Genomic DNA, 57,671 nt, shown 5'->3' with positions numbered 1-57,671 from the left:
TCGGTTGTCCTTTTTGGTGGAGTTCTATGATTTTTGCTACCAATGCTTTAAATTTTTCTGCCTCTGTTTTATAAATTAAATCGTTTAAATCTTGACGCAAAATGGGCACATTTGTCGGAATAGAGACAACTTCTAAATTATAAATTTGTAGAAATTCGCTTGCTTCTGTCTGTGCTGTTCCTGTCATTCCGGCAAGTTTTTCATAAAGTCTGAAGTAGTTTTGATAAGTAATATCGGCAAGCGTTTGGGATTCTTCCTTGATTTGCACTCCCTCTTTGGCTTCTAAGGCTTGGTGTAATCCTTCGCTAAAACGTCTCCCCTCACTTAATCTTCCTGTAAATTCATCTACAATGACGACTTCACCCTCCCGCACAACATAATCTTTATCCTTTTTAAAAAGCTTATTTGCCTTGAGTGCTTGGTCTAAATGGTGCGCCAAAATCGCATTTTCAATGCTGTATAAATTATCTACACCAAAGAGTTTTTCCGCCTCATTGACACCTTCTTCGGTAAGCAGAATCGTGCGATTTTTTTCGTCCAAAGTATAATGTTTTTCTTCTTCTAATTTCAGTGCAACAACATTGGCTGCTTTATAATTATCTAAAGTGCGATTGGCAGGACCTGAAATAATCAAAGGAGTGCGCGCCTCATCAATCAAAATAGAATCCACCTCATCTACGATTGCGAAGTGATGTGTTTTTTGAACTTTTTGATGGAAGTCATATTTCATATTATCGCGCAAATAATCAAATCCAAATTCGTTGTTTGTGCCATAGACAATATCACTAGAATATTGCTGTAATCTATCATTATCGTCATAATTTCCGCTGACAATTACCCCAACGGAATATCCCAAAAATTCATAAAGCGGACGCATAAGCTCCGCGTCTCTTTGTGCAAGATAATCATTGACTGTTACGATATGCACACTTTTGCCAACCATAGCGTTTAAACAAACGGGAAGCGTGGCGACGAGAGTTTTTCCCTCACCCGTTTTCATTTCTGCAATTTTACCCTCGTGTAGCACTATTCCACCGATGAGTTGGACATCAAAATGGCGCAGTTTTAAAACTCTTTTGCTTGCTTCTCTTGTGATTGCAAACGAATCATAAAGCACTTCTTCAAGGGCTTTTTTGGAATCTTGTGCTTCTTGAACTTGAATTTTTAGCTGCAAAAAAGCTGCTTTTAAATCCTCATCACTTAGTTTTTGATAGCTTTCTTCTAGGGAGTTGATTTTGCGAATCTCTTTGCGATAATGACGAATTAATCTGTCATTTTTGCTGCTAAAAATTTTCTTTACAAGGGTGAGTATCATAATCTAAACCTTTCCTTAATGTTAGATTCTGTTTTTATAAAATAAAAATTAAAACAATCTAAAAAGTCGTAATTTTAGCATAAATGCACTATTACTTAGATAAAATACAACGAAATATTTTATATTTAAAGAGGAAAAAATGATTTTTGTTGATGCGTGTTTTAAGAAAAAAACTCCTTATACACCTGTGTGGTTTATGCGTCAAGCCGGAAGATATTTGAGCGAATATAAAGAAGTGCGTAAGCAGGCAGGAGATTTTTTGAGTCTTTGTAGGAATCCGAAATTAGCAAGTGAAGTTACTTTGCAGCCTGTGGAGATTTTGAATGTAGATGCAGCGATTTTATTTAGTGATATTTTGGTTGTGCCATTAGAAATGGGAATGGATTTGGGATTTTATGCAGGAGAGGGACCGAAGTTTAAAAAACCAATAGAATCTCAAAACGATTTGGAAAGATTAAGCGATGAAGCATATAAAAGACTGAATTATGTGTATGATACAATTTCTCTAACGCGCCAAAATCTAGCTAAGGATAGGGCATTGATTGGATTTTGTGGTGCGCCTTGGACGCTTGCAACCTATATGATTGAGGGGGAGGGGAGCAAAACTTATGCGAAGTCTAAAAAAACTTTGTATTCCAATCCGCAATTTCTACACGCAATCCTTGAGAAAGTTACACACAATCTAAAACATTATTTAGAATCGCAAATTCAAGCAGGAGTGAATGCGGTGATGGTATTTGATTCGTGGGCAAGTGCGCTAGAAGAGAATGCGTATTTGGAGTTTGGTTGGAAATATTGTAAGCAAATTGCAAGTTTTATAAAACGCAAATACCCTCATATTCCTGTGATTTTATTCCCCAAAGGAATCTCTGGATATTTGGATAGGATAGACGGAGAATTTGATGTCTTTGGCGTGGATTGGAGCACACCGCTTGGAATTGCAAAAGAAAAATTAGGGCATAAATATGCTTTGCAAGGCAATTTAGAGCCGTGTAGAATCTATAATGAGGATTCTATGCTTGAGGGTGCGCGGGAGATTTTAGAACTAATGAAAGATTCTGCGCATATTTTTAATTTAGGACACGGAATGCTTCCGGATTTGCCGCGTGAGAATGCAATCAATCTTGTGGAGTTTATCCATAATTATCGCTAGATTCTATATTATTGTAAGAAATTTTAAAAAACTTTCACAGCAATGTATAATCTTAATTCGCAAGGACAGGAGTTTTGGCATTAATTATCCTCCAAAATTCCTATGGAATAGTTTTTGATAATTTTATTCTCCTAAATCAATCTTGTCTATTCTTAACAAAATGGGTAAAAAATTAACATTTGAAAATAGTTTTTTGTAGTTTTTTGTAAAATAAAACGATAATGTTTAAAATTTAATTGATATGCTTTAGAATCCAATGTATAATGATTTTGCTCTTAGGTAGCACGAATTAGATTTAAGAAGGAGCTTTATGAATAAAGTTTTGAGTATGGTTATTTGGGCGATTGTAGCTCTTATTGGTGCTTGGGGCTTTGGTGTTTTAGCATTACATCAAGGCGAGACAATTTCTGCAGTATGGATTGTGGTAGCCGCAGTATGTATTTATATGATTGGTTACCGATTTTATTCAAAATACATTGCAGAAAAAGTTTTAGGCTTAGACGACAATCGCGCGACTCCTGCACTAACGATGAATGATGGACGTGATTTTTGTCCAACAAACAAAATCGTTTTGTTCGGACACCACTTTGCCGCTATTGCTGGTGCTGGTCCTCTTGTAGGTCCAATTTTAGCAGCTCAAATGGGATATTTGCCTAGTATGATTTGGATTGTAGTTGGTGTTGTGCTTGCTGGAGCAGTGCATGACTTTACGGTGCTTTTTGTTTCAATGCGCCGCAATGGTAAATCACTAGGTGAAATCATTAAACTAGAGTTGGGTAAGGGCGTTGGAAGTATTGCAATGATAGGGATTTTGGGCATTATGATGTTGATTATTGCGATTTTGGCACTTGTTGTGGTTAATGCTCTTGCAGAATCTCCTTGGGGATTATTCACGATTGCAATGACGATTCCAATCGCAATTTATATGGGAATTCATATGCGATTCTTGCGACCAGGTAAAATAGGTGAGGCTAGTATTATCGGTTTTGTATTATTATTGCTTGCGTTATTCTATGGACAAGAAGTTGCCGCAAATCCAACTTTATCCGCAATATTTACATTAACGCCTGTTACATTAACCTATATAATGATTGGTTATGGTTTTGTTGCAGCAATTCTCCCTGTATGGTTTTTGCTTGCTCCTCGTGATTATTTAAGCACATTCTTAAAAATCGGTGTGATTGTGCTAATGGCAGCAGGAATCTTGATTGTTGCACCAGATATTCAATTTCCAAGTGTTACGAAGTTTATTGATGGGACAGGACCAGTTTTTAGCGGACAGCTCTTTCCTTTTCTTTTTATTACCATTGCTTGTGGGGCAATTAGCGGATTCCACGCGCTAATTTCTAGCGGGACAACTCCAAAAATGCTAGAGAAAGAATCTCACGCAAGAATGGTGGGCTATGGTTCTATGGTTATGGAATCTGCAGTTGCAGTTATGGCATTGATTGCTGCGTGTATTTTAACTCCGGGATTGTATTTTTCTATCAATGTTGCTCCTGCAGGGCTTGGAACAGCAGGAATCACAGATGTAGCACAAGCAGCAGCAGTTGCAGCACAAACGATTAACAACTTTGGCTTTGTCATTACGCCACAAGAAATTTTAGATATGGCAGAAAATATTGGCGAAAAAAGTATCTTAAGTAGAACAGGAGGCGCACCAACTTTTGCAATTGGTTTGGCAACAATTATTTCGGAAGTTCCTTTGTTTAATCAAGGCTCTACCGCATTTTGGTATCACTTTGCGATTCTTTTTGAAGCATTGTTTATTTTAACTGCTGTTGATGCAGGAACGCGTGCGGGACGCTTTATGGTGCAAGATGTATTGGGCAATGTGTATGCTCCTATTGGAAATATTCAATCTATGTTTTGGGGTGTGATTGCAACTTTGATTTGCGTTGCGGGTTGGGGTTATATCCTTTATCAAGGAATCACTGACCCACAAGGTGGTGTAAAATCACTTTGGACACTCTTTGGAGTTTCTAATCAAATGTTGGCGGGAATGGCGTTATTGCTTGTAATTTCTGTGCTTTTTAAAATGGGCAAGGGAAAACAAGCGTGGGTTGTGATTCTACCTGCCGCTTGGGTTTTAATCTCTACGCTTTATGCAGGAATTTTAAAATTACTTCCAGCCAATGGCGAGAGAGTGCATGATGCTGTAAGTCATATTGCGCTTTGGCAAATCAATAGTGCAAAAGCAGCACAAGCAACAGACCCAGCTTTAGCTGAAAGATTTGCGACGATTGCGACAAATAACTTAGTAAATGCAGGACTTTGCGCATTCTTTATGTTTGTTACCTGCTTGATTTTAATTCAAACCATTCGCATTTGTATTAAAGCAACAAAAGGTGAAATAGATATTCCACTTGCGGAATCCCCTTATGAGGAGGCTAGTAAGTATGAAGGAAAAGTTGCCGCACACGGATAAAAATCCAAAAATTATAAAAAACATAAAAGGTTGGCTAGAAGCAAATGCTTCTAGCCTTATTCAAATATATCGGCGTTCAGATAGGTTTTTTCATTTGCTTGTGGGTATGCCAAGTTATGATAAATATGTGGAACATATGCGGCAAAATCACCCTGATAAGATTCCAAAATCTCAAAGGGAATTTTTCAAAGAAGCAATGGAAGCCAAATATGGCGCAGGAAGAAATAAATGCTGATAAGCCAAATACCATAAGTTTATGGATACACTAAGGAAGTAAGCATTTTTATTTTGTTCTCTGAATTAATCTCTGCAAAATCAAATAATAATTTTCCCATTAAAACAACAAAGAAATAAAAAGTGGAATAAGAAGTGCTTTTAAATTTTAAAATTTAAAAGGAGTTTAAATGCTATCTTCAGTAAATCCTTATGGAATAGGAAATATTTATCCAAATTCTCAAGTGGGTGCTATCAAGCCACAAGATTCGGAAAAAGTAGAATCTCAAAAAGCGCAAGAGATGCAAGAATTGCCTAATTTATCGCAAACTGCTTTAGAGATTCGTAAGTTTAGTGATGGTGTCAAAGGCGCAAATGAAATGATTGGTGCAATGCAGATTGCGGATATTACATTAAATGGGTTAGGAAATCAAATAAAAAGTAGTGGAGAAAATATAACACAATTAGATAATACCGCTAAAGCTGCTCAATTTAAAGGGGAGTCTCTCTTTGGAAAGGAATTGACTTTGACTCTTGCAGGAGAAAGTGTTTCACTCTCTCTTCCATTGCCAAGCCAAATTCAAGGCTCTATCAGTGAAAGTCTGACAAATAAGCATAATGAGATTATGCAAAAAATGGGAAAAATTAGTGATTTGATTGAAAAAGCAAGTTTGCCGATTGGTGCTCCCACTACTCAAGAATTTGACTTTGAAAATTTTGACCCCAATACATTAAAAAGCTTGTTCGGGTAATGAGATTTAGCACTTGCTAGTTAAAAGCAAGTGCTAAAGAGTAGATTTTCTAACGTTGTGTTCCATTATTTCTATCAGAGATTTTTTCTTCTAAGAGTTTATCTAAAATATCTACCACATCATCGGAAGCTGCTTCTCCCGCCTCAAACAAGGATAAAATTTCTTCATTTGCGTCTAAGCCTTTATTTTTGAATAAATCTACCCCATTTTTAAAGGAATTATGCACATTTGCATGTGGAGATTCTAAGTTGCTATAATTTGGCAATCTGCTAAACATTTCTTTGCCATTTCCTTGTTCATACCATTTTCCAAGTCTGCAATCGTGATGATCGGCTAAATGCAATTCTTGATTATTATCCACAATGGCTTTATAAGCATTCATTTTAAAGAGCAAATGGTCTAATTTAACAAGCCCGATAAATGTGGTATCTAATACATTTGCAGAATTTTGGCGCACATCCATAGAAGCTTCTCCTACTTGGATAAATTTTGCAACTTCTCCATTGACTTGGTCCATTTCATCTACAATCTCTTCTGTGGAAGTTTGCACTTCAGAGAAATTTTGGCGTAATACTTGGATATTCATTTCAATTTCTTTGGTTGCTTTTTGTGCGCGTTCTGCGAGCTTGCGCACCTCATCAGCTACGACAGCAAATCCTCTTCCGTGTTCTCCTGCACGCGCTGCTTCAATAGCGGCATTGAGGGCAAGCAAATTGGTTTGGTCGCTCACATCGGTGATAAGATTGATGACATTTGTAATGGAATCAAGGTCTTGATAGACTTGTGAAATCATTGTTTGGAAGTTGTTAAGTTTTTCTACTGCGTTAGTAACACCATTTGTAATTGCATCTTCAAGGATTTTGGTTTGTTGCACATTTTCTGTGGAAGTTTTTTTAGCTTCTTGTAGCATTTCAACAGAATTCGCAAAGTTATCTTGTAAAATTTTCAAATGCTTAGAAGATGAAATAGTTATCATATTTAAAATTTTATTGAATGTTTTAATACGATTTTCATCAGAATTGTATTTTTCAATAAGCAAGCTATGTTCGGCTTTTTCTTCGCCACATTTGCGTAAGGCATTCTCAAGTTGCTCAATTTTTGCGTGCAATGCTTTATTTTCTGCTATTAATTCTTGTTCTCTTTTGTTGTTACTAAACATCTAAAACATCCCCTTCTTTAATTTTGAATAAGAAATTCTAATTTTATCTAAAAAATCCAAAATTTTTATTGAAAAAATAAATTAATAGAATCTTTTTAAAAATTATAAGAATTTAATCACTTCTTCTTTTGGACTGCGCGACTTTTGGGGAATTTCACTTTGGGCTTTTTCACCAATAACAAGTAGAATCGCGCTACGTTCCTTTTGGGTATTTAATCTTAGATATTCGTCTAGCTTGCAAGAATCAAATCCTCCAATGATACACGAACCAAGCCCTAAAGCACTTGCAGCATTTGCGAGATTCCCTAATGCCAAAAAGACTTGTTCTCTTGCATAATGTAATTTTTGTTCTGCATTCATTCCATCAATAAAAGGCTTATAAAGTGCGATTCTTTTGTCTATTTCGTCTTGTGGCATATTGCGTCCTTTGAGTTTGGGTATAAAATATTCCCCGAAATCCAAACGCGCAGTGATGATGAGGATTGCCCCACAATGCGCAACATGCTCTTGATGATTTGCAATTTTAGAAATTTCTAGCTTTTGACTTTTGTCTTGAATGACATAAAAACGCCACGGCTCTAGTCCAAGTGAGCTAGGAGAAAGTCGCCCAGCTTCCAAGATGTATTCTAGAGATTTTTCGTCAATCGTAGAATCTTTAAAAGAACGACAGGAATATCGCTCTAGGATAATTTGCTTGAAAATTTGTTTTGTTTCCATTAGGATTCCTTTATTTTAGATTAAAAATTGTTGTGCTTTTTCTTTGCTTTCAAAGGCAAAAGATTCTATTTCTTTGCCTTCAAAGCGCACTTTATAGGGTTGATTTATCTGTGTCTTGCCATAAAGTAGAGTAAGAGAAATCGCAAGATTTTTGTCTTGCTCACTTGCGTCTTTCTCTACAAGCCCTAAAGGTCCAATACAATCTAATAACTCAATTTGCGACATTTTAGGGTGATTGAATTTTAGCTTTTGGTTTTCCTCTTCATTTCTTGCAATCACACAACGCGCTCCATTAGGTAGAATCATATAACGTCCGAATTTGACTAATTCCATATCCTCAAAGACAATGGGACGATGAGAGAGAATATCTTTTATTTTGTTGGCAACAGAAGTTTCTGTGAGCAGGCAGCCTCCACCTGGACGCTCATAATATTCTATGCCATAATGTTGGACTAATTCTAGTTGGCGATTCCGTCCTCTTCCGCTAATATCAAGGAGTTTTTCTCTAGGAATCCAACCTTTTTGCTCTGGAATTGTAGGTGGTAAAAGTTTGGCACATAAAGGACGCACGATAAGCCCGTTTCCCTCACACAGCTTTTCTACTTGCCCTAGAGCCTCTGTGCGTTGGCTTTTGGGACGCTGTCCTAATACTTCTCCACTAATGACAAAACTTGCTCCTTGCGATTCTAACATTTTTAATGCGTGAGAAAACATATTTGCGTGGCAATCAATACAAGGGTTAAAATATTTGCCATAGCCAAACTTCGGCGTGAAGAGAATCTCATCAAAAAATTGCTTCCTAATATCCACAATTTTTAATTCTGCGCCCACTTGATTTAACCTTTGACGCAAGATTTCGCTTTTATCTTGTTTCGCTCCAAATCCAATATTGAAATGCAAAGCCAAAACTTCAATGCCTAAATCTTTGATGATTTTGATTGCAAGTAAGCTATCTAGCCCACCACTAAAAAGTGCCAACGCTTTCATAGAGTGCTAAATCTCCTTTTTTTAAATCTTCTAAATATTTTTGGTACTTTCTTAAAAGAAAGGACTTTTCCCGCAGAGAAAGAGAGGAGTTTTGCAAAAGCAATTTCCTCTGCTCGTCATAATAGCGATAAAGAATCATAATGATTTGTTGTTTTAAATTTTCTTTTGTTTGCGCTTTGATTTTGGAATCCAATAAGATTCCAATTAAAGGTGAAGATTCTAATTCTCCTTGCAGTAGCTTTTTATATGCGAGCGTTTGGGAATGAAACATTTGTGGTTCAAGATAGTTTAATACAAAATCCAAAAGGCTCATATCTTCTAAAATACTTTTGATGATGATTTTTTCTGCCAATCCATAAAAACTCTCTTGAGTGCTTGCAATGTCCGCTGGGAAAGAATCTTGAATAGCAGGATTTTGGAATTTTTGCGTTGATTGGACTTTGATTAAATGTGAGGGTAGATTGAGCCTTTGCGCAAGCCAAGATTTGTATTCTTCTTGAATAACGGGTGAAAGTTGGTGTAAAAAGGCAAGGGATTCTTTCAGGCAAGTATCTTTTTGCACAGCATTTTTCAAATCAAATTGGCTTAAAATCGTATTTAACACATAATCAATCAGAGGAATAGGCGCACTAAAAAGGTTTTTTAGAATCTCTATTTCTCCATTTTTCACCATATCTGCAGGGTCTAGTCCATTATCAAATAGCACAACCCCGCCTTCTTTGTTTGCGAGACTCAAAAGGGTTGCTGCTTTAAAGGCTGCGTTCATTCCGGCATTATCTCCATCAAAGGCTAAAAAAATCTTAGGATTTCCTTTGGCAAGCAGAGGCAAATGCTCGTGCGTCAATGCAGTGCCAAGTGTCGCTACTGCGTTGGTAAAACCCGCTTGATGTAACATAATCACATCTAAATAACCCTCTGTAATAATGATTTCATTCAGGCGATAGATGCTATCTTTGGCTTGTGGATATCCATAAAGGACTTGAGATTTGTTAAAAAGTTTTGTTTGGGGTGAATTGATGTATTTTGCTGGGTGATTACCAAGGGTGCGCCCACCAAAGCCAATGATTTTATTTTGCGAAGAACGAATAGGGAAAGTGAGCCGTTGGGTCAGTCTTGCATAATATCGTTTTGCACCATTTTCTACCTCTGCTCCAAGTATTCCAACATTGAGTGCATCTTGTAGATTAATAAAATTGCGTTGCAAATGCGCCATAATTTCGTAGTTGTTTGGTGCATAGCCAAGCTCAAAACGCATTTTTGTTTCGGGTGTGATTCCACGTTTTTTGATATAGGATTCTACTTCTGGATTGAGCATATTTTGATAGTAATCATTCATAAAGTTTAGAATCTTAAAATCATCGCTTTTTTTGATTTTGTCGGTGTATTCTAATGTAATATTATAAAATTGCGCTAGTTTTTCTAATGCTTCAATATAATTAAGCTTTTCATAATCCATTACAAACTTGATTGCATCGCCACTGATTCCACAACCAAAGCAGTGAAAATAGCCTTTATTGGCATTAAGCACAAAACTAGGCGTTTTTTCTTGATGAAAAGGACAACAAGATTTGAAGCTTGCACCCATTTTTTTAACTTCAATATAATGGCTGACAACTTCCACAATATCTAGTTGATTTTTGAGTGCAGCAATGCTTTCTTGTGTAATCAATTTTACTCCAATACTTAAACTTGAAAATCGCAATTTTACAAAAATTTATCTATAAGTTTTGTTATAATTTGTGTGATTTTTCACTAAAAAGGGCAAACTTGGATTTTTTGGAAAGTATTGAGTATCGCGACCCGCTTTTTGGTATTATGATATTTATCTTTTTAATTGGACTTGTCAGTCTTTTTGCGTATTATTGGAATTATTTAATCGGCAAAAGACAGCAAGATTCCTTGAGCAGATTTATAGAAAGCTTTGATTATATTGGTTTTGATAAGGAAGCACAAGAGTTTTTAGCCCTAAGCCCCAATCCCACACCCTCGTTGCTCTTTATGGCAAAAATGTATCAAAAAAGCGCGAATTACGAAAAAGCGATTCGTTTGTATGTGGCACTTTTAGACTCTATTCAAAATCCTGTGGATAAAGTTCCGATTCTAGAATCACTTGGGTTGGTTTATGAAAAGGCTGGATTTCCTCTACGCGCTAAAGAAATTTATTTGGAGATTCTACATTATTTTCCTCGGAATCCTTTGGTTTTGAAGTCTCTTATTAGAACTTACGAAAAATTAAGTCTGTTTAAAGACGCGCTAAGTGCTTTAGGCTGCTTGGAGGAACTACAAGGGGATATGGGCTTATATCGACGTTATTTGAAAACAAAAATCTTAATTTCAAGTCAGAAAAAAAGCGAGGAAACCTCACATAAATTACTGATAATCTTGCGTGAAGAGCCACTTTTAGCGCGTTTAGTCTTAGGATTCTTGAAAGATTTTTATCCCGCACTTTTTTGGGAATCGCTAATGCGAATCCCCAAAGAAACTCTCCTAGATTTACAAGATATATTATGGAATCTCAAAAGTGAAGCGATTCCGCAATCTCTTATTAAGGAGTTGCAAAGCATACCCACAAATCCGCAAAACCGAATCTTGAAAGATATTTTTGAGGCAAAGGGTATTTTGCCGCTTAGTTTTTCGCAAAAAGAAACTTTTGAATTAGAAACGATTTGTCTTTTAAGGACGCACAAGAGTTTTCAAGGGGATTTGGGATTTAACTATCAGTGCAAATCTTGCAAGGCAACTACACCTTTAACTTTTGAGCATTGCCCACATTGCGAAGAGCTTTTGACGCTCAAAACTTTTGTGTTTTTAAAGGAAAAACAAGATGAAACGCGTTACTCTTTTCTGTGATGGTTCTTCTTTGGGGAATCCGGGAAGTGGCGGTTGGTGTGGAATTTTGCGTTATGGAGAGCACGAGAAAATTTTAAGTGGGGGGACGCAGAGAGCGACAAATAATCAAATGGAGCTAACGGCTTTGATTCGTGGTTTAGAGGCTCTTAAAGAACCTTGTGAAGTTTTAGTTGTTTGCGATTCTAAATATGTTTTAGATGGTTTAAGTAAATGGTTGCCAAATTGGATTAGGAGAGACTTTAAAAATGTCAAAAATCCAGAACTTTGGCGGCTTTATTTGAAAGTCTCTAAACCGCATAAAATTGAAGTGCAATGGGTCAGGGGACATAGCGGACATCTTGAGAATGAAATCTGCGATAAAATCGCCAAAGAAGAGGCGTTAAAATTTAAAAATATTTAAGGATTCGTGTGGATTTACAACTTTTTGAACAAACTTTAGGCTATTGCTTTAAGCATCAGAATTTACTCAAAGAAGCCTTAACACATAAGAGTGCCAAAAAAGGTGCGCATAATGAGCGTTTGGAGTTTTTAGGCGATGCAGTTTTGGATTTGATTGTTGGAGAATTTTTATACCGCAAGTTTCCTCATTCTCCAGAGGGAGAGCTGTCCAAAATGCGCGCTTCAATGGTAAATGAAAAGGCATTTGCCAAATTGGCACGTTATTTAAATGTGGGAGAGTATCTTTATATCTCCTCTTCTGAAGAGCAAAATAAGGGGCGAGACAAGGATTCTATTCTTTCTAATGCGTTTGAGGCGGTTATGGGCGCAATTTATTTAGAAAGTGGATTAGAATCTGTGCGCAAGATTATGTTGTTGTTGTTGGAGGAAGTTTATCCAAAGATTGATTTAAAAAGTCTGTTTTACGACCATAAAACTGCTTTGCAAGAACTCACACAAGCAGTCTTCGGAATCACTCCAGAATATGTTGTTTTAGATTCCTTTGGACCCGACCATAATAAAGAATTTTTGATGAGTGTGCAGATTTACGATAAGGAATATGCCAGGGCAAAGGGCAAAAGCAAAAAGGAAGCGCAACAGATTTGTGCCAAAATGGCATTAGAGATTTTAAAACAAGAGAAAAGTTTATAAGGATAGGTAATGAATACTTTTGGACAGGCTCTTAGGGTTACGACTTTTGGCGAGAGCCACGGAGAGGGGATTGGCGCGGTAATAGACGGGTTACCAGCGGGATTGGAGATTGAAGAGGAGTTTCTTGCGCTTGAAATGCAAAGACGTGCAGGTGGAAAGAATCTTTATTCCACGCAAAGAAAAGAGGCAGATGAGGTAAAAATTCTAAGCGGTGTTTTTGAGGGCAAAACAACCGGAACGTCTTTGGGATTCTTTATCCAAAACACTGCCAACAAGAGCAGGGATTATGATTCTATCAAAAACCTCTTTCGTCCAGGACACGCCGATTGGACATATTTTCATAAATACGGAATCCGAGATTATCGTGGCGGAGGACGCAGTAGCGCAAGAGAAACAAGCGCACGTGTGGCAGCAGGCGCGATTGCGAAAATGCTTTTGAAGCCTTTTGGAATTGTTTTTCAAAGTGGAATTTTAAGTATTGGAGAAATTAAGGGGGAAACAATAGACTTCCAAAATGCGCAAAAAAGCGAAATCTTTGCCCTAGATAAGCAAGTAGAATCGGCTCAAAAAGAAGCAATTTTGCAAGCAAGAGAGGCACACGATAGCTTGGGTGGCGTAGCTTTGATTAAGGCAAGTGGAGTGCCCTGCGGATTGGGCGAGCCATTATATTATAAGCTAGATTCTGCAATTGGAGCTTTGATGTTGGGATTAAATGGTGTCAAAGCCGTAGAAATTGGTAATGGTGTAAAATCGGCAAGACTTAGAGGCTCTCAAAACAATGATATGATGAATGCGGAGGGTTTTGTAAGCAATCATTGTGGTGGAATCTTGGGGGGTATTAGCAATGGCGCAGAGATTCTACTCAAAGTGCATTTTAAGCCCACGCCTAGCATTTTTTTGCCTCAAAGCACACAAGATATGCAAGGCAATGTTGTCCAATGCGAAATCAAGGGCAGACACGACCCTTGTATCGCGGTGCGTGGGAGTGTAGTTTGTGAATCTAGCCTCGCACTGATTCTAGCGGATATGCTTTTGCTGAATGCGACAAGCAAGTTAGAAAATTTACAAAAAATTTATTCTTAGAGGTGTTTTTGGGTGGCTCAAAGTGCTTTAATTGCTGCTGATGGTAAGCTTGGTGTGGGATTAGGACATATTAGTCGTTGTCGGGCTTTGCAAGCAGAGTTGGAATCACTAGGATTTGAAGCAAAGCTAGTAGATACACAGGAATTGGAAGAGAATTTAAATCAAACTTTATGGGATTTAATCGCGATAGATTCGTATGTATTGCCCCTAGAGGCTTATGAAAAAGTAGTGCGTTGTGCAAAAACTTGCTTGTTTTTTGATGATACTTTGCGTTTAGATTATCCTAAGGCTATCTTGCTAAACAATGCAAGCGGCGTGAATGTCGCTCAATATAGAGAAAAATATCCTCATCATTTGTTGTTTTTGGGAAGTGATTATCGTCTGTTGCAGCCTCCTTTTGTGCAGGTATTAAAGAATCCACCGATTCCTTTGAAGCAAGAAGTGAAAAATGTATTTATTACTCTTGGCGGAAGTGATATATTAGGCTTGAATAGTCCTTTGATTGTTGCATTTAAGAGGGCTTATCCTGATTTGAATTTGCATTGTATTGCAAGGGATTCTACAATTTTGGGCGCGAAACTCTATCGTGATTTATGCGTGCAAGAAATGGTGGATTTAATAAGACGAATGGACCTCTGTATTTGCGCCTGTGGGCAGAGTTTGGGAGAGATTCTAGCTTGTGGAATTCCTGCGATTGCACTAGAGGTGGCGGCAAATCAGAATGCAAATCTTGTGAGTTTTAAAAACTGCATTTTGAGTATTCCTAAGGCTTATGCACTTTCTTGCGATTCTATTTGTTATCAAGTATTAGAGCATTTTAAATCCTATTCTTCTTTGCATTTGCGCACAACACATCAAGCGCGCGCTTTAGAGATTTTGAAGCGTCCGACAAAGTGGAAAGAGTTTGGCAAATTTTTAAAGTAAAATATTGATTGGTGGGATTTTAGGTTATGAAATCCCAAAATCAAGGGCGAGATTTTGTATTTTGACTTAAAAGTTTTGCAATTTGCCATTGCGAGCGTAGCAAAGCAATCCGTAAGTTACAAAAATCAACCTTGAAGCAACAGAATCGTAAATAAGAGATTGTAAAATCAAGTAGAGATTTTGTATAATGCGAACATTTGATAAAAGGAAAAATATGCGAAAAATTGTAGGTTTGCTAGCATTTGTGAGTATGGCACTTTTTGGGGATTCTGTAAAAGAAATTCAAATGTATTCTAGCCCAACTTGCGGTTGTTGTGAGGAATGGGCAAAATATATGCACACAAAGGGTTTTTTGGTGCAATCTCATAAAGATGATGAGTTGTTTATGAAAATCAAGGAGGATTTTAAGATTGCCCCTAAATACCAGAGTTGTCATACGGGTGTAATAGAAAAAAATGGTGTGAAATATGCGATTGAAGGGCATGTACCTGTTGATGCAGTGGAATGGTTGTTGGAAAATCAGCCAAAAGATGTGATAGGCGTTTCTACGCCCGGAATGCCACAAGGAAGTCCGGGAATGGAGCAGGGCACTTACGAGGAATATCCTGTGGTGTTAATGACGCAAGAGGGTGGATATAAAGTTTTTGGCATTTATAAGGGTCAGAAAAAGTTAAAAAGCGGAAATGTGAAGTAGAAATTACCTTTGATTTCTTGGTATTGTAGGGTTTTTCCTTGTCTTTATGAGATTCCACTTGTGGAATGCAGAATTTTAACTTTAACAATGGAATCTTAAAATCAAGGGCAAGATTTGGATTTGCAAGCGTGGGCAAATTACTTCGTGATGTGCGCTTCGTAGTATTGTTTTTCGCAATGACAGATAAGCAATTTAATCCAACTCTGCACACATTCTCTCAAACTCTTGATAATATTTCCAAGATTCCACAATATCGGGGCGCACTTGTTTGATATGCACAAACTCTTTCTCAAAATAAGTTTGATAGATTTTTCTTAAATCTTTATGTTCTTTTAAATATTCTAACACTTGAGATTCGGTTACTTTGTTGGTTTCAATACTTTGAATTTTCTCTTTAAGGGCAAAAAGATATTGTTGCAGGTCGTTTTTGAGATTGGAATGATTAGCTTGGTATGCAATTTCTTGTGATTGCTTTTTATCGGCAAGAATCTTTATCTGAAGTCCAAGAGAATCTAAATTTAATTGAGAAATAATATCCATATTGTCTTGCAAAATGGAGAATGTATGATTTAATAATTCGTTTTTATTGTAATCATTTATCGCAAGGAATCCTCCAACTATTGAAGAGCTTAAATTTAATCCCAAAATAAATTCTATGTTATATGTGCTTTGCTCCACCAAAATCTTGATTTCTTCATTCACCCTAAAAATTATGGGCAATAAATATCTGTATTGATTATTGATTTTACTTTCATAGAATTTCCTATCCTCCTCTTTGGGCAGTGGGAATCTAAACTCTTGAGATAATTGCGTCATTGTATCAAAAGTTCTTTTGCCTACGATTTCTTGCATATCAAGATAGTGGATAGAGCTTGCATTTCTAATTTCTTGAATGGTTTGATGATATTCCCAAATGCTTATATTTCCAATATTTTTATTTTTCAAAACACTTTCCAGTAAATCCAAATGTGGCTTATCCTGTCCCCCGTAAGTTACTCTATCTAATGCTTCTTTGTGTTGATTAATTTCATAAATCCATTGATTGCTTTTATACCAGCCGTGATTTATCCCGTGTTTTAATCTCCCAATTGGGTCTCTAAGATTAATCAACACAGGAACTTTAGCATCTGCTAAAGCGAAAATATGCTTTCTATTTTCTTTATCTTGCATATAATTTATATGCGTTAAAAAATTGATGTGATTTGTTAATAAAGTTTGATATGCGGCATAGTAATCTTTTTTTGCGTATCTTGTGTTGGATAGAGAAATGATAGAAGCACCACATTGATAAAGAAATGCAAGTAGTGCCAAATGTCCGCTCAATCCAAAAAAACCAATATTCCACAATAATTCCTCGGCAATGGCAAATTCAAATCCCAAGCAAGTTCCGCAGGGATACTCTCATAACTTAAGTTAGGATAAGATTGGATAGAATCTCTATTCTCTCTTTGGGATTCTACATTGCATTCTTTAGATTCTCTCTTTGCATTCAATCTATCAGGATTCAATAAAGGAGGATAAGGGTGATTAGTCTTAATATATTGTTCTTTAAATTCTTTAGAGTTAAGCCATTGCAAGATTTCATTAGGATATTGCATAAAAAAAGAAAAGTTTAAAAACAATGTTTGGAGAAGTGGTGGATAATCTTTATAAGTTTGCAATAAAGAATAGATTTCTTGACTAGAATTTGCTAGCTCTATAATATCTATTTGTTCATAGAGTTTTTGGTTAAAAGCTTTTAATTCTTTTGTAATATATGAAATCTCTTGATATTTTTCTTTTGCTTTTTGAATCTTTTTGTGGAGAGTGAAATAACTTCCCCTATACCAAGTTTTGTTAGTTTGCAAGAGAGATTCTCCTAAGAGATAAGCTAAATGGTATTTATAAGATAAAGATTCTGGATAATCTTTACAAGATTGCAAGGGAGGATATTTTAAAGATGGGAAAATTTCTATCATTTCGTTATATTTGCGTTTTTTGGCTTTGTGAAGCTGGATAATTTTAAAAAGATTAAAAAGAAAGCTAGGAAAATAAAAAATTTTTAAGATTAAAGAATTTTGCTTATCTTGCCCCCCCCCCACTATTTTATTAAAAGCAATCATACAAAGCCCCAGTTTATAAGCCAAGTGGTTTTGGATTCTATCTTTGGTGGAATGGGGATTCATTTTGTCTCCTTTGGTTTATTTTGTGGATTTTTGGATTCTATCTCTCTTAAGAATGCGTGGAGTTTATTGTATTCTTTGCGTTCTAGGAATCTTATCTTTTGGCTTGGAAGATTGTTTAAATGCACGAATCCATAAGCAATGCGTTTCAAGTCCAACACTTCTAACCCAAAATGCGCAAAAAATCGGCGAAGTTCTCGGTTTTTTCCCTCTGTGATTGCAACTTTGATTTTGGAGTATTTTGAGGTATTTTTAATGCAAGTATAGCCCGCAAAGGGTGCAAAATCCATTCGCGTTATCTTGCTTTTGCTATGCGCACCTGCGCTTGCGTCGCTTAGGCTTAATCCTGATTCCATTGCATCAAACACATTTTCTTGAATCTTGCCCGATAATTTAAGCAGATACACGCGTTCTAAGTTGCTTTCCATAAGGGTGCGCGCAACTTTGACATTATCACTAAGCAAAAGCAAGCCCTCGCTTGTGAAGTCTAGTCGCCCCACAGGCGTAAAATGTGCGAATCGTTTAGGCAAGGAATCAAAAATGACACGTCGTCCCCTATCGTCCTTTTTGCTTACAAGTTCGCCCTTTGGCTTGTGATAAACAATTATCGTGTATTCCTCTTTTGCCTTTAGTAATTTGTCGTTGAGATAGATTTTTTCTCCCTCTTGCACTTGGTAAGCAAAGTCTGTGATAACTTTGTGTTTTATGCTGACTTTGCCCTCAAGAATCAGTTTGTCTGCCTCGCGTCTTGAATATTTAGAATGGTGTGCAATGTATTGATTGAGTCGCATTTTATTTCTTAAATTTAAAATTTTTTTCTTTCAGAAAAGATTTGAGATTTTCTTTGTGTTTGCCTTGCAAAATAAGGGAGATTCCGCTTTCTTTTTCCTCTAGCTTTCCTCCGCTTGCAAAATGTTTTTTTACCTCTTTTAGAATCTTTTGCATTTCCTCTTTGCTCTCATAAAAGATTCCACAACGCGTAATGTCTTTGCCGCTGGCTTTTTCTTCATTAATACCTAAAAGGTAGGAATCCTTTTCTTTTAGGGTAAGGTTACTTTTGCAAACACACGCACTTTTTAACTCCCCGCATTTTTTACATAAAGTGTCCAATGTGTCTTGAAATTTTGCTTCTAAGGTAAAGTTTAGTTTTGCCATTGGAGTTGTTTAAATTCCTCTTTGATTTCACTATGCACGCATAATGCGCTAATCATTTCTAGCTCTTGTGTTTGGGTTCTAAATAGAATTCTAAGTTCGCGTTTGCCTTGATGACGCAGTGCGGCTTCTTTTAAGAGTCGCAAGATGTCCGTGTCTGTATGAAAATCTAGCACAAGCATCAAAGGTTCGCTAGTATCTGCCTTTTGAATCACAAAATCTACCTTTTCTTTTTTTGCGTCCTCTAAGGTTAAAACTTTTTCTGCTTTGAGTTTTTTGGTTTCATCTTGTTCTTGCACGAGGCATTTGACTGCAATTGGTTTTTCTTTGTCTTCTATATTGTCTAGTTGCTTTAAGGTTTGTTCAAAGATTGTTAATTCTACACTGCCATATAAATCTTGAAGTTTTAAGATTCCATAAGGTTTGCCATTTTTTGAAAATTTTTTGATAATATCCTCAATCTTGCCCGCAATCAAAATACGGCTATTTTCGGCGATGTCTTTGATTTGATTCGTGGAAGTGCATTGTATAGATTTGAATATTTCTTTGTAAGAATCTAGCGGATGTCCAGAAGCATAGAATCCCAAGCTTTCTTTTTCAAATTCTAAAATTTCTTTTTGGCTAAATTCTTCGTAATGTTCTAAGTTGAGATTCACTCCTACTAATTCTTCATCATTGCCAAAGAGTGAATTTTCTGCTTCTTTTTTGGCATTTTGTGCTGCTTTTGCGGCTTCGGTTAGGGATTCTATTTGTTCTAATAAGGATTTGCGCGTGTAGTTGAAATCGTCCATTGCACCGCTTTTAATGAAAGATTCTAATGCCTTTTTATTTACTTTTTGTGGGTCAATGCGCCCTAAGAAATCCTCTAAATCTTTAAAATCTCCACTATTTTTGCGCTCGTCTAAAATGATATTGATTGCAACTTCTCCCGCTCCTTTGATTGCGCCAAGTCCAAACAAAATGCAGCTTTCTCCATTAACTTCTGCAACGCTAAACTCTAGTTCTGATTTTTGAATATTGGGTGGAAGCACCTTAATCCCCATTTGATTCGCTTCTTCAATGTATTCTACGATTTTGTCTGTATCGTTTTTTTCTGAAGTGAGGAGAGCCGCCATAAACTCTTTAGGATAATAAGTTTTTAAATAGGCAGTTTCAAAAGTTACCATAGCATAAGCGGCAGAATGGGATTTGTTAAATCCATAGCCTGCAAATTTAACAATGAGTTCCCATAATTCCTCCGCTTTGGCTCTATTAAATCCTTGTGCAACCGCACCTTCGGAGAATTTGCTTTTATTGTCTGCCATAATTTTTGCATCTTTTTTACCCATTGCTCGACGAATCAAATCCGCCTCTCCTAAACTAAACCCTCCAATTTTTTGCACAATTTGCATTACTTGTTCTTGATATACAATTGTTCCATAAGTAGGACGCAAAATAGGCTCTAATTCTGGAAACATATAAACAATAGGTGCTTTGCCGTGCTTTCTATCAATAAAGTCGCTCACCATTCCTGATTCTAAAGGACCAGGACGCCCTAGTGCAATGATAGCAATGATGTCTTCAAAAGTGCTTGGACGCATACGCTTGTTAATCCCTTGAAACATACTAGATTCTATCTGAAAGACGCCAAGTGTATTGCCACTTTGCAAAGTTTCATAGACTTTTTTGTCATCTACATCTACGCTTAGGAAGTCTATGTCTTTGTTATATCTCTGTTTGATGAGTTTTAAGGCGTTGTCAATCAAAGTCAGCGTTTTTAAGCCCAAAAAGTCAAATTTAATTAAATCCACATCTTCAAGGAATTTCATAGAGTATTGCGTAACAACGATTCCATCACGCAAAGAGCGATAAAGCGGGGCTTTGTGCCATAGTTCTTGTTCAGAGTCAATCACGATAGCCGCCGCGTGTGTGCCGGGATTCCGCTTTGTGCCCTCTAAAATAATTGCAAAATCCCACACTTTTTTTGCAAGTGGGCTACTTGCAAGGAGTTCCGCGATTTTTGGTTCTTTGTTGTAGGCTTCCTCTAGGGTGATTTCCAATTCTTTTGGAATTAGTTTTGCAAAGGTATCTGCGTCTCCATAAGGCATTCCCATAACGCGTGCCACATCACGAATCACCGCTTTAGCTTTCATCATACCAAAAGTAACGACTTGCGCTACATTGTGTTGCCCATATTTTTCGGTAACATAATTAATAATTTCCTCGCGCCTGCTTTGGCAGAAGTCCATATCAATATCTGGCATACTTACGCGTTCGGGATTTAAGAATCGCTCAAAGAGTAAATCGTATTTCATCGGGTCAATATTGGTAATCTCTAAACAAAATGCAACCAAGCTTCCTGCTGCACTTCCACGACCGGGACCTACTGGGATTCCACGTTCTTTTGCCGCGCGCACGAAATCCCAAACAATCAGCATATAGCCGGGAAATTTCATTTTGTTGATAATTTCAATCTCGCGTTCAAGTCTTTCTCTATACTCTTGATGTCGGCTAGATTCCACATTTAAAAGTCGTTTTTCTAAGCCTTGACGACATTTATAAGCAAAATATTCACTATCTTTTGTGAAATCTAATCCTTCAGCCTGTGCGTATTCTTGCGTGAATTTAAAGCTAGGAGGCGTGGGGTCGCCTAAATGCAGTTCTAAATCACATTTATTCGCAATTTCTTGTGTATTTTCAAGAGCCTCTGGCAAATCCGCATAAAGTTCCGCCATTTGTGCAGGTGTTTTGATGTAAAACTCCTGCACAGTATGGTGCATACGATTGGGGTCGTTAAAATCCTTGCCAAAGCCGATACAAAAGGCTACTTCTTGTGCTGTGGAATCACTTTGGTAAGTATAATGCGTATCGTTGGTTGCAATGATTTTAATTCCTGTTTCTTGGGATAATTTGAGGAGTTGATTGTCAATGAGTTGCTGCTCTTGGATTCCGTGCCGCATAAGTTCTAAATAAAAATCTTCCCCAAAAATTTCTTTGTATTCTAGTGCGACTTCTTTCGCGCGCTCATAGCCTTTTCTTCCTTTGTTGTCATCTTTTTTGAGGTTTAAATGCCACTGCACTTCGCCATTGAGACACGCACTACTGCAAATGAGCCCCGTGCTGTGTTCTGCTAACATTTGTTTGCTAATACGCGGTTTCATATGGAATCCATACAAGCAAGCCTGTGAGCTTAGATACATTAGATTCTTGTAGCCCTCTAGGTTTTTGGCATAAAGGCAGAGATGGAATCGCTGATTATTTTTGTCGCTAATATTCTCTGCATTGTGCAAATAAGCTTCCATTCCTAGAATCGGCTTAATACCCTCTGCTTTCATTGCCTTATAAAATTCAATCGCACCAAACATATTGCCGTGGTCCGTGATTGCTACGCTTTCCATTCCGTATTCTTTAATTTTTTTTGCTAAAGTTTTGATTTTATTTAATCCGTCAAGCAAGGAATATTCTGTATGTAAATGTAAATGCGTAAATTTCGGCGTTTGACTCATTGTAAGCCTTCAAATTTGGTATGGATAGAATTGTGATTTTAACTTATTATTACTAATAAAGTGATTAACTTGAATATTTGAGTTGTGAAAAAGTTGAAGTTTAAGAATCTCGTAAGAATCTTAAGCTGGATTCTTACGAAAAAAGAATTTTATTTGGTAAAAAGCACGGATTCTATTTGATTTTCACCATAAATTGGAGCAAGTGTTTTATTGTAAGCTTCTTTCATAAAACCATTCTCGTTGAGTGTTTTTATTTCTAAATTTAGCCATTCCAATAACTCTTTATCCCCCTTTCTTACTGCCGGTGCGATAACATCTTCTTCACCTAATTTTCCGATTCCGACTTTAAATTCTGGATTTTCTTTTGCCCAAGCAAAAACTAGTAGATTATCGTGCGCTAAGGCTACACCTCTCCCGTCTTTAAGAGCTAAGAAAGCTTCTGTGTTTTGGTCGTATTTTAAAAGCTCAATCTCTGGGTGATTTTTAGTAAAGTAAAAGTCCGCAGTTGTGCCTTTGTTGATAATGAGTTTTTTGCCTTTTAAGTCTTCTATACTTTGAATTGCGCCGTCTTTGGAAACAACTCCAAGCGCAACTTTCATATAAGGAGTAGCAAAATCAACTACTTCTGCGCGTTCTTTGGTCTGTGTAAAGTTTGCCATTATCACATCTACCTTGCCGCTTTTTAAAAATTCTACGCGACTTGCTGCTTCAACCAATTCAAATTTTACCTTGTTGGCATCTCCTAAAAGGTCTTTGGCGATTTGTCTTGAGATTGCGACATCAAATCCGTCATTTTCGCCCTTATCATTCACAAAACCAAAAGGTGGTTTGTCGCTGAAAACTCCAATGGTAATGATTCCTTTTTGTTTAATGGATTCCAAACCATTGCTCACTTTTTCTGTGCTTGTACTATTTCCGCAGCCTACAAGCAATGCTCCAAAAGCTAAAGTCAAAAATAGTTTTGAAAACTTGTTCATTGATTTTCCTTGAAAATTATTTTGCAAAAAATGCGTGTAATTTTAACAATAAAATCTTAAAAATCATAACCATATTTTAAATTCAATCTTTATTTGTTGTTTTTAAGTTTTATTTTTGAAAACTATTTTTAAGCTTGGATTTTGCGGGGGGGGGGGGTATTTTATGGTAATTGCTCAAAGAAAATGATAGAATCTGTATTTAAATTTCATTAAATAGGGACAAAATGAATCTACAAAATAAAAAAGTCGCCATAGTTTTAGCAGGAGATGAGAAGTTAGACTTCGCGATTGCAAATGTGATAATCGGGCTTAAGAGATACAATGAATCCTTGATTGATAGAGTTTTTGTTTATACAGATATGCCACAAGAGAAAAGGGATAAAATTTCTCTGATTTGGAGAGATAAAATCGCTTTTGTTGCCTTTGGCTATGAGGATTTTGAAAGGGGGTTTAGTTGTGCAACAAATGAAGAAATACCAGAATGTATCGCACAAGATAAAAGATTTGGGCATCATATTTACGCGAAATTTTATTGTTTTGATTTGTTGCGGGATTATGATTATGTGATTTGGCTTGATTCTGATGTGTTGGTGCAAAATTCCATTGAAGATATTTTAGCAGTAGATACAGACTTTAAATGGGGCAATGGACAGAGAAAACAAATAGAAGCTTATTTGAGTAATTTTGCAGAGATTAACGAACAAGAAATAGCTAAACCCAATGGCGGTGTTATTAGCTTCTCAAAGAATATTTTAAGAAAAACTTCCATTCCTTTAAGGTTAGAATGCTATAAGATTGTTAGTCGTTGTTATTCTTTGGGGGTTTTATCGGAAGTAGCAATGAGTGATGAAATACCCTTTGGAATTATTGCCTATGAATATCATTTAAGTTTTGCTCCATTGCGTGTCGCGAATATTGCTCCTTATAGCCCTCATTGCTCTAAAGATGTCGCTATTATTCACGCAGTGAGTGGTTCTAAATTTTGGTCCTCTGCTTTTAGTTCTTTACTCTTTGGAGAGTGGTATGTTAATCATAAAGAATGGGAGAGAATCTCACAACAAACGAAGGAATTTGAATATAAAAAAAGCAATCTCCCAATAGAAAATCTAGGAAATCTATATGGATTTTTATTATCTTTGCATTACTTGACACCTTTGATTTTGAGATTAGAAAAAAGGATTTTTGGTGATTCTGCCTATCTTTATATTTCTCCCAAATTAAATGGTGTTGTAGAAATTTATTCTCATTTGCTGATAAAAGAAATATTCTATTGTTTTGTGTATAAACATCATTATGGTGAGTGGGATATTTCTTGTGAATTGCAACTTGTAGTGCAAAGATGCAAAGAGGAAATAAAATTTGATGAATTTTTGCTTATTTTACAAAAAATTGCACAAAAAACAGGATTAAAACAGCGAATCATCAAAGATAAGAATAATCAGATACAACAATGTGTATTTATGAAAAATGTGAATCTTAAAAATGTAGAGGAGTGTATCCAAGAATTTTTATTTTTAAAATCGGTGAGTTTTATGCCGATTTATCAACATTTATTTAAAGAGAATAGGGAATCTAGCAGATATGAAACATTTTTTACCGCTACTTCTCGTGTCCAATCCCATCTTAGCTACCAATTAGGACAAATCCTCCTTAAAGATTCTAAATCTTTCTTTGGAATCTCAAAACTCCCTTTTAAGATTCTATGGACAATACTAAAACACAAAAACAAACAAAAACAATATCAAGAAAAAATCACAAACAACCCTTGCTTAAAGCTTCCCCCTTTAGAATCCTATCCTGACTACAAGCAAGCCTTAAAAATCAAAAATTATTTCTCTTACCAATTAGGAGAAGCATTCCTTACTTCTATCTCTGCGGGGGGGGGGGGGATTTCTCACCTTTATCCGCAAAGTGCGTAAGTTAAAAGAGGAGCATAAGAAAAAGAGTTAAGATTCCATAGCGAATTTACTTTATGTAAGATTGTAGATTGCTATGAAATGTGAGGACGAGACGAAGAATCTCGCCTTATCCTTGCTAAATAGAGAGTTTAAAGTTTTTAAAGATTCTCGCAGTAATCTTTGATTCTTTGAATCCCTTTGTCAATACTATTTAAATCTGTGGCAAAGGAGAATCTAAAATAGCCGTCCATTCCAAAGCCAATTCCCGGAACGACAGCCACGCCAGCATATTCTAACAAGTTTTTGCAAAATTGCATAGAATCTTTAGAAATCTCTGCACAATGAACAAAAAGATAGAACGCTCCATCGGGTTTGCTAGCTTTTAACCCTTTAATGGTATTAAATCTTTCGCAGGCAAAATCTCTCCGCTCTTTAAAAGCTTGACGCATTATCTCAATTTCTTTATCTGCACTACCATTTAGCCCAGTAATTGCGGCTTTTTGTGTGATAGAGTTGATATTGGAGGTAGAATGTCCTTGTAGTGCATTAATGAGTTTGCAAAGTTTTTGGTCTTTGCTCGCTACATAGCCCATTCGCCAACCAGTCATTGCGACTGCCTTACTGAGCCCATTAACGGTAATTGTGCGCTCAAGCATATCTTGACTAAGGCTAGCAGGTGAGACAAAAGTGCCATCATAAACCAATTTTTCATAGATTTCATCGCTAAGCAACCAAATATTTGTGTCTTTTAAAATCTCTGCAATTTCTTCTAACTCTGCTCTAGAATACACCATTCCTGTGGGATTGGAGGGTGTTGTAAGCACTAGCATTTTTGTTTTAGGCGTTATGGCGGCTTTTAGCTGTTCTTTTGTGATTTTGAAGTTATTTTCTTGTGTAGTCTGGATAAAGATATTCTTGCCACCGCTAAATGTAACAAGCTCGGGGTAAGTTACCCAATAAGGTGAGGGGATAATCACTTCGTCGTCCTTTTCAATTAATGCTTGAAATACATTAAAAAGTGAGTGTTTCGCCCCGCTATTTACAATGATTTCTTTGGTGGAATATTCTAAATTATTATCCCGCTTCAACTTCACGCTAATCGCATTTAAAAGCTCCGGGATTCCAGCGACTGCAGTATATTTGGTAAAACCCTCGTTGATTGCTTGGATTGCTGCATCTTTAACGACTTGGGGAGTATCAAAATCCGGTTCACCCGCAGAAAAAGAGAGAATGTCTTTTCCTTGTGATTTTAGTTCTCGCGCAAGTGTGCTAATTGCAAGAGTGATAGATTCTGATAGAGCAGTGATTCTGCTTGCATAATGTGCCTGCATAGTAAGTCCTTATTGATTAGGTAGATTGAAACGCAATAATAATCTTAATTTATTGAAAATTTTATAAAAGTTAAGAGAATTGTTTAACTTTTGTAGGCTTAGAATCTCTTTGTATTTTTGGTAGAGATTCTACTAAATTTCGCCCTTATGCTTATTGAATTTAAAAGTATTTAGCATTAATGACTAATTAATTTTTAGTCTAATAGACTAAGATTTAATGAATTTTTTTACTTAATGTATTGACAAAGTAAAGTTTTTGCATTATAATTCCGCTGTTTTTAAAAAATATTTAATTTTTGGAGGTAATTCTTATGAATTTCAGACCACTTGGAGAAAGAGTTCTAGTAGAAAGACTAGAAGAAGACACAAAAACTACTTCAGGAATTATTATCCCTGATAATGCGAAAGAAAAGCCGCTTGAAGGAATTATTCAAGCAATTGGTAGCGAAGTTAAAGATGTAAAAGTAGGTGATAAAGTTGTTTTTGGAAAATATTCTGGCACTGAAGTGAAACTAGAGGGAAAAGAATATTTGATTTTAAAGCTTGAAGATGTTTTAGGCGTGAGAGCTTAAAAGAAAATATATAATTAAGGAGATAAAAATGGCAAGTAAAGAAATTAATTTTTCAGACAATGCAAGAAATAGATTATATGAGGGTGTAAAACAGCTAAATGACGCTGTAAAAGTAACAATGGGACCAAGAGGACGCAATGTGTTGATTCAAAAAAGCTTTGGTGCGCCAAGTATTACAAAAGACGGCGTTTCAGTAGCAAAAGAAATTGAATTAGCAGACCCTATTGCAAATATGGGAGCGCAACTTGTAAAAGAAGTCGCAAGTAAAACCGCAGACGCAGCAGGTGATGGTACGACTACGGCAACGGTTTTAGCATATAGTATTTTCAAAGAGGGTTTGAGAAATATTACTGCAGGTGCGAATCCTGTGCAAGTAAAGCGTGGAATGGATAAAGCAGCAGAGGCAATCACAGAAGAGCTTAAGAAAATTGCTAAACCTGTTGCGGGTAAAAAAGAAATTGCACAAGTAGCAACAATCTCTGCAAATTCTGATTCCAAAGTAGGCGAACTCATTGCGGAAGCTATGGAAAAAGTTGGTAAAGATGGCGTTATTACCGTAGAAGAAGCAAAAGGAATCAACGATGAACTAAGCGTGGTTGAGGGTATGCAGTTTGATAGAGGTTACCTTAGCCCTTATTTTGTAACCAATAGCGACAAAATGGAAGCAGAGTTAGAGCAGCCCTATATTTTGCTGACAGACAAAAAAATTACTTCTATGAAAGACATTTTGCCACTTTTAGAATCTACAATGAAAAGCGGTAAGCCACTTTTGATTATCGCAGAAGACATTGAGGGAGAAGCTTTGACAACTTTAGTTGTGAATAAATTACGTGGCGTATTGAATGTTGCTGCAGTCAAAGCTCCCGGATTTGGTGATAGAAGAAAAGAAATGCTAAAAGATATTGCAACTTTAACAGGTGGCGAAGTGATTAGCGAAGAATTGGGTAAAACACTAGAAGCTGCGACAATTGCAGATTTGGGGCAAGCGGCTAGAATAGTGATTGATAAAGACAATACAACAATTGTAGATGGTGCAGGTCAAAAAGATGCCGTTAATGCTAGAATCGCACAGATTAAAACACAAATCCAAAGCACTACAAGTGATTATGATAGGGAAAAATTGCAAGAAAGACTTGCAAAACTTAGCGGCGGTGTAGCTGTGATTAAAGTAGGTGCGGCAAGCGAAGTAGAAATGAAAGAGAAAAAAGACCGCGTTGATGATGCGTTAAGTGCAACAAAAGCAGCGGTTGAAGAGGGTATTATTATCGGTGGTGGTGCGGCACTTGTGCGCGCAGCAGCGAAAGTTAGCCTAAAGTTAGAGGGTGATGAAAAAATTGGCTATGAAATCATTAAACGCGCAATTTCTGCTCCGATTAAACAAATCGCAACCAACGCAGGCTTTGATGATGGTGTCGTGGTGAATAATGTAGAAAAAGATTCTAATGTAAATCACGGCTTTGACGCTTCTAATGGTACTTATGTGGATATGTTTGAAGCAGGAATCATTGACCCGCTAAAAGTTGCAAGAATCGCGCTTCAAAATGCAGTTTCTGTTTCTAGCTTATTGCTTACAACGGAAGCCACAGTGCATGAAATCAAAGAGGATAAACCTGCAATGCCAGATATGAGTGGTATGGGCGGAATGGGAGGTATGGGCGGAATGATGTAATTTCGTCCCCTTTTGCAATGATAAGCCTTTGCGTCATTGCAAATCCTCCTTTAAGACACAAATTTCTTCATATTTTAATTAACGCAAAGATAGCGAAACAATCTACAACATAGAATCTCATTTTTTTAAGTTTTTGGTATTTTATGTTTATCTAAGCTCGGATTCTGCGGGGGGGGGGGGATTTATTGTAATAGCTTTTAAAAAACTATACAATATACCCTTTGAATACAAATAAATATAAACAAGGAATAAAAATGGTATGGAAAGACGAGGATTTATCGGAAGTAAGTCAAGCAATAGAATCGCAAGAAAATGTGTTATTTATGGATTTGCAGCAAGAATACTCAATAGAATCTCTTAGGATTTTTTATGCCAAAGATTCTTTAGCTCTAGCAGCCAAAAACAAAGAATTTTTAAGCGTAGAAACTTCTTGTGATGGTAAGGTTTGGGAAAAGTTAGGTGGCGAATTATTAGATAGCATAGAAATATCCGATTTCTTGGAGATTCCGATTTATCAAGCCCTTAATGCGCGTTATATAAAAATATCCCACCAGCCGATACCATTAGATTTTAAGGTTTTTATTCGTAAATATTCGGGATTATTTATAAGTCCTACACAAGCGGGGTGGGGCGATAGAATGATTGCGATTCTAAATTGTATGGCTATGGCAAAATACACAGGATTTAAATGGGGGACATTGTAGCGATACAGAAAAGGCTCAAACTTCAATCAAACCGGAATCAATGTGATGAATATTGAAAGTGCGGAGGAGATTTTTGCCCCCGATTTTATCCAAAGTTATGTGTATGCAGGAAAGATTCCCAATAATGACATTTATGGGACAAAGCCGGGTGCAAAATCTTTAGACGACTTTTTAGTAAAGCCCTATCAACGCTCTTGGGGGCATTATTTTTATCATGGTGAATTAAATTATGAGGGATTACCAAAGGATTACGCAAAAGATTATCCAAGTTTTTGGCGAAAGATTGCCTTTAGTGAAAAAATCCAAGTCCTCTTGCAAGAGGCAGCACAAAATGCAGAGAATCTCAAAAGCAAGATAGGCAGGGAGTATCTCTCTATACATATACGAAGCGGAGATATTGTGTATAATCCTTGTGGCGCGTTTTGGTTTTACAAATACACGCCCGCAGAAATTGCTATGGAGCTGATAGAGCAAGCGATACAAAAATCTCAAGCTATTTTGCTTTTTGGCGAGGATAGTCAGGAAATAGAGGCTTTGGTAGAGTATTATGGGAGGAATTATCCCCACATTTATAATTCTAAGGAGTTTCTAGGCAAAAACTTGGAGAATGAGACGCAAATCGCACTCCAAGAGATTATTTTAATGTCTCATTCTTGCGAAATCTACACCAATGGTGGAAGTGGTTTTGCAAGGCTTGCAAGCCTCATAGGTTTGGGACGAGAACCCCAAAGCTGGTCAAAAATCTTTAGCAAAGAGGAGCAGTATAGAATCCTAAAGAAAAATGCCAATAAGATTCTATTTAAGCCTTTGCAAAATTCTTATAGCAGAATGTTGCTTGCTGCATTGCATTTGGAACTTTTCCCGCAAGATTTGGAATCCCTGCTTAGAATTGTGAAAGAAGCAATTGTTTATAATGACAAAGTTGCAACCTATCATTTTTTTGAGGCAATGATTTTGCTTGCTTTAGATAAGGAAGCAAAGGCGGAGGCAAAGGCAAAATGGCTCTTTGAGAAGTTTGATGTAAATACAATCTTTACAAGAGGGGCTTTTGATGGCTTTTTGGGTCGTAATTTTATTGCACGCTTTGCATTGAAGCAGTATGAGAAATTTTTGTCTTTGCAAAAGACAAGTGTGTATTTGAATCTCTTGGCTTCCAAGCTTTTTGGGATTGAGTTTGCGTGGAGAGCACAGAGTGTAGATTCCAAAAATACTACCTTCAAGGGACATTATCTCTCGCTTATAAAATCTATACCCCAACAAAACCCAATTCAGCAAAGTAGCCTAACAGGCGCAACTCTACGCTTCCAATCCCATTTAGCCTACAAATTAGGCAATGCAATGATTCTAAACTCCAAAAGCTTATGGGGAATGATACGCTTACCTTATGTTCTAAGCTATATTAAAGAATCCCATAAGATAGAACAGCAACAATATCAAGAAAGAATCAAAAAGAATCCAAAACTAAAACTTCCTCCTCTAGAATCTTATGCAGACTATAAGGAAGCAATCCAAATCAAAAACTACACTTCTTATAAACTAGGCGAAGGTTTAATTGCTGCGAATCGTGCGGGGGGGGGGGGCAATATTGCTTTATTTGCTCAAAGCCTTTGTGGCTAAAGTCTGTGGGTTAAAGGTGGTGTGAGGAAAGATTACCTTGCAAATAGCGAAGCAATCCATAATCTCTCATAATTTAAAGATTCCATTGCAAAGATATTCATTTATTGTTTGATTATAGATTGCCACGCCGATAAATCGGCTCGCAATGACGAAAAAATATAATACTGAAGCAATCCACCCATTTGGTATTAAAATTTTTAAAAATCTTTGATTTAAAATCAACAAATTTAATAGGATTATTGTAGAATATCATCTTCTAATTGAGGTGATAAGGCAAGATAAATGGATAAAAATTTATGGAATCTCAAGCCACTTTTTGGCGAGGAGGAATCTCTGCAAGAAGCGATAAAAAAGGGCATAGAGCGCGCAAAAACATTTGAGAAACTTTATAAGGACAAACTTTTTGAATTAACCCCAGAAGCGTTTTATGAGGCAATGAAAACATACGAAAGTATTTGTGAGAGTCTTTCGCGCATTATGACTTATGCTTTTTTGCGTTTTGCTTCCAATACCAAAGAGGGTGCATTTTATGCGGATTGTGAAATGCGGGTAAATGCTGCACAAGAATCACTTTTGTTTTTTGATTTAGAGTTTAATGCGCTTGAGGTAAAAAAGCAGCAAGAATTTATCCAAAACTCAAAAGAATATGCTTATTATTTGGAGCTTTTGAGTAAGAATTCTAAACATCAGTTGAGTTTAAAGGAAGAGAAAATTTTGCTAAAAACGCAGCCTGTAAGTGTGGATAGCTTTAAACGTTTGTTTGATGAGCATTTAAGTCGTTTGCGTTTTGGAATTACTTTGGACGGAAACACAAAAGAGGTGGGTGAAGAAGAGGTTTTGAGTTTATTATATGATAAAGAAAGAGAAGTGCGCAAGAGGGCGCAAGAATCCTTGAGTGAGGGCTTAAAAAAGAATCTTGATTTATTGACTTATATTTATAATATTGTGCGCAAGGATTTAAAAATTACCACCGAGTTAAGAAATTATACAAACTTGGAGGAATCACGTCATTTGGATAATCAAACGACACAAAAAAGCGTGGATTCTATGGTGAAAACCATCAATGAAAATGTAAGCATTGTAGAGGAATATTACACGTTAAAAGCTAAGATTTTAGGATTAGAAACGCTTTATGATTATGATAGATATGCGCCGATTTCTTGTGGCGAAGATGTAGAATTTACCTATCAAGAATCTAAAGCAATCGTATTGGAGGCTTTCAAAGAGTTTTCTCCCCGATTCCATAGAATCGCAACGCGTGCTTTTGAGGAAGGTTGGGTGGATTCTCACCCAAGAGAAAACAAGCGCGGTGGGGCTTTTAGTCATAGTTGTGTGCCGAGTGTTCATCCTTATTTAATGTTGAATCATACAAATCGCAGGAGAGATGTCTTTACAATGGCACACGAGCTAGGTCATACGATTCATCAAACTTTATCTTATCAAGTGGGTTATCTTAATGCAGATACGCCTTTAACTACGGCGGAAACTGCTTCCGTATTTGCCGAAATGTTGCTTTTTGAAAAAATGAAAAAGAATCTGAATCCAGAGCAAAAAATTGAATTGTATGCGGGTAAGTTAGAAGATGTGTTTGCAACTCTTTTTCGCCAAAATGTTTTCACAAATTTTGAACGTTTGGTACATAGCAAAGAAGGAGAGCTAGACAAGGAAGAGTTTTGCGCACTTTGGCAAGAAGAAAATCAAAAAATGTTTGGTAAAAGTGTGGTTTTGACACCAAATTATCGCTTGTGGTGGTCTTATATTCCGCATTTTATTCATACTCCTTTTTATTGTTATGCATATAGTTATGGGCAACTTTTGGTTTTTGCACTTTTTGGAGTTTATCGGTTGAATCCCATAGATTTTGTCTCAAAATATGAAGAGTTTTTGAGTCTTGGAGGCAGTAAATCTCCCAAAGAGTTGGTGGGGATTTTTGGCTTAGATATTGAAAGCAATGATTTTTGGCAGATTGGTATGAATGAAGTGAAACTGCTATTAAAGGGTTTAAGGGAGATTTTGTAAGGAGGGATTATGGAGTTTTTGCTAAAAGATAAGAAAATAAAAGAATTATTAAGAAAACATTGTTATGAGGTTTTGGAATATTTAATCCAAAAAAAAGTGAATTTTTCTATTGTATGTAATGTGCGTCGCGTCAAGTTTGAGCCAGAATTACCGGATTCTATTCGTGGTTCTTTTAGTGATTTGACGGTGTTTATTTTAGCCGGTTATACTTTTGAAAGCTTGGAACTAGATTCAAAGAATCTTTATTTTGAAGCAGGGTTTGGTGAAGAGAATTTGGGCAGTTTTGTAACAACACCTTTGGATTCTATCGTGCAGATTTTATTGCCCAATGATGAGGATTTGCGTGCAGATTTTTGCGTGTTTGTAAATCTTTTTGCGACATTTGCAGAGTTAGAGCAGACAAAAAACGGAGAAGAGGAGGGGATTCATAGTTCTATGAAAGCACTTTTAGCAAATCCAAAAAACAAAAGGTTTAAAAAATAATTTGCTATACTTTAAAGTTTAGTGTTTATGGGAGAAAATATGGATAAGAAAATTAATTTAGAATTGTTCCGTTTTGATGTTAAGACGGATTATCTGCCTTATTTTGCAAAATTGATAGTGAAAATTAATGGACAAAAGTCATTATTGGATTTGCTAGCTATTGTCCAAGAAAATGTGTTAGAGTATGGTTATAATGCGTATGGATTTAAGATTAATGGTGTGGTGGTGTTTGATTTTGGTCTTAAGATAGAGGATTTGATTAAAAGATTTGGATTAGAATGGAGGATAGAGCCACTAAATCCGCATTTGGCTTTGAAAGATTTAATTATTGATGTTCAGCCATTTTTGCAAAAGTTAGAATTGCTCAAGCAAGTTGGGCTAGATGAGTTGGCGCAAGAAGAAGTGCAAAGCATTCTTAAAGATGTGGAGTTTAAGGGATTGAAAGCATTGGATATAGAGACGCAGACCATCAAAGATGCTTTTTTGCTTTCTTTTTTGCCTTTTGCCTATGCTACGCCCTTAAGTGTTGAGAATCCAGAATATTTAGGGGAGGCATATTTTATTTTGGTAGCCTCCTTATATGCCAAACATAAAACTTTAGAAGTTTTGGAAACGATTTGCGGATTGGAAAATGGAATCTTCAATGCGCAGAGTTTGCAAACTTATCTTTTTCCCCAAAATCCAAAGTTTGACGCGTGTATTAATGAGTTAAAGCAAATCGTCTTTGAAAGAAGCGAACTCTCGAAGATTCAGTCTTTTAAAGCAAAATTGCTCAAAAAAGTTAATTTTTAAGGAAAATAAATGGAATCTTTTATTTTATTGCATAATAATTTATATCCAAAATCCTCTCATCTTTTGATGTCAAATTTCAAAGTTCTTTTAGAGAAGCTACAAATTCCTATTGAAAAAACTCAAACTCTCGCGCTAGAGGGCAAATTTTTGCCTTTTATTGAGAGGGTGAAATATTATCAAAAACTATTTCTTTTGCTTTTGGAGGCTCAAGAAACGAATCACAAAATACTTCTCTGCGATTCTCAAAGCCTACTAGAGATTAAGAGATTTTTAAAAGCCCTTTATGAGGAAACAGAATTAAGGGAATCTCTTATCAAAGAATGTGGTGTAGAAATTGATATTTTAAGCTTGGAAAATTGCTTTGTTTTTGCTCCAGAAATTATGCTAAACGCACTTAAAGATTCACATCTAAAATCCAAATGTTGGCAGGGATTTAAATGCGCTTTGATATTGGATAGGGAGCTTGAAACTTGGGCAATAGAATCCCAAATCATTGTAGGTTTAGAGGAGATTACGGGGTTAAAGATCATGCCATTTTTTAAAGAGAGCTATGCGTATTTGATGCAAGTTAATCAAGTATTGGCTTACAAAATGGGTGCAGCGGATTATTATGAAATGGTAGATAGTGGCGTAGATTTTATTTTGACGCCAAATATTGGCAATTTTGAATTAATGGACCAAAATGCGGTAGAGTTGAAAATCGCAAGCGGTCGTGATGATTTAGAGATTCCATTGCTTTTTATACCTCAAGTGATTTTGGCTCTTTTTGAGGAAACAGCATCTTGTAATGCTTTGCAGTTTAAAGAACATAAGATTCTACCTAGAATGCTCTAAGAAAAACAATGATTATTGCGCTAAAAGTTATTATTTCTCTTGGCATTGCGATGATTTGGTATAAATTAACTTCCAATCAAGAGGTTGCAATTTTCTTTTTTGTGTTAATGTTGGTTATTTTTTTTATTCGTCCTATTGCTTACCAAAGTCCGACAGAGCGGCAGGAATATTTGGAGAAATTTAAACGTTCTAGAGAACGTCAGATGAATTTGGAGCGAATGCGCAAGGAGGAAAAGAAAAAATCCTTAGAGGAGAAAAAAAAGAGAATGGGTGTCAAAGATGAATAAAAAAGAACACAAAAATTGTTTAATGTTGCTTCAAACGACGACTACGACAGCAAATGCCGAAGTTTTGATTGAAGTTGCTTTGCAGTCCAAACTTACTCCCCGTATTCAGCAAGCAGAGATTCAAAGCCATTATTTTTGGCATCATTCAACCAGTCAAAATTTATTAGAAGTTTGCCACGAAAAAGAGATTTTGTTGAGTTTTAAGGTGTTTAAACAGGATTTTAAAACTTTGCGTAGGTTAATTTTGCAACATCATTCTTACGAGATTCCAGAAATTGTTGGTATTAAATTAAGTCAAGTTTCTAAAGCTTATAAAAAGTGGTGTCAAAAGACTAAAAAGAAATAGAATCTTGCGCAAAAGAGATTTGGTGGAGCTGTGGGGAATCAAACCCCAGTCCAAAAACTAGACCAACAACAGCCGATATACATGCTTATTTGGATTTTAAATCTTTCTTAAAAACACCAAACTTCCAAAAATAATGCTTCAAGGCAACCTAAACTTAAACTTGCATTCGGTAGTGCAAGGCGCATCTAGCTAAAATGATGTTTTTGAAAAGTCGCTAGAATCCTTGTTCAAAAACAGCTCCAAAAGCTAATTAAACTTACGCAACTTTAGCGTAAGCAGGAGCGTAATTTGCGTTGTTTGCGTTTATATTTATATGCTAGTTTTACGACATAACACAAGTCGGCATGCAGCTAGAGCTATCTAATTCTTGTCGAAATTCAAGTCAGCCCCAAACAACAAAGTAGGGATTCTAACGCAATTTCTATAAAATATTTATAAAGATTTTATTTTCAAAAGAGTTTCGCAGCATTTTAGAATAAAAAATTATATTTTATTGTAAAATGTAGTTTCAAATCATAAGTGATTTCACAAAGGACAAAAATGAGTATGCAAAATGCAATAAAGTCTATTACCACGACGCAAATTTCACAAAAAAAAGGCGTAGAGAAAATCACTATGCTAACAGCCTATGATGCATTAATGGCGAAAATCTTTGATGGTGAAGTAGATATGATTTTGGTAGGGGATAGCTTGCAGATGAGTTTTTTTGGTGGGCAAGATACCTTAAGCAGCACTTTGGATTCTATGATTTATCATACACAAGCAGTTTGTAATGGAGCAAAAAAAAGTTTGATTGTTTGTGATTTACCCTTTGGAAGCACGACGACATCTCATCTTGCATTGCAATCTGCAATTCGCATCTATAAAGAAACAAAAGCACAGGCAGTGAAACTAGAGGTTGGCTTTGAGGGTATAAAAAGCATTAAAATGTTGGTTGAAAATGGAATTGCTGTAATGGCGCATATTGGCTTAAAACCACAATTTGTTCGCAGTGAGGGAGGATATAAAGTGCAGGGTAAAACGCAAGAAAATATAGAATCCCTCATCAACCTTGCGCAGGATATTGAACGTAGCGGAGCGTTTAGCATTTTGTTAGAGGGAGTAAGAGCGGAGGCTGCCAAACAGATTACGCAAAGCGTTAAGATTCCAATTATTGGTATTGGAAGCGGAGTAGATGTAGATGGGCAAGTGTTGGTGTGGAGTGATGCTTTTGGATTTTTTGAGGAGTTTAAACCCAAATTTGTGCGTCAATATCTCAAAGGTGCGGAGCTGTTGCGTCAAGGTGTGCGCAAATATGTTGAAGATGTCAAAAGTGGGCATTTTCCAAGTGAGCAAGAAAGTTATTAGGGGGAATCTTGGAGCGCATTGTAGAGATTGAAAAACTATCCTTAGAAAAAGAGGAAGACATACGTTTGCGTCCTACTTGTTGGGACGATTATATCGGGCAAGAAAAACTTAAACGAAATCTACAGGTTTTTATTACTGCGGCAAAAATGCGCGGGGAGGTGCTAGATCACCTTTTGCTTTTTGGTCCCCCGGGTCTTGGCAAGACGACTTTGGCATATATTATCAGCAATCAAATGCAAACTTCTATCAAAGTAACTGCTGCTCCAATGATTGAAAAAGCAGGAGATTTGGCTGCAATTTTGACAAATTTAAGTGAGGGAGAGATTTTATTTATTGATGAGATTCATCGTTTAAGTCCAGCAATTGAGGAGATTTTATATCCCGCAATGGAGGATTTTAGATTAGATATCATCATCGGTAGCGGACCTGCGGCTCAAACGGTGAAAATTGACTTGCCGCGATTTACACTCATAGGAGCAACTACGCGCGCAGGAATGATTAGCAATCCCTTGCGTGATAGATTTGGAATGCAGTTTCGTATGCAGTTTTACGAAAAAGAGGAGTTAGCGCGTATCGTGAGGATTGCTTCAATGAAATTGCAAAAAGAATGCTCCAATGAGGGGGCATTAGAGATTGCTAGACGCTCAAGAGGGACGCCTAGAATCGCATTGAGATTGTTAAAGCGCGTAAGGGATTTTGCAGAAGTAGCACAAGAGGCAATCATCACGCAAGAACGCACGCAATATGCACTCAATGAACTTGGTGTCAATGAATATGGGTTTGATGAGTTAGATTTACGATTCTTGAAGATTATTTGTGAGAATCGCGGACGCCCTATCGGACTTAGCACGCTTGCAGCAGCAATGAGTGAGGACGAGGGAACGATTGAAGATGTGATTGAGCCTTATTTGCTTGTCAATGGATATTTAGAGCGCACTGCACGTGGCAGAATCGCAACGCAAAAAACCTATGAATTGTTTTCTTTCAGAGAAGCGGGAAGTTTGTTTTAGTGTAGAGATTTTTTTATTATCATTGCAGTGTAAAATCTTGCTTTAAATCCTTTTTGAGATTCCATTTCAACGAAGTCTTACAATGACAATTTTCTATTGCATAGAATCTTACAATAAAGATTAGCAGATTGTTACGATTCCATAAGTGGAATCGTAACGGCAAAATATATGCAAGGACAAGAGGATTTAATCAAGTAAAAACAATTCTAAAGGATATTTTTTACCTGAATCTTTCAAATCCAAATATGCACGCACTTTTAAAAGTTCGTTTTGAGGGTATGTATTTAGACGTTCTTTGGCTTCATCAATCATTTCTAGCTCCAAAAGCACATAAAAATATGCAATTTCTGCTAGCTCATCTTGGTTTGCGAGATTTTCAAATAAGCTAACCCAAGCCGCAGGCTCGTAACATTCTTTTAGTTTTTGAGACAAGTGCAAATAGTCTTCTTTGCTGTATTTTACTTCTGTGCAAAGCTTGGCAATTTCATCATTGCTGAAGTTGATTTTGTTTGCATAACACATTCCTAACATTTCATTTGCAAGATCTTTGTTGAATTTGATTTCGCCAATAAATTGCTTGATTGTTTTTGTCTCTCCACAATTGAGTAGTTTTTTGAAAGCCTCGCGTTTAGATTCTTCATCATAACTTGATTTTTTTAATACCTCTGTGGCAAATTTTTCATCACTATGGATTTGATTAAGTATATTTTGATTCATAAAAGGAGATTTTTCTCCAGGGTTGAATTTTTTAAGATTGACATATTCACCTCTTTTTAAGTCGCCAAGAAGCTCAATGAGTTCGTCTAATCTTGTTTCGCCACTTTTAAGAGCAATTCCCTCTTTGATGTCTAAGGTTAGATTTCCTAATAAAATAGAAAGGCTTTTATAGCGATTCATTGTAGGTTGTTTGAGTGGAACATCTTTGCTAAGAAGTTGGTTTTCTATTTGTTCTAAAAGTATTTTATAGTCGTGTTTGTATTTTGTGCGTTTGCGCCACATACGATAAGAACCGCCAATTTCTAAAAATATGACGATGATAAAAAACACGATAACAGGAACAACAAACCATATTGCAACAGGAAGTGTAATGCTCTGTGTGCTAAATGGAATCATAAAGGTAAAGCTTGCACCACTAAGACTATAAACATAAAGCCCTAAAAGAACGATGAATACGAATAATGCCCCAATGTAATATTTGAATTTCATTTTTGGTCCTTTTCCTTTGAATCTTTTTCAATAATTTTTCGGCATACTATACAATATTTTGCATGTGGTTTTGCTTTTAAACGTTGGATTCCGATTTCTTCATCACACATTTCACAGATTCCATAGATGTCTTTTTCAATTTTTTCTAATGCTTGTTCAATGTATTCTAGTTCCAAAAGATGCCTTTGCGAGATAGAGCTATCTAGCGCATTTCTAATCTGCATTGCTGCATAATCTGCCTCGTTGATATGGTTGTTTTGAATATGTTCCATTGTTTGTTTGTGTATGGAATTGTTATCCAAAATTGCTTTTTTCCTATCTAATAAATAAGTTTTTAAGTTGTTTAATTCACTTTGACGCATTTTTTCTCCTGTCATTTGTGATATGGATGATTATAGATGATACAAAATGCACGATAAATCTGCTCACTTAGCACGACTTTAGCAACTTTATGGCTAAAGGTAAGGGGTGAGAGTGAAAGCTGCATATGGCAAGATTGAATAAAGCTTTTTTCTAATCCATACGCACCTCCAATGAAAAATGCAAGATGACTTTGGTTTTGCAGAGTTTTTGAAAACTCAAAAGAATCTAGCATTTTGGCATTTGGACTAAGGGCGATTCTGTATTGATTGGGTTTAAAGGTTTTAAGAAATTCCTTTGTGTAGGATTTTTGCGCTTCCTCTGCTTCTTGTTTTTGGCTCAAGCTAATGGCTTTGCAAAACAAATTAATAAATTCTAATTTTGCACCAAATTGTCCGCATAGTGTTGCAAATTCTTCGCATAATTGGTCACTCAAATCCTTTTGACTTTTGGCAATATAATAAACAATTATTTTAATCATAAGCTTAAAGGATTCTTATTTTTGGATTGAGAATCTTTTAAAAACGATGAGTTTTGAAGAGAGAATCGGAGGCTTTGTATCATTTAAGATTCCACTTTAAGGTATTTCAATGCTTGGGCAATTGTTTGTTTCATTTCTTTGCGCTGCACAATCATATCAATAAGTCCGTGCTCTAGCAGAAATTCTGCTGTTTGGAATCCTTGTGGTAAATCTGTGCCAATTGTTTGCTTGATAACTCTTGCACCAGCAAAACCTATCATCGCTCCGGGTTCTGCCATTATCAAATCGCCCAAAAAGGCAAATGAGGCACTTACGCCCCCCATTGTGGGGTCGCTTAATACAGAAATAAAAGGCAAACGCGCCTCACTTAACACATTGAGTGCCGCAGAAGTTTTTGCCATTTGCATAAGCGAATAAGTAGATTCTTGCATTCTCGCCCCGCCACTTGCGCTAACAATCACTAAACCTTGCTTTTTTTCTATTGCACGATGAATTGCACGCACGATTTTTTCACCTTCCACCGAAGCAAATGAGCCTCCCATAAAATTAAAATCAAACAGAACAATTTGTGCATTAATGCCATCAATTGTGCATTCTCCGCTAAGAATTGCGCTTGGACGCCCGCATTTTTTGGTGTATTCTTCTATCCGTTTTTTATAGCTTTTTTTATCCACGAAATCTAAGGGGTCATTGGGTGCTAAATCTTTGTCAAACTCTACAAAACTTCCTTCATCGCACATTAGCGCGATTCTATCTTCTAAGCCAATGCGCATATGGAAATTGCATTTAGGGCAGGTGTGGTGTTGGGCAATGATTTCTTTGTAATACATTAACGCATTGCAACTTGGGCATTTTACCCAATGACTTGGGGCTTCTTGTGGCACAGCCCTATCTTCTTTTTTAAAGTTTTTGAAAAAATCTGCAAATCCCATTTGATTTCCTTAAGACTGAAAAATAGTTTCGCGATTCCATATTTTTGGAATGGCATTTTTGCAAATAATAAATTTTGTAAAAGTTTAAATTATATAAAATTATGTGTTAATTTACACTTTAAAGAAGTAAAATATGCAGATTTTCACAGGAGATTCAAGCATAACGCTTTATAATGCACAATTTGATGAATCTTACCATAATGCCAAAGATGGCGCATTGCAAGAGACTTTGCATAAACATATTTTACCTGCACTCTTTTTGTGTGCAAAAGAGCCGATTTTGAATGTGCTTGATATGTGCTTTGGGCTTGGATTTAATACTCTTTGCTTAAGTTTAATGGCGCGTTTGCAGGGATTTGAGGGTAAGATTGTGATTCACTCTCCTGAATTGGATTCTGCCCTTTTACCAAAACTTTTAAAGCACCCTTATCCACAGGAGCTAGAATCCGAGCGAGCCATCTTAGAATCCCTAGTAACTACGCATTATTACAAAAGGCAAAATCTTGAGATTATTTTGCATTTGGGCGAGGCAAGGGAGATTTTAAAGAGTTTTTTACTTTCCAATCGTCTTAAGATTCCCTTTCATTGCATTTTTCAAGACCCATTTAGCCCTGTAAAGAATCGCAACTTATGGACTTACGAATATTTCAAGATACTTTATAAAATCAGTGCAGAAAATGTTATTATCACGACTTATAGTCATCATTCAAGTATGCTGTATTCCGCGTTTCTTGCTGGATTTTATGCTTATAAATTGCAGCAAAAGTGCGTGCGCGATTCTATTGTTTTTACCAAAACTCAAGAGATTCCTACTTTGGCATTAGAAAATATTTTGCAAATTACTCCTGTGAATCTTGCACACAAAATCAAAACAAACCCTAATCTTTGGGGATTGTATGATGAGTAAAATTTATTTTTGGATTGAGATTTGATAGCATATTTTTTATTTGCAGGTGTTATGCTTGCGATTTATTTGCGTCCTTTTGGGATTCCGATATGGCTAGTAAGCGTATTTGGAGCATTGTTTGCTTTGGCGTTTGGAATCGTAAATTTGCGTGATGTGTGGTTTGTATGGATAATGGTTTGGGATTCTACATTGGTTTTGGTGGGGCTGATTGTTTTGACGCTTGCGCTAGAGCGTATTTTGTTTTTTGACTTTTTAGCCTATAAGATTCTATGCTTTACTGGAGAGAATAGAGAGTCTAGTGATAAGGGCAGAATCTTTTATTGCAAAAGTTGGAAACTATTTATCTTTTTAATTCTTTTTGGGGCATTTTTGGCAATATTTTTAGCAAATGATGGAGCAATTTTAGTGCTTACACCTCTTATGTTTGCGCTTTTCCCACATAAAAGAGGGAATTTTTATGCGCCTTTAATTATTTTTTTGCTTTTTATGGGATTTATCAGTGATTTTGCTTCCAATCTTTTTGTGCTTTCAAATCTTACAAATATCCTTACTGCGTCCTTTTTTGCGATTCCTTTTGCAGAGTTTCTGCGCTTTATGGCTTTGCCGCAAGTGTTTGCAATCCTCGCTTCTCTTTTGGTTTTTTGGTGTTTGTTGGGGTTAAAATTGCCCCAAAAACTAGTGCTAACAAGCCATTTCAAGCAAGAATCTTTGAGTAAATTTGGAATTTGTTTTTGTTTTGTCTTGCTTGCTCTTTTGCCAATTTGTGCGGCGATTGGAGCGTATTTTGAGATTCCACTTTGTTTTTTTGTCGGATTTTGTGCAATTTTGGCAGTGGGTTATGGAATAAAACTAGGTAGAATTGCACCGCTTCAGCTTCTTAAAGAATCGCCTTTTAGTGTGGTAGTTTTTAGTCTCGGGCTGTTTGTTGTGGTTTTTGGGCTTAAAAATGCGGGATTGTTGGAGATTCTACAAATTGGAATTGTGAAGATTATGGAGTTAGAAAGATTCTTAAATCTCCTTAGCATTGGGTTTTTAAGCGCATTTGGAAGCAGTATTATTAATAATTTACCTATGGTAATGCTTGGAGATTTGGCTTTAAAAGAAGTGGGTGATTCGGCTTTGGTCTTTGCGCATTTGCTTGGTTGCAATATCGGCTCTAAATTCACGCCCATTGGCTCGCTTGCCACGCTGTTATGGCTTGTAAGCTTAAGGCGGTATGGAATCTTGATTCCGATTTTTAGATATTTGGCACTTGCCTTTTGTTTTAGTGCAGTTGTGCTGTTTTGTGCTATTGTGGGATTGTATTTTTCTTGTATTTTTTGGGTGTAAAGAGTGAGGAAATTTCAAATATCCGCAATTTGTTGTATAATCTAAAATTAATTTTAAAAAATGAGGTATGCAAGTGGGGAAATCTATCGGCAGCTTTACTTTTTTGTTGGGTTTTGTATTGTTATGCGTAGGTGCAAAACTATATGCTACACATAATGAGTGCTGTGAAATAGCAGACGAACCTGAATTGCGTGAATATATTAGTAAAGATACGATAAATTTTAACAAAAGGAGTGAGTGGGAGGGAATATGGGGTGAGCTGAATCAATGCGACCCTTTAGAGGGTGTATGTTATGCAGAAAATGCTTTAAGCATTTATGATTGTGATAGTAGTAAGGGCACTTGCATACTTAATCATATCACTACCAAAAAGACAAATCCTGCTTATACAAAAAGAGAATCCATAAATTGCAATGAAGTTACATTTGAGGGGATAGAGATTCTTGTTTCTGCGCATCAAGCTAAACCGAATGAATCTTATTTTGAAAGAATGTGTTCTGAATTTCAAGGGGAGGACAAAGAATCTTGTCGCCAAAAGGCAGATTTTAGTCTTATTAAAAATGAAAAAGGCATTACTTTTACTTCTTCTACCTTGTTGGATTCTAAAGTCTGTTATTTGAAAAATAAAAATCAATATACACCGCAAGAGGCTTTAAGTCAAATTGGAGATATGCCACAAGGAACTTTGAGTGGGTTTTATCCGCCTCTTAACGCGAGCTTTAATTGTGCTAAGAGTGGGCTAAGTAAGACAGAAAAAGGTATTTGCAATAGTTTTGTAACTATAAGAGGTGATTATATTCTTAATCAAATGTATAACTATATTTATGATTTTGCGTGGAGTAAAAGCGATAAGCAAAAGCTCAAAAAAGAGCAGTTAGAATGGATAAAAGAACGTAATCTTGTATGTAATCAACAAGAAAAGCCTGACTCACTAACCTATTGTCTTTTTATCAGAAATAATGAACAGATACGTAACCTACAAGCCATTATAGATGATGAGGACGATTCTACTATTAAAACTCCCCAACGCGTGCATATGGAGTTTGTTAGTTCTACAGGAGCGGTAAAAATCTATGAGAAACCTAGTCTAAACTCTAATGTGCTTCACACCGCAATTTTAAATGATAAGGCGACGATTGTTTTAATGGCTAAAAATTCTCATTATGGTTTCACAAAAATTTGGTTTTTGGAAAATTACAAGGAAGATGGCAGTATGAGACGATTTGTAGGTTATGTGCAAAATGCCAATATCAAAAGATAAAGAGTAATCCTTTGCGCCTTAAAGATTGAAACAATAGAATCTTATTAGTGTGCGGGAGATTAGAATACTTCCCATAAAGCCTCATTGATTTCATTATAAAAGAATTCTTGTGAATAGCCGCCTAAATCTATAAATTGTTCATACATCACTTGATTAATACATTCTTCATTTCCTTTGCAAGATTCTCGCTTTTTCAAGCAATTTCTTTGAATATTTAGGAGTTTTTTTATCATTAAACCCTTTTGTTTATCTAATTTTTGTTGCAAGGCAATGAGTAGGTTTGAGTCAAGCTTAGAAATATCAATATATTCCTCACTATGAGGCAATGTAAAATCACTTAAATCCATCCCCTCTATCCATCCCCTCGTGCCAAAATACAATGTATTATTCTCTCTATCTTGGTTAGCTAGTGCAGGATTAGAACAAATGCTCTTTTCGCTCGCACTTCTTGCCTTTGTGCAGTCAAATCCAGCTTTAAGCTTATAATATTTATCAGTGATATAATATTCTTCACCCACATCAAACTCACATTCTTGCTCTAAAAACGCACAGGCTTTATTTACCTTTTGCTTCTCTATATTAATATATAAGTATTGAGCATCTCTTTGTGCCATAAGGGCGCATTGTGGAAAAGCAGGGAATAGAATCTGTGCTTGCGTAGGGCTTAAAGGCTTTAAAAGTGCAATGGGCTCATCTTTGCTCTCATTATCTCTATAACAAGAGCCTTCATTCCCCCATTCCCTAAGCCTTGCCCCGCCATTTATTGCTTTTTCAAGTAGAAAGCCTAGTTGTAAAGTGTTTTTATTGTGCTTTAGAATCTTTATACTAAAAAAGTTGCTGCTTAGCCTTGATGTGCCAGAAAGTGGCGCATAGAAATAATCACTTGCAAAAAATTTCTCTATATCACTCCAAGATTTTAAATAAGGATTTGTGTGTGTTTGTTTTGGTGTGTCCTTTTGACTTGCGAGGCTAGAAGTTGCTAAAAATACCACTGCAAACAAAGAGATTGTTAAAAAATAATGCTTATTCTTTATAGGAACTCCTTTTAGCTCTATTATGCTTGCGCTTTTTGAATAGTATTTTACCAAAAAATAGTTACGATTCCTTGCGCATAACTTTCAAGTTTATTGTAAAATACGATAAGGCAAAGAGAAAAAGGACAAGGTTTGGAACAAGATTTAAAGCCAGAGCAACAAGCAAGAGAAGAGATTGATAAGCTTTTATCACTAGCGGGATTTGAGCTAAGAGATTTTAAGGATTGCACTTTGGGAGATTCTACACCCAATGCGGCACGCAATTTTGCCATAAAAGAATTTATCCTAGAAAATGGCACAAAGGCAGATTATATGCTTTTTGTCGCGGGCAAGGCGTGTGGAGTGATAGAGGCGAAAAAATTTTCTTTGTCTCTAAGTGGGGCGGAAAATCAAGCCAAAAATTATGCTTATACTCTCCCCGCGCATATTCCCTCTTATCAAGATATTTTGCCCTTTGTTTATGTCAGCAATGCGAGTGAAATTTATTTTACAGATTTACGCGAACCAAGCCCACGCGCAAGGAGGATTTTTGCCTTTCACACGCCAAAAGAGCTTTTGGATAAACTTAGCTCCACTTCTTTGCGTGATAGAATCCAACACCTCCCAGCACTAAGCAGCCAAGATTCTAAAAAGCTAAGAGATTGTCAAAAAGACGCGATAGAGGGCTTAGAAAAATCTTTGAAGCAAAACAAACAAAGAGCATTAATCCATATGGCAACAGGTGCAGGTAAAACCTTTACCGCTTGTAATTTTGCGTATCGTCTACTAAGCATAGCAAAAGCAAAGCGCATTTTGTTTCTTGTGGATAGAAACAATCTTGGCAAACAAGCAAAAAAAGAATTTGATAATTTCAGCCCAAGTGCAGACAAGCGGAATTTTAGCGAGATTTATAATGTGGTGCATTTAGAGACAAATCACATTCCCACAGAATCCAAAGTCGTGATTACGACAATTCAGCGGCTGTATTCTATCTTGCGTGGAGAGAGTGAGTTTGATAGCGCAGAGGAGGAACACTCCGCCTTTGAAAATGAGGATAAAGAAACAAAAGAAGTTGCCTATAATCCCCAAATTGGCATTGATACCTTTGATTTTATCATCATTGATGAATGCCACCGCAGCATTTATGGGCTGTGGCGACAAGTGCTAGAGTATTTTGACGCGTTTCTTATCGGGCTTAGTGCGACACCCTCTAAACACACTCTAGGCTTTTTCGCTCAAAATATTGTGGCGCAATATGATTTAGAAAAATCCATTCTTGACAAAGTCAATGTGGGCTATGAAATCTTTAGGATTAAAACCCAAATTAGCGAGCAAGGAAGTATTATTGAAGCAAATGCGGAATTTCAAGTGCCATTCCGCGATAAAGACACGCGAAAAATCGGCTATGAGAGCTTAGAGGAGGATTTAGAATATTCCAAAGCAGATTTAGACCGCTCTGTGCTTGCTCCTAGCCAAATCCGCACGATTTTAGAGACTTATAGAGACAAAGTCTTTGACCTACTTTTTCCCGAACGTGAGCGCAGCTATTTGCCCAAAACTTTGATTTTTGCTAAAGATGATAATCACGCAGAGGAAATCGTGCGTCTTGCGCGAGAAGTGTTTAATGCAGACAATGAGTTTGCGCAAAAAATCACCTACAATATCGGCAATCAAAACCCACAAGAGCTTATCAACGCCTTTAGGCATTCCAAAAGGTTTAGAATCGCAGTTACGGTGGATATGATAGCCACAGGCACGGACATTAAGCCCTTAGAAGTGCTGATTTTTATGCGTGATGTCAAATCGGCGAGTTATTATGCGCAAATGGTTGGGCGCGGGGTGCGGAGTATCCATAATGACGATTTAAGGGCAGTTACGCCAAATGCGGATTGCAAGACGCGTTTTTATGTGATTGACGCGGTGGGCGTGAGTGAATCTCAAAAGATTGATTCGCGCCCCTTAGAGCACAAGAAACACTTAAGTTTAAAAGAGCTTTTGCAACTTGTGCGCGAGAGTGTGGCAAAAGGAGAATATGACAAAGACACGCTTTTAAGCCTTGCTTCAAGGCTTACGCGTTTAGAGTTAAGCTTAAGCAAGGAGGACAATGCGAGTTTGCAAGAACTTAATTTTGGCAAAAGCCTTTGTGCGCTCGCAAAAGAGATTTTAGAATTTGCGGATTCCTTACAAGCGTTAGAGAGGGCAGAGGTGGCGCACAATCCACTAGAGGTTTTCACAAATGACACATTTTGCAAGCTGCTTTTAGAGTTGGCAAAAAAGAGCAAAATTTATATTGATGAAATCTCGCAGGATTCTGTGCTTGAGCTAGGATTTGACACGCAAAAAGCGCAGAATCTCATCGCGCAATTTAATGAGTTTATTTTGCAGCATAAAGACGAAATCACCGCCCTAAGCATTATCTACTCACAAAATTACAAAAACCGCCACCTAACTTATGAGGTAATTAAGGAGTTAGCGCATAAGCTTAAGCAGGATTCTATGGATATTCCAAGCTTATGGAATGCGTATAAACTGCGCGATAAGGGCAAAGTGAGTAAGAATCCTAGCAAAAACCTAACCAACCTCATCTCCCTTGTGCGTTACGCACTCAAAGTTGATACAGAGTTGCAAGATTTTGCGATTGGGGCAAATGCGCGTTATAATCTGTGGCGTGGGCGATGTAAGAAAAAGGGCATTGCATTTAGCCCCGAGCAAGAGGCATTTTTGAAGCTTATCAAAGAATACATTATCGCAAATGGCTGTGCAGAAGTCAAAGATATTCAAGAGATTTGCGCGGACTTAGGCGGGATTTATAGAGCAAAAGCGATTTTTAACGATTCTTTGCCTAGTCTTGTGGAGGAGCTAAGTTTGGCATTGGTGGGGTAGGGTTAAGTAAAAAGAGATATAATTCATTCATTTTATTGAGGTGGTGGAGTGGTGGAAAGAAGGCTAATTAACAAAATACAAAGAGTAATGGGCTATGGAATGACTTGCCCGTTGCATATTGTTGCAGATGATGGAAAAGATTATATTTTAAAGACAAGAATAAAAACTTTTGATTCAAATGATGAGCCTTTCACTTCCTCTAAAGAGCTTTTTGCTGAAATTTTTTCTTATCTTTACCTAAATGCTTTAAATGCCTCTTATATTCCAAAGTTTTGCCTCCTTGAAGTCAATGACGAGACACTTAGCCTAGCACAGAAATTCGCAAATAGTCAAGACGAGAGAGAAAAACAAGCTTATGAAAACCTTAAAGTTTCAAAAGGCTTGAATCTAGGTGTGGAATTTATACCTAATGCAAGTAAGTCTCTCCCCCCAAGGAACTTCACACAAGAATTTAAACGCTTAACCATTCACTATGATGCAAGGTTAATGAATACAGACAGAAGCACAGAAAATCCTAATATCTTAAAAGATTCTAACGAAAAATATTGGTTGATTGATTTTGGTTTAGCGTTAGATTCACTTTATCTTTTTGATGATTTAAAATCAAAAACCAAAATGTTTAGTCCAAATGAAATCTATTTTGATAAATGTTGCTTTAAAGATTATCTTTTTAACGAAATAGAGAGAAAAAATATCAAGCACTTGCGTTCAAAAGTTGATAAGGTTGCGTTAAATAATATTATCCAAAATATTTGTAAAATCACGCATTTATTTGAGGCAAAATCACAGGAGAAAGAATATTTAGCACAAATCATTGCCAAAAGAGAGCAATCAAAAAGGATTTTTAATGCGTAAAATCTATACTTACAGGGTGATAAAATACTTTCCACATATAAGAAGTGATGAGTTTTTTAATGTTGGCATTTGGCTATGGGACGAGCAAGGCAATAAAAAACAAATCTATATTGATAAAAGCCAAGAGCATATCAAGCACCTTTTTAAATTCCCCTCCATTGATAAAAAAGCCTTACCTTTTTTCTTAGAAAGCATAAGGCAAGAGATGAACGCACAATCTTGGTATGATAATCATTTACGCTTTAGCGAGATAGATTCCATAGTAAGCGAACAAGATATAAATGAGGTAGCAAATATTTTATATGAGGATTATATCGGTTATAAGTTTCACGTTAGAGAGCAAAAAGATAGATATGCACAAGCCAATGAAACAACAAAAATTGTCTATGAAAAGAAGTTTCAAAATAAGCTTTTATTGGAATCTTGTAATGATTTTTCTTTTTCTGTCGTTAATAAAATAACAAGCAAGAAATATTATAGTAGATTTGGCAGTGTAAATGATAAGGCGGACATACAAGAATTAATGTATTTTAGCTTAAAAGACAAAAATTATACAAAAATGAATATCAGCCTTTTAGGTATTGTCTCTGCTGATGAAGCGGAGATACAATCGTGCAAAGAGGATTTTTTGAGTCCCAATCATATTGCTTATGCTCCTTATTCAAATAACGAAGATTGTGAAAGGTATTTTGAGAGTATTTCACAAACTGCGTAATAAAAATAAAATGAAGCACAAAGGCAAACGCCTTATACACAAGTGGTGGTTTTGGTAGAGAGGTTACAAGAGTTAGCAGGGGATAAGGAAAGTTAAGCTTGGCATTGGTGGGGTAAGGAGGAAAAAATGATTAAAAAATTTTCAAAAATAAATTATGGTTCTTATCAAGATTTTTCTTGGGATAATTTGCAGGAATTTCAAAAATTAAATATTTTTTATGGGCGTAATTATTCAGGAAAAACAACTTTATCAAGGATTCTAAGGAGTTTTGAAGTTAAGAATCCACATAGTGATTATGTGGGTTCTACTTTTCAGATTGAAATTAAAGAGAATGCACCCCCTTTAACTCAAGATGATATTGCTAATAATGATTTAGTAATTAGGGTGTATAACAAAGATTTTGTAAAAGAGAATCTAGGATTCTTAATTGATGATAAGGCAGGGGATATTAAAGCTTTTGCTTCTGTTATTGTGGGCGAGGAAAACAAGAAAACTCAAGCTAAAATACAAGAATTGCAAAACAAACTTGGAAATGAGAAAGAGAATAAAGAAAACAATATTTTTGTCAGTGGTTTATATAAGGAATTGCAGGATTTAAATAAAGAAAAAGCTGATACTTTAGATAAAATTAAAACAAAAAATCAAGATGAAAAGCTTAGCAAAAAAGCAAGTCAAATAAAATCAAATTCAAACTTTGTAATACAAGGAACTAATTATGATATTAGAAATATTAGAAAAGATATTGAAACAATCAAAACACCAAATTCAAATTTCATTCTTGAATCTCACGAAAAACAAACCAAAGAAGCCTTAATTAGTGATGAGATAAAGCAATCCTTAGACTTTGAAATATCTTTTAATGTCAATCGTTTTTCAGAGTTTATTACAAAAAGCAGAATTTTAATAGAAACCAAAATCACTCCAAAACAAAATATAGAAAATCAGCTTAGAAGTTGGCTTGATGAGGGTTTGAAGTTGCACGAACATTCAAAAGATACGCAACAATGCAAATTTTGCAATAATACCCTTACTCAAGAGAGAATCCAATGGCTTTTAGAAAATGTTAAAGATGATAAAACAGACCTAATGAAATCTGAAATCAACGCATATCTTGAAGAAATAAAAGGTATGGAAAAAGATTCTGAAAAAGTTTTAGAGAAAGTGCAAAAAATTGAATCTCAGAGTTTTTATAAAAACCTCCGAGAGGATTTTAATCAGTATAAAACTAATTTAGAATCGGCAATAAGGAGTTATAACAATAGCAGTCTGCGGCAATTAAGGCAGAATTTAGAGGATAAGTTAAAAGGCATTTATAATCCAAATATTATTTTTCACGAGGTAACAGACAATTCCCGAGAGATTCAACAAATTCTAAATTCTATCAAAGATTTATGCACCCAAAATAACAAACAAACAAAAACCCTAGAGCAAGACCAAGAAAACGCTAGAAAAGCACTAAGGTTAGATGAAGTAGCAAGATTTATAGATAATATAGATTATTTTAAAACGCAAGAGGAAATTAAAGAGCTAGAAAATACCCTAAAAATCAAAGACAAAGAGATAAAAGATAAAGAACAAGAGATAGAAAAAATAAAAAAAGAAATTCAAGAACTGCAAGATTCTTTAAGTGATGAAAAAACAGGAGCGGATAAAGCAAACGAATACCTTAAATCTTTCTTTGGAAACAATCAGCTTGAATTTAAATCTATCCCCGAGAAAAAGGGCGAGTTTAAAATTCACAGAAACAATGAAGCAGCAAAAAACCTAAGCGAGGGGGAATGCAGTCTTTTAGCCTTTTGTTATTTTGTAGCCAAATTACAAGATAGAGCCACTAAAGATAAAAAGCCTATTATTTGGATAGATGACCCCATTAGCAGCTTGGATAGCAACCACATCTTTTTTATTTTTTCTTTGATTGAAAGCCAAATCGCAAAGCCTAAAAACTACACTCAACTTTTCATCTCTACGCATAATTTAGATTTTTTAAGATATTTAAAGAGTCTCACAGACTTTCAATGGCGTGATAATAAAAAAACACCAATGTTTTTAATAGAAAAGCAACAATCAAGCACCATTAAAGAATTGCCACTCCATATAAAAAAATATATTACAGAGTTTAACTATCTTTTTAAAAAAATTTTAGAATGTGCCGAATCTAAGGTGGTTAGCGATATTACATTAGATGCTTATTATAATGTTGCAAATAACATTAGAAAATTCTTAGATTATTATTTATTTTTCAAATATCCAAGCAATGAAAATTTGATAGAAAAATATAAATATTTTTTTAAAGACTATCAAAAAGCTAGTTTTGTAAATAGAATCATTAATGAATTTTCTCATTTAGAAGAAACCACTATTAGAGCCACAATGCCGATAGATTTGCAAGAGATACAAGAGGTTGCTAAAATGGTTATTGAACGATTAAAAGACGATAAAGAACAATTTAATGCACTTTTAAAAAGCATAGGTAAAGGTGAGGATATAAATAATGATAAATAATTTTCACAATTTCCCGCAAGGTTGGGAAGTTAAAACACTTGGGGAAGTAGGTAAGGTTGTTTCAGGTGGCACTCCCTCCACAAGCAATAAAGATAATTTTGATGGGGAAATTGCTTGGATTACACCCGCAGACTTATCGGGTTATAAAGAAAAATATATTTCAAAGGGAAAAAGAAATCTTAGCGAACAAGGCTTAAAAAACTCATCGGCTAGACTTTTGCCCCCAAATTCTATTCTTTTTTCATCAAGAGCGCCTATTGGGTATGTTGCGATTGCTTCAAATACTTTATGCACAAATCAAGGCTTTAAGAATTTAATTCCAAATGATGATGTGAGCAGTGAATATATTTATTATTTCTTATTGTATTCCAAAAGATTGGCAGAAAGTGTTGCGAGTGGGACAACCTTTAAAGAAATCTCCGCCACAAATTTTTCAAAACTCCCTATCCCCCTCCCACCCCTTGAAACCCAAAAAGCCATAGTGGAGAAGCTAGAAAATGCCTTTGCACATATTGATGAGGCAGTGCGTCATCTTAAGTCGGTGCAAACAAACATTCCGCGCCTTAAATCCTCCTTGCTCCACTGCGCCTTTAGTGGCAAGCTCACAGAATCTCAAAATTCATCGCACGAAGTGCAAACCTTAAAAAGCGTTGTCGGGGTGGAGGGAGAGACTTTGCCATTTGAGCCTCCCCACCCTCTCATAAAAACAGAAATTCCGCAAGGTTGGGAAATTAAAACACTTGGTGAGATAGGCAAGGTTATTTCAGGTGGCACTCCCTCCACAAGCAACAAAGATAATTTTGATGGAGAAATTGCTTGGATTACACCCGCAGATTTATCGGGTTATAAAGAAAAATATATTTCAAAAGGAAAAAGAAACCTTAGCGAACAAGGTTTAAAAAACTCATCGGCTAGACTTTTGCCCCCAAATTCTATTCTTTTTTCATCAAGAGCACCGATTGGGTATGTTGCGATTGCTTCAAATGCTTTATGCACAAATCAAGGGTTTAAGAATTTAATCCCTAATGGCAATGTGAGCAGTGAATATATTTATTATTTTTTATTGCATTCTAAAAGATTGGCAGAAAGTGTTGCAAGTGGGACGACCTTTAAAGAAATTTCCGCTGCAAGTTTTTCAAAACTTCCTATCCCTCTCCCACCCCTTGCAACCCAAAATCAAATCGTGCAAATTTTAGAATCCAAATTTGCGCATTTGGAGAAGTTAGCGCAGTTTGTGAATGCAAGCCTAGAAAATCTCCAAAGGCTCAAATCCTCACTTTTAAACCAAGCCTTTAAGGGTGAGCTGGTGTAAAGCAACACAAGCTTGAATCATTTAAGAAATTATAATGTATAATTGTATCAACAATGATACAAGGAGAAAGTATGACAAGTGAAGTCAAACTCAATAAATGGGGAAATTCATTAGCTTTGCGTATTCCTAGTAGTTTTTTGGAAAACTTGGGATTCAATCAAGATTCTAAGCTCAAACTTAGTATTCAAGATGAAAGGCTCATTATTGAAAAACAAAAGGATTTAAAGCAAATATGCAAAGCGATGAATAAAAGGAATCTGAATATAGACAGCGTTTGGGAAAACGACACAATAGGCAAGGAATGGTAATGGCAAACTATGTGCCTCAAAGTGGTGATTTGATTTGGCTTGATTTCACTCCGCAGAGCGGGCACGAGCAAAGAGGTAAAAGACCAGCACTTGTCCTAAGTCCAAAGGAATATAATCAAAAAAGTGGTTTGTGCCTTTGTGTGCCTCTTACGAGCAAAATAAAAGGCTATCCTTTTGAAGTGCCTTGTGCGGTTGGAGATAAAGAGGGAGTGATTTTAAGCGACCAGCTAAGAAATGTAGATTTTAAGGCGAGGGGAGCGAACTTTATAAAGCAGTGTGAAAAGGAAGTGCTAGAGCAAGTAAAATGCAATCTTGCTTTGTTGCTTGGGATTTAAAAAAGGGTAAAAATGAGTGAAAAGGCGATTGTCGCAAAGGTGTGGAATTTCGCAACGATTTTGCGTGATAGTGGCGTGAGTTATACCGAGTATGTCGCGCAGTTAAGCTATCTGCTGTTTTTGAAAATGGAAAGTGAGCGGGAGAGTATCGGAGAGAGTAGCAAAATCCCTACAAGCTGCAAATGGGAGAGATTGATACGCTTAGATGGGTTGGAGCTAGAGAGTGCGTATGATGCCGCGTTAGCGCAACTTGCAAAGAGTGAGGGCGTGATAGGGCTTATCTATAATGATGCGCAAAACAAAATCAAAGAACCCGCGAATCTCAAAAAACTTTTTGTGCTTATGGATAGTGAGACTTGGCTAGGCTTGAATGTAGATGTAAAAGGTGCGATTTATGAGGGACTACTTGCCAAAAACGCCACAGAGACAAAGGCGGGAGCGGGGCAGTATTTCACGCCTAGAGTGCTGATAGATTCTATTGTGGAGCTAATGGAGCTAAAGCCCAATATGGAGGTGTGCGACCCTGCGTGTGGGACGGGTGGATTTTTGTTAAGTGCGTATGAGGTGATGAAAGCACAGACGAAAGACAAAGAGGAGCTCAAATGCTTACGAAATGAGAGGCTTTATGGCAAGGACATTACGCCTTTAGTGGCGTCTTTGTGCGCGATGAATCTGTATCTGCACGGAATCGGAGGCGAGGGAGGCATTATAGAGATTGGGGATTCTCTAAGTGAGTTAGGCAATCGGCGGTTTGATAGGGTGCTAACCAATCCGCCCTTTGGCAAGAAGTCGGCGACTAAGATTTTAGCCGAAAATGGCAAGGTGAAAAGCCAAAAGGACGAATACAACCGCGAGGACTTTTTCGCCACGACTTCTAATAAACAGCTCAATTTCTTGCAGCACATTATGAATCTTTTAAAAATCGGGGGTAAAGCGGCGGTGGTGCTACCCGATAATGTGCTTTTTGAAGCGGGAGCGGGGGAGAAAGTGCGTAAAAAGCTTTTAGAGGATTTCAATCTGCATACGATTTTGCGACTGCCCACAGGGATTTTTTACGCGCAAGGGGTGAAAGCAAATGTGCTATTTTTTGACAAAGTGGCAACAAGTGAGGATTCCACACAAAAAGTATGGGTGTATGATATGCGCACGAATATGAATCTAAGCCTTGTAACAAGTCCTTTAAGTGCGGAGCATTTAAGGGAGTTTGAATCTTGTTTTTGCGTGGGGGCAATGGAAAATCGCAAGGAGAGTGAGCGATTTCGCTCGTTTGGCATTGGGGAGATTAAGCAGCGCGATAAGATGAATTTAGATATTTTTTGGCTAAAAGATGAGAGTTTAGAGGATTTGGAGAATCTACCAAGCCCAAAAGAATTAATGAAAGAGATTCGTGCAGGTTTGAATTTAGTTTTAAAGGAGATGTCTCAATTGGAGGGAGAATTAAACTAGCATTGTATGTTACAATTTTACCTAATCAACACATAAAAGGTTTTCAATGAAATTAAGGGTGAGACTGCACAAAAAACTAAGATTTAAAACGAATTTTCAGATTTTATCGGGCTTGAGTTTAGCGATTTTTTGTGCTTTTTTGGCAGGTTTTTTGAGTATTTATTACTTTGCAGCTTCTTTTGAGGTGGGGGCGTTTATTGGGATTTTATTTTTGCTTATTACCTTATGGATTAATGAGTCTTTGCCTCTAGGCATTGTTTCTTTGTTGCCCATTATTTTGTTTCCGGCTTTTGGAATCTTAGATGTAAAAAGTGCAACGAGTAACTATGCAAACCCTATCATTTTCTTGTTTTTGGGTGGATTTATGCTTGCTATTGGTGTAGAAAAGATTGGCTTGCATAAAATCATCGCAAAGAAATTTTTAAGCTATTTTCCTGCAACTCCCAAAGGAGTTTTAACTGCGCTTGGAGTGGCTAGCGTAGCACTTGGTAGCGTGTTGTCTAATTCCACGGTGGCACTTTTGCTAATCCCCATTGCTTTTTCTATCACACAAGATGAGGCTTTAAAAAGCAGATTCTTGCTTGCTGTTGCTTTTGGGGCGAGTATTAGCGGAATCACAACGCCGATTGGCACACCACCAAATCTTATCTTTTTAGGCTTTTTAGAGACAATACACTTTGAAAGCATTGGGTTTGCGACTTGGATTTTTATGATGTTGCCTTTGACTTTATGTATGCTTTATGTGATGATTAAGATTCTTTCTTGGAATCTTGGAAGTGAGGAACTGAAAATTGACGCATTTGAGGAGATTAAAATAACTTTTGAGCATAAAAAGTTGATGTTTTTAATCGGCGTTTTACTCTTGTTGCTTTTATTGAATTCCCCAATCAAGCCAATTTATAGCGGGCTGGGGTTTAATGAAAATATCCTTTTGCTTAGTTTTGGGCTTTTGATGTTTGTTCCAAAAATTGGTTGTTTGCGTTGGGAGGATTCTAAGGCAGTTCCCTTTGAAGTGATGTTTTTGTTTGGTGCTGGATTTTGTATCGCTATGGCGATTGCAAAAATGCAATTAGGAGATGCTTTTAAGCCTGTTTTTGAGTATTTTGGCTCTCTACCTCTTTTGGTTTTTTTGCTCTGCGTGTGTTTGTTGGTTTTGTGTTTGACGATGTTTATTAGTTCTACGGCGTTGATTGCGATTCTGCTTTCTGCGATTTTTGCTTCCACAAAAGACTTTTTAGACCTGCAAATGCAAAGTTTGGTGATGCTCATTGCCACCATTTGTGTGGGATTTTCCTTTATGTTTCCCATTTCTACTCCTCCTAATGCAATAGTTTTTAGCAAGGGTGGGGTAAAAGTTTGGGATATGTTTCGGTTTGGGATTCTTTTAAGTTTGGCTGGAATCGTGCTAATTATTATTTTTGGTATGCTTTATTGGCGTTGGTTTTTGTAGGGAAACTCCTTTCTATTGAATAAATAAGGGTTAATTTCAACAAACTACACATTAAAAAAGCAGAGCGTGAGTGTAGTTTGATTGGCTTCTTTGTTAAGAATTTCTGGTTTGAAAATTAGCTTTAAATTTTCTAATATATTCTTGCAATCCTCTATCTTTGGGTAAATCAAAAAGCCTCTCTTGCATTGGTATTTGGCTAAATACGCAAAGATTTGATATATATCACTTTGAGAAATACCATAATTTTGTTTCTCTTGGCTTAGAATCTTCCATTTGGTATCGGCAATGAAAAGGGCTTGGTCTGTTTGAACTTGCTTTTGGTAGCCG

General features: G+C 36.4%; 53 protein-coding genes, 1 other RNA gene and 1 pseudogene (2 of these 55 cut by a window edge). 35 read left to right on the top strand and 20 right to left on the bottom strand.

Annotation, left to right across the window (positions count from 1 at the left end; genetic code table 11):
- Nucleotides 1-1,315 carry the 5' portion of a preprotein translocase subunit SecA gene (gene secA / locus CQA43_RS01375; RefSeq protein WP_181881588.1) on the bottom strand. Its footprint begins 1,247 nt before the window's first position, so only the first 1,315 of its 2,562 coding nucleotides appear in the window; it begins with the start codon at nt 1,313-1,315; its stop codon lies beyond the left edge, outside the window.
- Nucleotides 1,316-1,454: 139 nt separating this feature from the next.
- Here secA and hemE point away from each other — a divergent pair, with 139 nt between their 5' ends.
- From hemE to CQA43_RS01355, 4 genes are all read left to right on the top strand, one after another.
- Nucleotides 1,455-2,468 carry a uroporphyrinogen decarboxylase gene (gene hemE / locus CQA43_RS01370; RefSeq protein ID WP_115550815.1) on the top strand — a complete coding sequence of 338 codons (1,014 nt, stop codon included), beginning with the start codon at nt 1,455-1,457 and terminating at the stop codon, nt 2,466-2,468.
- A 310-nt stretch (nt 2,469-2,778) separates the two neighbouring features.
- Entirely contained in the window at nt 2,779-4,896 is a 2,118-nt protein-coding gene (locus CQA43_RS01365) for a carbon starvation CstA family protein (RefSeq protein WP_115550814.1), read from the top strand.
- Nucleotides 4,897-4,918: 22 nt separating this feature from the next.
- Complete coding sequence (kcuS, locus tag CQA43_RS01360) at nt 4,919-5,131, top strand: KCU-star family selenoprotein (RefSeq protein WP_245944186.1); 213 nt, start codon at nt 4,919-4,921, stop codon at nt 5,129-5,131.
- 169 nt (nt 5,132-5,300) lie between these two features.
- The gene (locus CQA43_RS01355; protein WP_115550812.1) at nt 5,301-5,861 is read left to right on the top strand and encodes a flagellar FLiS export co-chaperone; all 561 of its coding nucleotides are present in this window, start codon (nt 5,301-5,303) and stop codon (nt 5,859-5,861) included.
- 49 nt (nt 5,862-5,910) lie between these two features.
- On the opposite strand, the gene CQA43_RS09995 is transcribed toward CQA43_RS01355, so the two are convergent.
- The 5 genes and pseudogenes from CQA43_RS09995 to dnaG all read right to left on the bottom strand — a co-directional run bounded on the left by CQA43_RS09995 (nt 5,911) and on the right by dnaG (nt 10,393).
- On the bottom strand, nt 5,911-6,324 hold the full coding sequence (locus CQA43_RS09995; protein WP_407918769.1) for a CZB domain-containing protein: 414 nt from the start codon (nt 6,322-6,324) through the stop codon (nt 5,911-5,913).
- Between the two features lie 87 nt (nt 6,325-6,411).
- A pseudogene (locus tag CQA43_RS09990) lies at nt 6,412-6,771 on the bottom strand (methyl-accepting chemotaxis protein); the annotation flags it as partial.
- Nucleotides 6,772-7,122: 351 nt separating this feature from the next.
- A complete protein-coding gene (locus CQA43_RS01345) occupies nt 7,123-7,737 on the bottom strand; it encodes a nitroreductase family protein (RefSeq protein ID WP_115550810.1) in 615 nt (204 codons plus the stop codon).
- A 15-nt stretch (nt 7,738-7,752) separates the two neighbouring features.
- A complete protein-coding gene (locus CQA43_RS01340; protein WP_115550809.1) occupies nt 7,753-8,724 on the bottom strand; it encodes an argininosuccinate synthase domain-containing protein in 972 nt (323 codons plus the stop codon).
- Nucleotides 8,702-10,393, bottom strand: a complete 1,692-nt coding sequence (gene dnaG, locus CQA43_RS01335; RefSeq protein ID WP_115550808.1) for a DNA primase — start codon at nt 10,391-10,393, stop codon at nt 8,702-8,704. Before dnaG ends, CQA43_RS01340 begins: the two co-directional genes overlap by 23 nt.
- Nucleotides 10,394-10,500: 107 nt before the next feature.
- Here dnaG and CQA43_RS01330 point away from each other — a divergent pair, with 107 nt between their 5' ends.
- The 6 genes from CQA43_RS01330 (at nt 10,501) to CQA43_RS01305 (ending at nt 15,364) form a co-directional block, all read left to right on the top strand.
- On the top strand, nt 10,501-11,574 hold the full coding sequence (locus CQA43_RS01330) for a tetratricopeptide repeat protein (protein WP_245944179.1): 1,074 nt from the start codon (nt 10,501-10,503) through the stop codon (nt 11,572-11,574).
- Entirely contained in the window at nt 11,549-11,974 is a 426-nt protein-coding gene (rnhA, locus tag CQA43_RS01325) for a ribonuclease HI (RefSeq protein ID WP_115550806.1), read from the top strand. The genes CQA43_RS01330 and rnhA overlap by 26 nt, the downstream gene beginning before the upstream one ends.
- A gap of 8 nt (nt 11,975-11,982) precedes the next feature.
- The gene (gene rnc, locus CQA43_RS01320) at nt 11,983-12,663 is read left to right on the top strand and encodes a ribonuclease III (protein ID WP_115550805.1); all 681 of its coding nucleotides are present in this window, start codon (nt 11,983-11,985) and stop codon (nt 12,661-12,663) included.
- A gap of 9 nt (nt 12,664-12,672) precedes the next feature.
- A complete protein-coding gene (gene aroC / locus CQA43_RS01315) occupies nt 12,673-13,746 on the top strand; it encodes a chorismate synthase (protein ID WP_115550804.1) in 1,074 nt (357 codons plus the stop codon).
- 12 nt (nt 13,747-13,758) lie between these two features.
- A complete protein-coding gene (locus CQA43_RS01310) occupies nt 13,759-14,670 on the top strand; it encodes a hypothetical protein (RefSeq protein WP_115550803.1) in 912 nt (303 codons plus the stop codon).
- A gap of 214 nt (nt 14,671-14,884) precedes the next feature.
- Nucleotides 14,885-15,364: a DUF411 domain-containing protein gene (locus CQA43_RS01305; RefSeq protein WP_115550802.1), complete on the top strand. Its 480-nt coding sequence runs from the start codon at nt 14,885-14,887 to the stop codon at nt 15,362-15,364.
- 192 nt (nt 15,365-15,556) lie between these two features.
- Here CQA43_RS01305 and CQA43_RS01300 read toward each other — a convergent pair whose 3' ends face one another.
- The 6 genes from CQA43_RS01300 to CQA43_RS01275 form a co-directional block, all read right to left on the bottom strand.
- Nucleotides 15,557-16,711 carry a DUF2972 domain-containing protein gene (locus CQA43_RS01300; protein ID WP_115550801.1) on the bottom strand — a complete coding sequence of 385 codons (1,155 nt, stop codon included), beginning with the start codon at nt 16,709-16,711 and terminating at the stop codon, nt 15,557-15,559.
- A complete protein-coding gene (locus CQA43_RS01295; RefSeq protein WP_115550800.1) occupies nt 16,684-17,529 on the bottom strand; it encodes a hypothetical protein in 846 nt (281 codons plus the stop codon). The genes CQA43_RS01300 and CQA43_RS01295 overlap by 28 nt, the downstream gene beginning before the upstream one ends.
- Nucleotides 17,526-18,317 (bottom strand): pseudouridine synthase, encoded by a 792-nt coding sequence (locus tag CQA43_RS01290; RefSeq protein ID WP_115550799.1) that lies wholly within the window; start codon nt 18,315-18,317, stop codon nt 17,526-17,528. The genes CQA43_RS01295 and CQA43_RS01290 overlap by 4 nt, the downstream gene beginning before the upstream one ends.
- Before the next feature lies 1 nt (nt 18,318).
- Nucleotides 18,319-18,681, bottom strand: a complete 363-nt coding sequence (locus tag CQA43_RS01285) for an SUI1 family translation initiation factor (RefSeq protein WP_115550798.1) — start codon at nt 18,679-18,681, stop codon at nt 18,319-18,321.
- Complete coding sequence (gene dnaE / locus CQA43_RS01280) at nt 18,669-22,163, bottom strand: DNA polymerase III subunit alpha (RefSeq protein WP_115550797.1); 3,495 nt, start codon at nt 22,161-22,163, stop codon at nt 18,669-18,671. Before dnaE ends, CQA43_RS01285 begins: the two co-directional genes overlap by 13 nt.
- Before the next feature lie 149 nt (nt 22,164-22,312).
- A complete protein-coding gene (locus CQA43_RS01275) occupies nt 22,313-23,140 on the bottom strand; it encodes a cysteine ABC transporter substrate-binding protein (RefSeq protein ID WP_115550796.1) in 828 nt (275 codons plus the stop codon).
- 224 nt (nt 23,141-23,364) lie between these two features.
- Between CQA43_RS01275 and CQA43_RS01270 the strand changes: the two genes are divergently transcribed.
- Nucleotides 23,365-25,059 carry a glycosyltransferase gene (locus tag CQA43_RS01270; RefSeq protein WP_115550795.1) on the top strand — a complete coding sequence of 565 codons (1,695 nt, stop codon included), beginning with the start codon at nt 23,365-23,367 and terminating at the stop codon, nt 25,057-25,059.
- Between the two features lie 137 nt (nt 25,060-25,196).
- Here CQA43_RS01270 and CQA43_RS01265 read toward each other — a convergent pair whose 3' ends face one another.
- Nucleotides 25,197-26,369, bottom strand: a complete 1,173-nt coding sequence (locus tag CQA43_RS01265) for a pyridoxal phosphate-dependent aminotransferase (RefSeq protein WP_115550794.1) — start codon at nt 26,367-26,369, stop codon at nt 25,197-25,199.
- Nucleotides 26,370-26,680: 311 nt separating this feature from the next.
- Here CQA43_RS01265 and groES point away from each other — a divergent pair, with 311 nt between their 5' ends.
- From groES to cutA, 10 genes are all read left to right on the top strand, one after another.
- Nucleotides 26,681-26,941, top strand: coding sequence for a co-chaperone GroES (gene groES, locus CQA43_RS01260; protein ID WP_115550793.1), 261 nt, complete (start codon nt 26,681-26,683; stop codon nt 26,939-26,941).
- A 28-nt stretch (nt 26,942-26,969) separates the two neighbouring features.
- Nucleotides 26,970-28,610 carry a chaperonin GroEL gene (gene groL / locus CQA43_RS01255; RefSeq protein ID WP_115550792.1) on the top strand — a complete coding sequence of 547 codons (1,641 nt, stop codon included), beginning with the start codon at nt 26,970-26,972 and terminating at the stop codon, nt 28,608-28,610.
- Between the two features lie 254 nt (nt 28,611-28,864).
- On the top strand, nt 28,865-29,314 hold the full coding sequence (locus tag CQA43_RS01250; protein WP_115550791.1) for a discoidin/SUN/FTP domain-containing protein: 450 nt from the start codon (nt 28,865-28,867) through the stop codon (nt 29,312-29,314).
- 45 nt (nt 29,315-29,359) lie between these two features.
- The gene (locus tag CQA43_RS09440; RefSeq protein WP_245944184.1) at nt 29,360-30,931 is read left to right on the top strand and encodes an O-fucosyltransferase family protein; all 1,572 of its coding nucleotides are present in this window, start codon (nt 29,360-29,362) and stop codon (nt 30,929-30,931) included.
- Nucleotides 30,932-31,213: 282 nt separating this feature from the next.
- A complete protein-coding gene (locus tag CQA43_RS01240; protein WP_115550790.1) occupies nt 31,214-32,950 on the top strand; it encodes a M3 family oligoendopeptidase in 1,737 nt (578 codons plus the stop codon).
- A 9-nt stretch (nt 32,951-32,959) separates the two neighbouring features.
- Nucleotides 32,960-33,433, top strand: coding sequence for a hypothetical protein (locus CQA43_RS01235; protein ID WP_115550789.1), 474 nt, complete (start codon nt 32,960-32,962; stop codon nt 33,431-33,433).
- 39 nt (nt 33,434-33,472) lie between these two features.
- Nucleotides 33,473-34,225 (top strand): DUF5644 domain-containing protein, encoded by a 753-nt coding sequence (locus CQA43_RS01230; RefSeq protein WP_115550788.1) that lies wholly within the window; start codon nt 33,473-33,475, stop codon nt 34,223-34,225.
- A 9-nt stretch (nt 34,226-34,234) separates the two neighbouring features.
- The gene (locus CQA43_RS01225) at nt 34,235-35,059 is read left to right on the top strand and encodes an HdrB C-terminal domain-containing protein (RefSeq protein WP_115550787.1); all 825 of its coding nucleotides are present in this window, start codon (nt 34,235-34,237) and stop codon (nt 35,057-35,059) included.
- 8 nt (nt 35,060-35,067) lie between these two features.
- The gene (locus CQA43_RS01220; protein WP_115550786.1) at nt 35,068-35,346 is read left to right on the top strand and encodes a hypothetical protein; all 279 of its coding nucleotides are present in this window, start codon (nt 35,068-35,070) and stop codon (nt 35,344-35,346) included.
- The gene (gene cutA, locus CQA43_RS01215) at nt 35,339-35,692 is read left to right on the top strand and encodes a divalent cation tolerance protein CutA (protein WP_115550785.1); all 354 of its coding nucleotides are present in this window, start codon (nt 35,339-35,341) and stop codon (nt 35,690-35,692) included. The genes CQA43_RS01220 and cutA overlap by 8 nt, the downstream gene beginning before the upstream one ends.
- A 20-nt stretch (nt 35,693-35,712) precedes the next feature.
- Here the strand turns inward: cutA and ssrA are convergent.
- Nucleotides 35,713-36,082, bottom strand: a transfer-messenger RNA (tmRNA) gene (gene ssrA / locus CQA43_RS01210).
- Between the two features lie 150 nt (nt 36,083-36,232).
- Here ssrA and panB point away from each other — a divergent pair.
- Both panB and ruvB read left to right on the top strand, forming a co-directional pair.
- A complete protein-coding gene (gene panB / locus CQA43_RS01205) occupies nt 36,233-37,039 on the top strand; it encodes a 3-methyl-2-oxobutanoate hydroxymethyltransferase (RefSeq protein ID WP_115550784.1) in 807 nt (268 codons plus the stop codon).
- An 8-nt stretch (nt 37,040-37,047) separates the two neighbouring features.
- The gene (gene ruvB, locus CQA43_RS01200) at nt 37,048-38,049 is read left to right on the top strand and encodes a Holliday junction branch migration DNA helicase RuvB (RefSeq protein WP_115550783.1); all 1,002 of its coding nucleotides are present in this window, start codon (nt 37,048-37,050) and stop codon (nt 38,047-38,049) included.
- 186 nt (nt 38,050-38,235) lie between these two features.
- Here ruvB and CQA43_RS01195 read toward each other — a convergent pair whose 3' ends face one another.
- The 4 genes from CQA43_RS01195 to accD form a co-directional block, all read right to left on the bottom strand.
- Nucleotides 38,236-39,255 (bottom strand): hypothetical protein, encoded by a 1,020-nt coding sequence (locus tag CQA43_RS01195; protein ID WP_115550782.1) that lies wholly within the window; start codon nt 39,253-39,255, stop codon nt 38,236-38,238.
- Nucleotides 39,252-39,617, bottom strand: coding sequence for an RNA polymerase-binding protein DksA (gene dksA, locus CQA43_RS01190; RefSeq protein WP_115550781.1), 366 nt, complete (start codon nt 39,615-39,617; stop codon nt 39,252-39,254). The genes CQA43_RS01195 and dksA overlap by 4 nt, the downstream gene beginning before the upstream one ends.
- Nucleotides 39,618-39,628: 11 nt before the next feature.
- Nucleotides 39,629-40,096: a 23S rRNA (pseudouridine(1915)-N(3))-methyltransferase RlmH gene (locus CQA43_RS01185; protein WP_115550780.1), complete on the bottom strand. Its 468-nt coding sequence runs from the start codon at nt 40,094-40,096 to the stop codon at nt 39,629-39,631.
- Between the two features lie 83 nt (nt 40,097-40,179).
- Nucleotides 40,180-41,028, bottom strand: coding sequence for an acetyl-CoA carboxylase, carboxyltransferase subunit beta (gene accD / locus CQA43_RS01180; protein WP_115550779.1), 849 nt, complete (start codon nt 41,026-41,028; stop codon nt 40,180-40,182).
- Between the two features lie 133 nt (nt 41,029-41,161).
- On the opposite strand from accD, the gene CQA43_RS01175 reads away from it, so the two are divergent.
- The 3 genes from CQA43_RS01175 to CQA43_RS01165 all read left to right on the top strand — a co-directional run bounded on the left by CQA43_RS01175 (nt 41,162) and on the right by CQA43_RS01165 (nt 44,525).
- Nucleotides 41,162-41,935, top strand: a complete 774-nt coding sequence (locus CQA43_RS01175) for an MnmC family methyltransferase (protein ID WP_115550778.1) — start codon at nt 41,162-41,164, stop codon at nt 41,933-41,935.
- Nucleotides 41,936-41,956: 21 nt separating this feature from the next.
- Nucleotides 41,957-43,264 (top strand): arsenic transporter, encoded by a 1,308-nt coding sequence (locus CQA43_RS01170; protein ID WP_245944178.1) that lies wholly within the window; start codon nt 41,957-41,959, stop codon nt 43,262-43,264.
- 67 nt (nt 43,265-43,331) lie between these two features.
- On the top strand, nt 43,332-44,525 hold the full coding sequence (locus CQA43_RS01165) for a lysozyme inhibitor LprI family protein (protein ID WP_147290076.1): 1,194 nt from the start codon (nt 43,332-43,334) through the stop codon (nt 44,523-44,525).
- 59 nt (nt 44,526-44,584) lie between these two features.
- Here CQA43_RS01165 and CQA43_RS01160 read toward each other — a convergent pair whose 3' ends face one another.
- A complete protein-coding gene (locus tag CQA43_RS01160; protein ID WP_115550776.1) occupies nt 44,585-45,613 on the bottom strand; it encodes a lysozyme inhibitor LprI family protein in 1,029 nt (342 codons plus the stop codon).
- A gap of 78 nt (nt 45,614-45,691) precedes the next feature.
- Here CQA43_RS01160 and CQA43_RS01155 point away from each other — a divergent pair, with 78 nt between their 5' ends.
- The 9 genes from CQA43_RS01155 (at nt 45,692) to CQA43_RS01115 (ending at nt 57,344) form a co-directional block, all read left to right on the top strand.
- Entirely contained in the window at nt 45,692-48,421 is a 2,730-nt protein-coding gene (locus tag CQA43_RS01155) for a type I restriction endonuclease subunit R (RefSeq protein WP_115550775.1), read from the top strand.
- Between the two features lie 51 nt (nt 48,422-48,472).
- Nucleotides 48,473-49,276: a HipA family kinase gene (locus CQA43_RS01150; RefSeq protein WP_147290075.1), complete on the top strand. Its 804-nt coding sequence runs from the start codon at nt 48,473-48,475 to the stop codon at nt 49,274-49,276.
- A complete protein-coding gene (locus CQA43_RS01145; RefSeq protein WP_115550773.1) occupies nt 49,269-49,991 on the top strand; it encodes a DUF3037 domain-containing protein in 723 nt (240 codons plus the stop codon). Before CQA43_RS01150 ends, CQA43_RS01145 begins: the two co-directional genes overlap by 8 nt.
- A 126-nt stretch (nt 49,992-50,117) precedes the next feature.
- A complete protein-coding gene (locus CQA43_RS01140) occupies nt 50,118-52,493 on the top strand; it encodes an AAA family ATPase (RefSeq protein ID WP_115550772.1) in 2,376 nt (791 codons plus the stop codon).
- Nucleotides 52,483-53,805 carry a restriction endonuclease subunit S gene (locus tag CQA43_RS01135; RefSeq protein ID WP_115550771.1) on the top strand — a complete coding sequence of 441 codons (1,323 nt, stop codon included), beginning with the start codon at nt 52,483-52,485 and terminating at the stop codon, nt 53,803-53,805. The genes CQA43_RS01140 and CQA43_RS01135 overlap by 11 nt, the downstream gene beginning before the upstream one ends.
- 71 nt (nt 53,806-53,876) lie before the next feature.
- Complete coding sequence (locus CQA43_RS01130) at nt 53,877-54,113, top strand: AbrB/MazE/SpoVT family DNA-binding domain-containing protein (RefSeq protein WP_181881586.1); 237 nt, start codon at nt 53,877-53,879, stop codon at nt 54,111-54,113.
- Nucleotides 54,113-54,448, top strand: a complete 336-nt coding sequence (mazF, locus tag CQA43_RS01125) for an endoribonuclease MazF (protein WP_115550769.1) — start codon at nt 54,113-54,115, stop codon at nt 54,446-54,448. Before CQA43_RS01130 ends, mazF begins: the two co-directional genes overlap by 1 nt.
- Before the next feature lie 12 nt (nt 54,449-54,460).
- Nucleotides 54,461-55,894, top strand: coding sequence for a type I restriction-modification system subunit M (locus tag CQA43_RS01120; RefSeq protein WP_115550768.1), 1,434 nt, complete (start codon nt 54,461-54,463; stop codon nt 55,892-55,894).
- A gap of 46 nt (nt 55,895-55,940) precedes the next feature.
- On the top strand, nt 55,941-57,344 hold the full coding sequence (locus CQA43_RS01115; protein ID WP_115550767.1) for an SLC13 family permease: 1,404 nt from the start codon (nt 55,941-55,943) through the stop codon (nt 57,342-57,344).
- Nucleotides 57,345-57,388: 44 nt separating this feature from the next.
- On the opposite strand, the gene CQA43_RS01110 is transcribed toward CQA43_RS01115, so the two are convergent.
- Nucleotides 57,389-57,671, bottom strand: the final stretch of a protein-coding gene (locus tag CQA43_RS01110) for an McrC family protein (protein WP_115550766.1). The gene runs 1,094 nt beyond the window's last position; the window shows 283 of its 1,377 coding nt (coding positions 1,095-1,377); its start codon lies off the right edge, out of view; the stop codon is at nt 57,389-57,391.

The sequence above is a fragment of the Helicobacter ganmani genome (genome assembly GCF_003364315.1).
Classification (GTDB): domain Bacteria; phylum Campylobacterota; class Campylobacteria; order Campylobacterales; family Helicobacteraceae; genus Helicobacter_D; species Helicobacter_D ganmani.
Note: the sequence above shows the minus strand (reverse complement) of the source record. Positions and strands in the feature narration are given on the sequence as shown.

Excerpts from the sequence above, each read along its gene's own strand:
- hemE (WP_115550815.1), top strand. The coding sequence starts at position 1,455 with ATGATTTTTGTTGATGCGTGTTTTAAGAAAAAAACTCCTTATACACCT.
- CQA43_RS01365 (WP_115550814.1), top strand. The coding sequence starts at position 2,779 with ATGAATAAAGTTTTGAGTATGGTTATTTGGGCGATTGTAGCTCTTATT.
- CQA43_RS01355 (WP_115550812.1), top strand. The coding sequence starts at position 5,301 with ATGCTATCTTCAGTAAATCCTTATGGAATAGGAAATATTTATCCAAAT.
- CQA43_RS09995 (WP_407918769.1), bottom strand. The coding sequence starts at position 6,324 with ATGGATGTGCGCCAAAATTCTGCAAATGTATTAGATACCACATTTATC.
- CQA43_RS01345 (WP_115550810.1), bottom strand. The coding sequence starts at position 7,737 with ATGGAAACAAAACAAATTTTCAAGCAAATTATCCTAGAGCGATATTCC.
- CQA43_RS01340 (WP_115550809.1), bottom strand. The coding sequence starts at position 8,724 with ATGAAAGCGTTGGCACTTTTTAGTGGTGGGCTAGATAGCTTACTTGCA.
- rnhA (WP_115550806.1), top strand. The coding sequence starts at position 11,549 with ATGAAACGCGTTACTCTTTTCTGTGATGGTTCTTCTTTGGGGAATCCG.
- aroC (WP_115550804.1), top strand. The coding sequence starts at position 12,673 with ATGAATACTTTTGGACAGGCTCTTAGGGTTACGACTTTTGGCGAGAGC.
- CQA43_RS01305 (WP_115550802.1), top strand. The coding sequence starts at position 14,885 with ATGCGAAAAATTGTAGGTTTGCTAGCATTTGTGAGTATGGCACTTTTT.
- CQA43_RS01295 (WP_115550800.1), bottom strand. The coding sequence starts at position 17,529 with ATGAATCCCCATTCCACCAAAGATAGAATCCAAAACCACTTGGCTTAT.
- CQA43_RS01290 (WP_115550799.1), bottom strand. The coding sequence starts at position 18,317 with ATGCGACTCAATCAATACATTGCACACCATTCTAAATATTCAAGACGC.
- CQA43_RS01285 (WP_115550798.1), bottom strand. The coding sequence starts at position 18,681 with ATGGCAAAACTAAACTTTACCTTAGAAGCAAAATTTCAAGACACATTG.
- dnaE (WP_115550797.1), bottom strand. The coding sequence starts at position 22,163 with ATGAGTCAAACGCCGAAATTTACGCATTTACATTTACATACAGAATAT.
- CQA43_RS01275 (WP_115550796.1), bottom strand. The coding sequence starts at position 23,140 with ATGAACAAGTTTTCAAAACTATTTTTGACTTTAGCTTTTGGAGCATTG.
- CQA43_RS01270 (WP_115550795.1), top strand. The coding sequence starts at position 23,365 with ATGAATCTACAAAATAAAAAAGTCGCCATAGTTTTAGCAGGAGATGAG.
- CQA43_RS01265 (WP_115550794.1), bottom strand. The coding sequence starts at position 26,369 with ATGCAGGCACATTATGCAAGCAGAATCACTGCTCTATCAGAATCTATC.
- groES (WP_115550793.1), top strand. The coding sequence starts at position 26,681 with ATGAATTTCAGACCACTTGGAGAAAGAGTTCTAGTAGAAAGACTAGAA.
- groL (WP_115550792.1), top strand. The coding sequence starts at position 26,970 with ATGGCAAGTAAAGAAATTAATTTTTCAGACAATGCAAGAAATAGATTA.
- CQA43_RS01250 (WP_115550791.1), top strand. The coding sequence starts at position 28,865 with ATGGTATGGAAAGACGAGGATTTATCGGAAGTAAGTCAAGCAATAGAA.
- CQA43_RS09440 (WP_245944184.1), top strand. The coding sequence starts at position 29,360 with ATGAATATTGAAAGTGCGGAGGAGATTTTTGCCCCCGATTTTATCCAA.
- CQA43_RS01240 (WP_115550790.1), top strand. The coding sequence starts at position 31,214 with ATGGATAAAAATTTATGGAATCTCAAGCCACTTTTTGGCGAGGAGGAA.
- CQA43_RS01235 (WP_115550789.1), top strand. The coding sequence starts at position 32,960 with ATGGAGTTTTTGCTAAAAGATAAGAAAATAAAAGAATTATTAAGAAAA.
- CQA43_RS01230 (WP_115550788.1), top strand. The coding sequence starts at position 33,473 with ATGGATAAGAAAATTAATTTAGAATTGTTCCGTTTTGATGTTAAGACG.
- CQA43_RS01225 (WP_115550787.1), top strand. The coding sequence starts at position 34,235 with ATGGAATCTTTTATTTTATTGCATAATAATTTATATCCAAAATCCTCT.
- CQA43_RS01220 (WP_115550786.1), top strand. The coding sequence starts at position 35,068 with ATGATTATTGCGCTAAAAGTTATTATTTCTCTTGGCATTGCGATGATT.
- cutA (WP_115550785.1), top strand. The coding sequence starts at position 35,339 with ATGAATAAAAAAGAACACAAAAATTGTTTAATGTTGCTTCAAACGACG.
- panB (WP_115550784.1), top strand. The coding sequence starts at position 36,233 with ATGAGTATGCAAAATGCAATAAAGTCTATTACCACGACGCAAATTTCA.
- CQA43_RS01195 (WP_115550782.1), bottom strand. The coding sequence starts at position 39,255 with ATGAAATTCAAATATTACATTGGGGCATTATTCGTATTCATCGTTCTT.
- dksA (WP_115550781.1), bottom strand. The coding sequence starts at position 39,617 with ATGCGTCAAAGTGAATTAAACAACTTAAAAACTTATTTATTAGATAGG.
- CQA43_RS01185 (WP_115550780.1), bottom strand. The coding sequence starts at position 40,096 with ATGATTAAAATAATTGTTTATTATATTGCCAAAAGTCAAAAGGATTTG.
- accD (WP_115550779.1), bottom strand. The coding sequence starts at position 41,028 with ATGGGATTTGCAGATTTTTTCAAAAACTTTAAAAAAGAAGATAGGGCT.
- CQA43_RS01175 (WP_115550778.1), top strand. The coding sequence starts at position 41,162 with ATGCAGATTTTCACAGGAGATTCAAGCATAACGCTTTATAATGCACAA.
- CQA43_RS01165 (WP_147290076.1), top strand. The coding sequence starts at position 43,332 with ATGCAAGTGGGGAAATCTATCGGCAGCTTTACTTTTTTGTTGGGTTTT.
- CQA43_RS01145 (WP_115550773.1), top strand. The coding sequence starts at position 49,269 with ATGCGTAAAATCTATACTTACAGGGTGATAAAATACTTTCCACATATA.
- CQA43_RS01140 (WP_115550772.1), top strand. The coding sequence starts at position 50,118 with ATGATTAAAAAATTTTCAAAAATAAATTATGGTTCTTATCAAGATTTT.
- CQA43_RS01135 (WP_115550771.1), top strand. The coding sequence starts at position 52,483 with ATGATAAATAATTTTCACAATTTCCCGCAAGGTTGGGAAGTTAAAACA.
- CQA43_RS01130 (WP_181881586.1), top strand. The coding sequence starts at position 53,877 with ATGACAAGTGAAGTCAAACTCAATAAATGGGGAAATTCATTAGCTTTG.
- mazF (WP_115550769.1), top strand. The coding sequence starts at position 54,113 with ATGGCAAACTATGTGCCTCAAAGTGGTGATTTGATTTGGCTTGATTTC.
- CQA43_RS01120 (WP_115550768.1), top strand. The coding sequence starts at position 54,461 with ATGAGTGAAAAGGCGATTGTCGCAAAGGTGTGGAATTTCGCAACGATT.
- CQA43_RS01115 (WP_115550767.1), top strand. The coding sequence starts at position 55,941 with ATGAAATTAAGGGTGAGACTGCACAAAAAACTAAGATTTAAAACGAAT.